Genomic DNA, 57671 nt, shown 5'->3' with positions numbered 1-57671 from the left:
TATGGTTTTTACACTCTTATCATTAGCTGCACTATCAAAACCCAGTTGACGCTCTTTGGAAATATTAAGCTCAGGTAGCGCGCCGATAAGCCCAATGGTTTTAGTAGTCGAATCAATAACGGACTGCGTTAATTCAAAAGCGGCGCTGTAGTCCTCGCTGACAATACACGCAAAGTGTTCATCATCTAGTGGTCTATCTATGGCGATAACAGGCGTACCTGCTTGCTGAATAGGAAGATAAAACTCGTTGGCATCAGGTAAGGCACTAGCAACAAAAAGAGCATCGATACGCCTTGAAACAAGCGCTTCAGTTACTTTCTTTTCTGTTTCAGGATCGTCGTCAGAACAACCGATTAGAATCTGATAGCCTGCTTTACGAGAATTCTGCTCTAAGATTTTAGCAATTCGAGCGTAACTGGTATTTTCTAAATCAGGAATGATTAGCCCAAAAGATCGGCTGCTACCCGCCCGTAAAGATGAGGCTGCATGATCTGGGCGATAGTTATGCTCTTGAACAACGGCCATTACTTTTTGCTGGGTTTTTTGTGAAATGCGGTACTTTTGTGCTTTGCCATTAATGACATAGCTCGCTGTGGTCTTAGATACTCCAGCGAGCTTTGCAACTTCATCTAATGTCATTTCTGATCCTTTTTGTGTCATTGATCATATAAATAAAAACCGACGATCATCATGGCTTGCATTATACGCTGAATCGATTCAGTATAAAAGCTGAAAGGATTCAGCAAGGTTCACAAATTTTTATATTTGTTTAAGTCCTTACTTAATCCTCATGGCATCGAGAGTGTGGTATGTACGATGTCGGTTTTTTTTAACTGATTGCTGAATCGATTCAGCAATCATCGAAACACAAATAAGCAGCGTGCGAATTACGAAATCGCATCACATTGAGGCAAGCAGTTATGCTCACATTGACAACAAATGACATTATTTTAAATCAGTCTTTCAGCGACAAGATTGAGGCCATTAAATCCATTGCTTCTGACTTATCGAGTAAAGGTTACGTTAAAGGTGGCTATGTAGAGGGCATGCTCGATCGTGAGTCTCAAAACTCAACCTACCTAGGCAATGGTATTGCGATTCCTCACGGAACTACTCAAACACGAGGTTTGGTTAGTCAAACTGGTGTGGTACTTCATCATTTCCCTAAAGGTATTAATTGGGGTGATGGAAATATCGTCTATGTCGCGATTGGTATTGCCGCTCAGTCAGACGAGCATCTAGGAATTTTAAAGCAGTTAACTAATGTTTTGTCTGGTGATGATGTCGAATTGCAATTAAAACAAGCAAAAACAAAGCAGCAACTCATTGCTATGTTAAATGGCGATGTCCAGCAGTCGATTCAATTCTCTCCATCATTAATTCAGCTTCAATTTCCTGCAACAGACATGATTCAAATGAGTGCTGTTGCCAGTGGTTTACTGCGAAATCAAGGCTGTGTTGACGCTGAGTTTGTTTCTGATGTTATCACTAAAGAGCCAACGCATTTAGGTGGTGGATTGTGGTTGGTAAGTGGCCATCATGCAGCTAAGAAAACGGCAATGGCTTTTGTATCAGTAGCTCAAGATATAGATGTCAATGGTAAGCCAGTTAAGGCGTTAATCGCGATTTCGGCGAGCAATCAAGTTCATCAACCAGTGTTGGACAAGTTAACTGATCTTGTGTTTAACAAGCAGCAGTCTTCTCTGTTTTCAATGTCAGAGTCTGAATTGGTGTCATTGTTCTCAGGCAATGAGAATGCGAATTCAGAATCGTTATCCGCTCATCCAACACAAGACGTTGAAAGTGACAATATACACAGTGCAGAGTTCAAAATTAAGAATGCACATGGTCTGCATGCTAGGCCGGGTGCAATGCTAGTCGCAGAAGCTAAGAAGTTTGAATCCACCATTAAAGTGGCCAACCTTGATGGCGATAGTGCGCAAGTGAATGCAAAGAGTTTGATGAAAGTAATCTCACTTGGCGTGAAACATGGTTATACGCTGAAGTTCACCGCCGATGGTCATGATGCTAAACAGGCGATTGCATCGATTGGAAAAGCGATTGAATCCGGCTTAGGTGAGGGTTAATCGATGAGCAATCAAACGAAAAAGGTCGTCACCATTACGCTTAATCCTGCACTCGATTTAACCGGGCATCTTCCTTGTATCAACAGTGGAAGCGTTAGCCTTGTTGATAAAGGATCGCTTCATGCAGCAGGCAAGGGTGTCAATGTTGCAAAGGTGCTCTCAGAACTTGGTGCGAAAGTGACTGTGACTGGTTTTCTAGGTACTGATAACCAAGAGCTTTTTTGTCAGCTTTTTGAGCAGATTGGTGCAACAGACCATTTTGTTAGAGTCGCAGGTTCAACTCGCATCAACGTTAAATTGGTAGAAGAGTCCGGCAGCGTAAGTGATATCAATTTTCCTGGTGTCGAGGTGACTGCGGAAGCGATTGTTGAATTTGAAGAGAGACTACTCGCTCTCGCTGAAGACCATGATTATTTTGTTATCGCTGGTAGCCTCCCGCCGGGTATCTCTCCAGAGCAGTGTGCAATTTGGATTGAAAAACTGCGTTCACTGAATAAAAAAGTCATTTTTGATAGCAGCCGTAGCGCCTTAGCGGTTGGTATTGAATCAGAGCCTTGGTTGATTAAGCCAAATGAAGAAGAACTTTCGCAACTAATGGAAGCCTCTTTATCAACACCAGCCGAATGTAAGCAAGCCGCCGAAGCTCTTGCGAACAAAAATATTGAAAATGTTGTTGTTTCAATGGGCGCTGATGGTGTGATGTGGCTAAACCAAGGTCAATGGCTACAAGCCAAACCGCCAAGAATGAAAGTCGTTAGTACGGTAGGGGCAGGGGATACCTTGGTCGCGGGCTTGTGCTGGGGACATATGCAAGAGATGAATCAAACCGATTTACTTCAATTCGCAACGGCACTTTCTGCATTAGCAGTCACGCAAGTTGGAGTTGGGATACCAACACTAGAACAATTAAACACTCTACAAACACAAACTCAGATAGACATTATAAGCCAGTAGCGTTAGCTACAAGGCCAACAAGGAAAAGGGTCAACATTATGAAAATTGCCATCATTACCGCTTGCCCAAGCGGTGTTGCCAACAGTGTTATTGCCGCTGGTTTACTGAAGAAAGCAGCAGAAACATTAGAACATGACGCATACATTGAATGTCATTCAAGCGTTGTCGACATTCAAGCTTTAACCACGCAACAGATCGCCGATGCTGACGTTGTGGTAATTGCAGCGAATACGCCTGTAGATACCACGCGCTTCATTGGTAAACGCGTACATCAAGCAACGATTTCTGATTGCACAACTGATGCTGTAGCATTCTTAAAATCAGCAGTGACACAAGCGGAAGTACTTGAATCGAACCAAGCTGTGACTTTGCATGTAGAAGCGGGTACGCAAGCAACGACGAAGATTGTTGCTATTACCGCTTGTCCTACTGGTGTTGCGCATACCTTTATGGCGGCTGAAGCGTTAGAAAAAGAGAGTGCTCGATTAGGCCATAGTATTAAGGTCGAGACTCGTGGTTCTGTTGGTGCGAAGAATCAACTAACCGATCAGGATATCGAGCAAGCCGATCTTGTGATCATAGCTGCGGACATTGAAGTGCCTCTTGATCGTTTCAATGGTAAAAAGCTGTACCGAACTAGTACTAGCCTAGCGCTGAAAAAAACCGAGCAGGAGATCAATAAAGCATTTGTTGATGCTACGCCATATCAACATAGCGGTAGTGCAACTCAGTCTGGTGCAAATGAAGAGAAGAAAGGTGCGTACAAACACTTAATGACTGGTGTATCTCACATGCTTCCAGTGGTTGTTGCGGGTGGTTTGATTATCGCGATTTCATTTATCTTTGGTATCGAAGCGTTCCAAGAAGAGGGCACATTAGCCGCAGCATTGATGACAATTGGTGGAGGTTCTGCCTTCGCTCTAATGATTCCAGTATTAGCCGGTTTTATTGCTTTCTCTATTGCTGACCGTCCGGGTCTTGCCCCTGGTTTAATTGGCGGCATGTTAGCAAGCTCGACAGGTGCCGGTTTCCTTGGTGGTATTGCCGCAGGTTTTATCGCAGGTTACTCAGCGAAACTGATTGCGGATAAAGTGTCACTGCCACAATCGATGGAAGCCCTTAAACCCATTTTAATCATCCCTTTTGTCGCGAGCTTGTTTACTGGCCTTGTCATGATTTACATCGTTGGTGGACCGGTCTCTGGCATCATGTCTGCGATGACCGATTTCTTGAACAACATGGGTTCAGCGAATGCAGTACTGCTAGGTGTGATTCTTGGTGCAATGATGTGTTTCGACTTAGGTGGACCAATTAACAAAGCGGCCTATACATTTGGTGTTGGTTTATTAGCATCACAGACTTATGCTCCAATGGCGGCAATCATGGCTGCGGGCATGGTTCCAGCATTAGGTATGGGTCTTGCGACTTGGCTTGCGAAAGATAAATTTGAAGCGAGTGAGCGTGAAGCGGGTAAAGCATCATTTGTGCTTGGTTTATGTTTTATCTCTGAAGGTGCGATTCCATTTGCAGCGAAAGATCCTATGCGCGTTATCCCGGCGTGTATGGCGGGTGGTGCATTAACTGGTGCTCTTTCAATGCTGTTCGGTGCGCAACTTATGGCGCCTCACGGCGGCCTATTTGTATTGCTTATTCCTGGCGCGATTTCACCAATCCTAATGTATTTAGTTGCGATAGCAGCAGGAACAGCTGTAACTGGCTTTGGTTATGCGTTCTTGAAACAAAGAGAGCAAGCAAAAGACGTTGCTACAGCATAGGCTTTTAGTGAGGCTTGTTTAGAAATGTTATCTTCATTTGGATGCAGCCCCCTATAGAAATGCATCACAGCGCTACTTTGGTAGCGCTTTTTTTATTTCGTTTGAGTCGATGTTTCTAGAGGAACCCACTTCAAAGCGCCATTAGTTTCAAAATCATTCGCTTCTTTACAAATCATATAATGCTCACCGACTTGGAGAATTGAACCCAGAGAATAGGCTTGATCTTGGTAGTAGCAGACTCGCTTACCAATGTCCGCGGCGTTAACACCAATAATAGCTTTCCCTGGGGTGGATATGATTTTAGCATTCAAAGGGTTAGCAAAGACTGCCATCAATAATATGAGTTTATATTTCATCGTAGCTTCCTACTGTTATGTTGCGCTTTAATCCCACTTACGTTGATACCTAGGTAGCATACTCTCATTGCCCAAGATTCCACCTTGATGGATATAAATCAGCGTCTTATTTTTTAAGTATTGCTTATGTTCGAGCAAACAGCGCCACATCATTGGGTCATAGAGCAAATCAAACTCCACATAGGTATGCTCTAACAATTGTTGCCAAATAAGATAATCCTCTTGGTATAGCCTACCAAAATGATGTTTGTCTTCTAAGGTTAGTATTTCAGGATGAGAGTCTGCTTCTAACTCTGAAAATTGCTCCGTGAGATAGTCAGCACCACCGACACATGGACATGTAACGACATTGATTCCGTGCGGCTTAAGGTACTTGTTCAAATACAGTGAGGTTGTACCCGTACCGGAAGGAAGCGCAACAACATAATTTCGGTCCGAATCATATTTGGTCCATAGCAAAATCTCTTCTGCCAGTTCCTTAACGCCAAACTCAGCGATTGGAGAGCGGCCACCTTCTGGAATGAAAATGCAGTCATTACTAGGCTTACGAATCGTCTCAATGAACTGTTTGGGATGAATAGACTCTTGAGATTGCTCACTCACAGCAATGACCTTAGCACCTAGATCAAGTGCACCACGATAGTTACCTGTTGGTTTTTGCTTTAACCAACTTGGTATACGATCAACATAAAACTCTAGTTGCCACCCTTTAATACAAGCCAATGCGGCAAGAGAATACAGAGAGTTTGCTTGAGCTGAACCGTAGCCAATGATGGTTGTGATGGCTGGGTCTTCTATGTTGAGCAGCTGTTTGAATTTTCGGGCTTTGTTACCACTGAACTGACTGTGGAGCTTATCGTCTCGCTTGAGAAAAAACTCTATATCTTGAAAGCGGTGTTGAGTGACGGGGGAGCTATTTAGGATCATTGCAAAGGTCAGGTGTTTTAGTTGCGGTGATTATATCAACTCTGGCATACCTTTGACCATCATATCCGTATATTGCACAGCTTCAAATTAGCGAGCGAAAAATAAAAAAAGCCCAGAACAATCAGGTTCTGGGCAGATACAAACATAGGAGTTAATATGAAAAAGCAGCTTAAACGGCAGTAGCAGTATAAAATCAAGTTTGACGGCCAGAAAAACTCTTTAAAACTCTGCTAACTACACATATTCAGACCGAGCTTTATCCAATCAGTTCCATGTTTCTACAATAAAAATATAACTATTTTTCATTCCTATAATTTTCAATAACTTAAACAAATCCTTAGTCACCTGGTCGGACCAACTTCGATAAGTGTGATGTTAATCGCTTGTTAATTGCCTGTGTCAAACGTATATTTCAAACAGGTGTTTAATACGAGTGATTGAAATGGCAGCCAAGAACGATACAAAAAATAAGATTCTCGATGTGGCTGAAGTGCTTTTTTCAGAGCAAGGATTTAACGACACTTCATTAAGAACGATTACCAGTAAAGCGGGCGTCAATCTAGCATCGGTTAATTATCATTTTGGTGATAAAAAAACGTTAGTTAGAGCCGTACTGGATCGTTATCTCGAAGCGTTTATGCCTGCGTTGAAACAGTCTTTAGAATCATTAAATACACAAGAACGCTTTGAAGTTTCAGATGTTTTTGAGTCATTACGTCAGCCATTACGTTCACTAAATAGTGTCAGGCCCGATGGAACAAGCCGATTTATGCTGTTGATTGGGCGCGGTTATACCGACGTACAAGGGCATCTGCGTTGGTTCATTACTACGCGGTATCAAGATGTTTTGTCGCTGTTTACTCAATCGATATTGAAAGCAAACCCTAAACTAACTCAGGAAACACTGTTCTGGCGTCTTCATTTTACGTTAGGAACATGTGTATTCACCTTGGCATCAAGCCAAGCGTTAGCGGAAATTGCTGAGAATGATTTCGGTAGGAAAGTAGATACCAAAGCGGTTGTTGACCTGCTTATCCCATATTTGTCAGCCGGCGTCGCAGCTGACTAACCAAGATGCCGGCCGACTGACTAAACTAAAGCTAAACGAAAAATAATAAATATAAAAACCACACCAACACGTGAACAAAAGGATCTGAATATGTGCTCTCTAAGAAGAAAATGGGTAAGTGACCCGGCTTTTAAATTTTTTAAGAAAGTTTTGCCACCACTGTCTGATACTGAAAAAGAAGCGATGGAAGCCGGAAGTGTCTGGTGGGATGGAGAGCTGTTTTCAGGTAAACCCGATTTCACTAAGCTTCATAATTACCCTGCACCGAGTTTGACAGCTGATGAGCAAGCGTTCATGGATAATGAGCTAGAGACGCTCCTATCGATGTTAGACGATTACCAAATCACTAAAAAAGATCGTGATTTGCCAAAAGATGTGTGGGATTACCTGCGCAAAGAACGTTTCTTCTCGCTTATCATTTCTAAGCAATATGGTGGACGTGAGTTTTCTGCATTAGCGAACTCCACGATTGTAACCAAAATTGCGACTCGAAGTATTAGTGCTGCCGTAACCGTAATGGTTCCCAACTCATTGGGTCCTGGCGAGTTAATCTCACACTACGGTACGCAAGATCAAAAAGATTACTGGCTACCTCGATTAGCAGATGGCACTGATATTCCTTGTTTTGCATTAACGGGCCCTGAAGCGGGTTCAGATGCAGGCGGTATTCCTGATCTAGGAACAGTTTGCTACGGTACTCATGAAGGTAAAGAAGTGCTGGGTATTCGCCTTAACTGGAACAAGCGTTACATTACTTTAGCGCCTGTCTCTACTGTGCTTGGTTTAGCATTCAAACTGAATGATCCTGACGGATTACTTGGCGATAAAAAAGAGCTAGGCATCAGCTGTGCGCTTATACCAACGTCTCATGAAGGAGTCGAGGTGGGTGAGCGTCACGATCCGATTGGTCTTGCTTTCATGAATGGTCCAACACGTGGTAACGACGTATTCATTCCTATCGAATGGTTAATTGGCGGTCAAGATTACGCGGGTAAAGGTTGGAGAATGTTGGTGGAGTGTCTATCAGCCGGTCGTGGTATTTCACTACCAGCGTTAGGTACGGCAATTGGACACTTAACCTCTCGTACAACAGGCGCTTATGCTTATGTTCGTAAGCAGTTTGGTATGTCGATTGGTAAATTTGAAGGGGTTGCAGAAGCATTAGGTCGAATCGGTGGTATGACTTACCTGCTTGAAGCAACACGAACATTGACAACTACGTCATTGGATATGAAAGAGAAGCCGGGCATTGTTACCGCGATTGCTAAATATCACATGACAGAAATTGCTCGTACGATACTTAATGATTCTATGGATATTCACTCTGGTCGCGCTATTCAAGAAGGACCAATGAACTATCTAACGTCTGCATACCTTGGTGTACCGGTAGCGATTACCGTAGAAGGTGCCAACATTCTAACGCGTAACTTAATGATCTTTGGTCAAGGTGCAACACGTTGTCACCCATACGTGCTTAAAGAGATGGAAGCGGCGGCGAATCCTGATGAAAAAGAGGGCGCAAAACAGTTTGATAAGCTACTGTTCAAACACATTGCTCACGCTACCGGAAATACATTTGGCGCGTTAGGTGCTGCATTGACGGGCTCTCGCTTTGTCAAAGCGGATATGAGTGGACCAACACAAGTTTACTATAAAGATCTCACTCGCCTAAGTCGCGCTCTTGCAGTAAGTGCCGACTTTGCCATGTTGACCCTTGGCGGAGACTTAAAGCGGAAAGAGATGATCTCAGCGCGTTTGGGTGATGGTCTTAGTTATCTATATATGGCATCAGCGGTATTGAAAAAATACGAAGATGAAGGCCGCCAGCAGCAAGATCTTGATTATGTGCATTATGCGGTTCAGCACTGTTTCCATGAAGGCGCTAAATCGCTACAAGAAACCTACCGTAACTTCCCGCAAAAAATGGTGGGTCGCTTCATTAAACTGCTTGTGTTCCCACTGGGTAACCACTTTGAGAAACCAAGCGATGAGCTAGCGGTGAAACTTGCTGAAAGCGTGATGACTCCAGGAGCTTGTCGAGACCGTCTGACTCATTTATGTTACGTCGGTGACAGTGAAGATGACAGTGTTGGCTTGATGGAAAAAGCTTTCCTAGCGATGTACGACATTAAGAGCCTAGAAAGAAAGATGAACAAAGCGGTGAAAGCTGGCACAGTTGTTCGTAAAGGGCCACTAAATGAAAGACTTGCTCAAGCTCTTGCCGCCGATGTTCTGACTCAAGAAGAGGTAGATACCATTGTTGCGGCTGATAGACTCCGCTATAAAGCGATTCAAGTCGATGACTTCAGCCACGATTTTAGTGAAGTAAGAACATCGAAAAATAATCAGCCTAAACTCAATAGCGTTGCATAATTAACGTCAAGAAATGAAAATTGTCAAAGGCCTCTCAAAAGAGGCCTTTTTTATTGGGTAAAATGTCAGAAACCGTTTGTAAGCCAATAATTTGAATCAGCGTCACTGTTGAGTGCTCCAACCACTTGTCTATTTTCGCTAAATTTGCAGAAATTAGATGCGATTTAGTCGTGAACCTTTTATTCTAGCGGTGATTTTTTAAGGAAGTTGAATATGATCATCAAACCTCGAATTCGTGGATTTATCTGTACCACAACACACCCTGTGGGCTGTGAAGCAAATGTAAAAGAACAAATTGCCTACACTAAAGCGCAAGGTCCAATTCAAAATGCACCAAAACGTGTATTGGTGGTTGGTTCTTCTAGTGGCTACGGTCTATCTTCTCGCGTTGCTGCTGCATTTGGTGGCGGTGCGTCTACAATCGGTGTTTTCTTTGAAAAAGAAGGTACTGAAAGAAAAACAGGTACAGCCGGTTTTTACAACGCTGCGGCGTTTGACAAGCTAGCTCGTGAAGAAGGCTTGTACTCAAAAAGCCTGAATGGCGATGCATTCTCTAATGAAGCTAAACAGAAAACGGTTGACCTGATCAAAGAAGATCTTGGCCAAATCGATATGGTTGTTTACTCGTTAGCATCACCAGTACGTAAATTGCCTGAGACAGGCGAGCTAATTCGTTCAGCACTGAAACCGATTGGCGAAACGTACACAGCGACTGCTGTAGATACCAACAAAGACCTAATCATTGAAGCTTCAGTTGAACCAGCAACAGAAGAAGAGATCAAAGACACAGTTACCGTCATGGGCGGAGAAGACTGGGAACTTTGGATGAGTGCTCTTTCTGAAGCAGGCGTTCTAGCTGATGGCTGTAAAACGGTTGCTTACAGCTACATTGGTACAGAGCTAACTTGGCCTATCTACTGGGAAGGCGCACTAGGTAAAGCAAAAATGGACCTAGATCGTGCAGCTGCTGAGCTAAACGAGAAGCTGTCTGTTACTGGCGGTAGTGCAAACGTTGCTGTTCTTAAGTCTGTTGTGACTCAAGCAAGTTCTGCAATCCCAGTTATGCCTCTTTACATCGCAATGGTCTTCAAGAAAATGCGTCAAGAAGGCGTACATGAAGGTTGTATGGAGCAAATCTATCGTATGTTTAGCCAACGTCTTTATAAAGAAGATGGTAGCGCAGCAGAAGTCGATGATAAGAACCGTCTACGCCTAGATGATTGGGAACTTCGTGAAGATATTCAAAAGCACTGTCGTGAATTATGGCCTCAAGTAACTTCTGAGAACCTAAAAGAACTAACAGACTACGTTGAATATAAAGAAGAGTTCTTGAAGCTGTTCGGCTTTGGTGTTGAAGGCGTTGACTACGACGCTGACGTTAACCCTGCGGTTGAATCAGACATTATTGCTATCTAAGTTTACCCTTATTTAGGATGACTCAGATACTAAGAAGGCGCTCATTGAGCGCCTTTTTTATGTTTGCTGAATAGCTATTTTTAATTCCAGACAAACAACGTTAGCTAAGAATAATCAAAATAGTCCCGGCAAGGGTCATCAGAATATTCGCTATGGCGTAGGTTCCGGCATACCCTAGCGCTGGAATGGTTGATTTCGCGTAGTCGTTAACGATATCCATCGCAGGGGCACAAGTTCGTGCGCCGATAATTGCACCAAATAGCAAAGCGCGATTCATCTTAAGAATGTACGCCCCTACGAGATAGGCAATAACAACAGGGACAACACTGACAATAAAGGCCAAGCCTATGATCTGTGGACCAACTTGCGTTAGGTGCTCGAAAATCTTTCCACCTGCACTTAAACCGATACCCACCATAAAGATCATCAGACCAAGATCTTTGACCATGTTAAGCGCACCTTGAGGAACATAACCAAAAGTAGGGTGGTTCGCTCTTAAAAAGCCTAACGTGATACCCGATAGCAATAGTCCGACTGCGTTACCAAGCCCAAATGAGACTTGACCAAATGTCATGGTAATTAAACCAAACATTAAACCTAGAATGAAGAAGCTACAGAAGGCGAGAAGGTCGGCGATTTGACTGTGAATTGAGATAAAGCCAATCTTTTCAGCAAGGCCGAGTACTCGGCTTTTTTCGCCACTCACTTGCAGAACATCACCTTTAGCGAGCACGATGTCTAAATCCATCGGCATTTCAATTTGAGCCCGTACTACGCGGTTTAGGAAACAGCCAAATTCCGATAAGTTAAGCTCAGAGAGTCTTTTACCAACCATACTATCGCTTTTTACAACGATCTCTTCTTGAACGATACGTAAATCAAGTAAGTCACGGTCGAATACTTCTTTACCATTTCTAAAGCTAGGGTCGAGGCGAGCATGGCTATCAGGGAAACCAACCAGTGCAATTTCATCACCGACTTGCAAAATAGCGTCCCCATCGGGGTGGGCTAGAATACCGTTACGACGAATTCGTTCGATATAACAGCCTGTCTGACGGTAAATACCCAATTCACGCAGGTTCTTACCACCAGTCCAATCGATAAGCTCAGGACCAACTCGATAAGCTCGAATGATCGGCAAATAGACCTTACGTTGTCCTGATGTTCCTAGGCCACGCTCTTTGGCAATTTGCTGTGCTGAGTCTGACAGGTTTTGTTTTTGTAACTTTGGCAATAACTTAGCGAAAGAGATCATACTGATAAGACCAACTAGATACGCCATAGCGTAGCCGACAGAGAGATTCTCCATCACGAGTGTTAGGTCCATATTTCGTGGAATTGTTGCAAGGCCGGTATTAATCGCATCCTGCGCCCCCACCAGAACAGGTGTCGCAGTTAAAGCGCCTGCCATCATTCCGGCAGACAGACCATAATCTAGTCCGAAGTAATGAGATGCAAAGTAAGTAATAGAGAGTGCAGAAGAAAGTACCACTAAGCTTAATATGAAGTAGTGTTTTCCATCTCGGAAGAAAATACCGAAAAAGTTAGGCCCCGCTTCAATACCTACACAATAGATAAACAGCATAAAGCCGATGGTTAATGCTTCGGGATTAAATGAGAAACCCATGTGGCCCATTATTAATGAGGTGATGAGTACACCAATGGAGCTTCCAAGCTGAAAACTGCCAAATCGAATTTTTCCGAAGGCTAAACCTGTTGCCAATGCAACGAAGATTAAAAGGATTGGGTTTTGCTCAAGCAATTGTATAACGTCTATATTCACGAGTGGCTCTTGTTGCCAGAAAGGAAAAGGATCAAGTGAGCGAATTGTAGCGGATTAAACTAAAAAAATAAGTGAGTTTTTTTATAATTTGCAATTACTTCACATAAGGCAAATAAAACAAAACCTGTCACATGGACAGGTTAAGTTTTTGACAAATTGAACCGTTTAATTAAGCGAATAAACCTAGGTTCTCTTTAGCGTAAGCTTCGAACTCATCGCAGCCACCAATATGGTCTTGGTCTACAAAGATTTGTGGAACCGTTTCAACTGGCTTTCCTACTGTTTTTTCTAAATCTGCTTTGCTGATACCTTCAGCATGAATATCAACATAGCGATAATTAAAATCGTCACGCTGTGCTTTCAATGTTTCTGCGTGTTCTTTAGCACGAACACAAAATGGGCATGCTGGGCGACCAAAAATAACTACGAACATAATCAAATACTCCAAATTAAAATTTTTCTATGTAAAGGAGGAATATAAATGTATGTCCTAGGACATAAGCCTCTCCCTTAATCTGATGAAGCAACTATGCCCCAATCTTTTACGGAAATAAAGAAGCAATTACCTCTTAGTCTGATAGGTATTTCCTATCAGAATTTAAAAGAGACAATTTTGGTGGCTCTTACTGTTTAAAACAGCGTGATATGCCGCAAAAAACACCCACTTTATACAAGGCCATTTGAAGCAAGTTGCACTGGGTCAAACAATTATCTAAACGATAAGGGCAAGCTAAAACAAGACAAATTTAAACTACAGAGGGATGCAGTATGTTTCAGTTCATGACATCGACTCGAATTATATTCGGAGAAGGAGCTTTACAATCATCACTATCAATTCTTAATCAATATGGCTACAGCGTGCTATTGGTTACGGGCAAAGAGCAGTCTCGATCTGCTCCAATTATTTCATATCTTAAAACGCAAAAAATGCGCTATCAACATGTCAGTATCTCAGGCGAACCCAACATTACCATGATCGAAGAAACAGCGATTGTAGGTCGAAAGTTTAAACCTGATATGGTAGTGAGCTTAGGTGGAGGCAGTGTTATAGATATGGGTAAGGCGCTTGCTGCCATTATTCCTAACCAAGGCGATGTGTATGACTATGTTGAAGTAGTTGGAAGAGACGTCCCATTGAAAACCAAACCCATTCCTTTTATTGCGATACCAACAACAGCGAGCACAGGTTCTGAGGTGACACGTAATGCGGTGTTACGTTCTGGCCAAGATCAAGTAAAAGTGAGCCTGCGCAGTCCCGAAATGCTTGCAGATGTTGCGATTGTTGACCCAACTTTAACGTATGGTACGGATGCTTACACTTCGGGTAGAGGCGCTATGGATGTGTTCACCCACCTAATGGAAGCGTATGTGTGTGGAGAACCTAATCCGCTAACCGATATGATATGCGAAGAGGGGCTACGTAAACTATCCAGTTCAGTGATTGCAGCGTGTCGCCATGATGATTATTCGGCTAGATCCGACCTTTCGTTTGCAGCAACGCTTGGTGGAATGGCCACGAACAATGCAAAATTAGGTGCTGCTCATGGGCTAGCTTCGGCACTTGGGGGGAAGCTTAATGCGCCTCACAGCGTGATTGCAGGGCAATTAGCCCCTCACGTGATGAAAGAGAATATTACTGTTGCCAAAGAATCTGGCCGGACTGATGTTCTTGAGCGCTACATGCGATTGGCGCAAATAGTGACGGGTAGAACTAACGTGCATGTTGAAGACGGCGTGTTATGGGTTCAAATGATGCTCAACAAACTAGAACTACCGGAATTGAGTGAGTTTGGTGTTTGTGCAACATCATTTGATAAGGTTGCTGAAGATGCGCTTATGTCTGTGGCTATTAAGGGGAATCCTTTGCCATTAACCAAGGTCCGTTTGATTCATATATTAAATCAAGTGTGTAGCTGTACAGGGAGTTGTAGCGAAGAGCGAAATGAGAGGCTGAGTAGCGTCGAAATATTGTCTGACTCTATTGAAGAAAACCTCATATAACCACGAGGCTAACTATTTGACCAGAAACAAAAAACGGAGCGCAATGCTCCGTTTTCTTATTGGTATTGACTCATCTTATCGAATCTAGAGTCTTTCAGTGCGTCTTTCACGCGTCTTAAGTTTTCTCTAAAACCGGTGCCACGGCGCAATGTAAAGCCCGTTGCGAGTACGTCAATAACCGTCATCTGTACAACACGGCTTGCCATTGGCATGTATACATCAGTATCTTCTGGGACATCGAGTGTAATCGACAGAGAGCTCGCTTTATCCAGTGGAGAATCTTTAGCCGTGATTGAAATAACTGTTGCGCCATTTTCACGGGCCAAATGAGCGATCTCGACCTGACTTTTAGTACGTCCAGTATGTGAGATAAGAACAATGACATCGTTATCTGAGCTATTGATACAACTCATTCGCTGCATAACAACATCTTCAAAACAAGTGATCGGAATGTTAAAGCGAATGAACTTATTTTGAGCATCTTTAGCCACTGCAGATGAAGCGCCTAAGCCGAAAAACGATATACGTTTCGCCTGCGTCAATAGATCAACGGCACGGTTAACCTGCATTGAATCAAGGCTGTTTTTCGCAACATCAAGACAAGCCATCGTCGACTCAAAAATTTTGTGCGTATAAGCGTCAGGGCCGTCATCTTCTTCGACATTTCGATTCACATAAGGTGTTCCATTAGCAAGGCTTTGAGCTAAGTGAAGCTTAAAGTCTGGAAAACCTTTCGTGTCTAATCGACGACAAAAGCGGTTAACGGTTGGTTCACTAACGTCCGCCATTTTTGCAAGCGTAGCAATACTAGAGTGAATCGCAGTTTGTGGGGAAGCCATAATAACTTCGGCCACTTTGCGCTCAGATTTGCTGAAATTTTCTAGATTTTTTTGTATTTTTTCTAATGTGTTCATAGTGTTCACGAGGGCTAGAGAACATCCAGCTGATCATATTCCCGTCTAAGGGTGTAATCTTACGATCACAATCAAAAATAATAGTTCAGCGCCATAAATTTAGTATAAACCTAAGCAAAAGGTTTACTTGCTTACAATTGGTGAGAATATGACAAACCTCAAACTAAATTTCAATTTTTGAATAAAATTTAAAGTAAATTTGAGTCTTTGGGCTAAATAACCGTCAATTCTGACAAAATAGCGACAATAAATAGAAATAAATTTTCATTTTGGAAACAAGCTAAGATTTAGTTTGACATATTTTCTCTGTCAATAAATTGATTTGATTCATCAATTTAGGTGCTTGCTTCGCTATTTCTCTTTGCTCGCAAAGAATGGCCTCTAGGATGTCATAAGTTGTTAGTGGGTTAGCGAGTACGACACGGAATACAATTGTATTGAGGTCGTGCATCTCTTTGGGATTTAGACGAGTACGTGACACAAAAGATTTACCCGTTTCGCGTTGCCGTTTTTGGATGAACTTTGTGAGCTCATTGAGCAACTCGTTTAGCTTCAGCGCTTGTTCTTTAGATGCAGCTCTAAATGCAGCATCTACCTTTGATGGCATATAGCGATAGGTCAGAAGACACAACTCCGGCTTAGACACGAGTTGGAAGTCGTCTTGCTCATCGATGAGGTTTGCAAAGTACTTTGCTTTTTCAATACTTTGATCAATGAGAAGCTCATAACCTGGGCGGCTAATAATGTGCATGCTCGCATACACCAACATAGCCATTCCTGAACGGGAGCCTTCAAGAGTATGCGTGCCTAAATCTTTGGATCCTTTACGTAGAATATATTGAGCGTGATGCTCAATTGAGCTCATTGCATCAGGTTTTTTGAATAACACCATACCAGCGCCCATAGGGATATAAAGCTGCTTGTGGGCATCAATAGTCACTGAGTCAGCCAATTCGATACCATCAAGTTTCGGGCGATGATTATTCGACATGAGAGTCGCGCCGCCCCAAGCTGCATCGACGTGGAAATGGCATTTCTCTTCAATACAAATCTCAGCGATGGCTTTTAGAGGGTCAATACTGCCTGTTTCTGTTGTACCTGCGACACCAATGACTGCAAATACTTTAATATTCTGCTGTTTAAGCTGAGCGAATTTCGCTTTTAAATCAGCGGGGCATAGGCGATTGTTTTCATCACTTTTAATGGAAATTAGACTCTCTTGTCCGATCCCCAGTGTATCTGCCGCTTTTTTAAGTGAGTAATGACCACGGTCTGAAACCAATATCGCTAGCCCTTCGTAGCCATAGTGCTTCATGGCTTTAAACAGCCCTTCTTTTTCAACGCCTTTAAATTCACCTTGTGCTTTTAGTGCATTGTTACGGGCAACCCAAAGTGCAGTGATATTCGCGATCGTTCCGCCAGAGCAGAATGCGCCAAGCGAGTGGCCAGCACTGTGCATCCAGCGAGAATAGAAGGCTTCATCTTGGCTATAAATAAGGCGGTGAAGCATGCCTAAAACTTGACGTTCTAGTGGCGTGAAAGCTTTAGATGTTTCAATTTTGACTAGATTTTGATTAAGCGCAATCATGATTTTTGACAGCGGCATCAAAAAGTAGGGTAGTGCAGAAGTCATGTGCCCAATGAAGCTAGGTGCGGACGTATGGACAGACTGCGCAACTAAAGTGTCGAGCAAGTGCTGAGTATGATCCGAGACGAATTCTGGTTGTTCCGGAATCACGGGGTTAGAGAAGTCTTTTTCAATATCTCTAAGAGGTTTCTCTTCGGCAACGATATGTTTACGCAAAAATTGATTCAGGTTTCTTGAGAGACCATCCTCGATTTTAGTTAACGTTGAATCTGGCCCTTCTGGTACCGTAAATATGCGAAGTAAACTATCGAAGTTTACATCAACTGTTTTTTGTTCTGATCCCATACCGCTACGTTATTTTTCTAATTTCCATTGCGAACGGCACAATTTAAACGAAAACGGAACTAATGTCCCGTCTTAATTTAGTGTGCATATTTTTCAATTAACACGAGCTGAATTACTCGCAATCCATCTCTTCTAGAGTACTTATGGATTGATTGTATTTTTGCAAAACGCTATCGATTTGTTTTGGGTGACTGAGTAAATCAGCAAAGGCCGAGCGAAGCTCGTAGTTCTTTTCATGAGGTGTGCTTTGACGATCACTAAAGGTGAGCTTTGCTGCTTTCCCTAATTCATCATCACGCTCTGAAAGCTCTTTTACATCGTGTTGTTCTAGTTGTAACCAAGCTTCAACGGACTGTCCTGACGCGATTTTTGAAGTGTCATTTTCTAGATAGTAATGAACAGCCGCTCGGTTTAATTCAAAATGATTTTTACGACCATCTAAGAACCATTGGCTTACTTCTTTTAGTTCTGGATAACGTTCTGACGTTAGGTCAGTAAGATCTTGGTACCAAGTTAGTGATGCATCAATATAAGCGTCGTACTTGTCTGTAAGACACTGAGAGCTAGCAGCAAAGACTGAGCCCGAAGATAATGTTAGTAATGCAGCAATCACAATGCGTTTCATGATAAGTCCTTTAATCGCACTTTTTCGTGCTTATAGTTTTGGCTGTTAATCTTCAGTTTACTGCTACGCAGCTAAAGAAACGAAGAACAGCATAAGTATTGGAACAAGTAGGCTGAGAATAAAGCCACTAACTATGGCAATCGGCACACACCTTACACCACCTGTTGACTGAATAACAGGTAAGGTAAAGTCCATAGCGGTTGCACCAGCATAGCCGATGGAGGTACAGGGTTTTGAACGAATTAACAGTGGAATCATAATCAGAGCTACAAGTTCTCTTAGTAGCTCTAGCATGAAAGAGGCACCACCATAGACAGGACCAAAGGCATCACCCATCAAAATACCAGATAACGAGTACCAACCGAATCCTGATGCCATAGCAAGCGCTTTAAAGAGATCAATATCCAGTATGTAGGAAGCGATCACTCCACCTATTAATGAAGTAATAATAATAACCAAGGCGATGATCATTCCCTGCTTATTGATAAGAATTTGTCGTAATGTCAATCCACTATTTCTTAGTTGGATACCGATGAAAAACAGCAAAAGGAATAAAATCCATTCACTGGCAGTATCTACCCAGTGAAGGCTCATTAATCCCAATAGGCCGACAATGAGCCCGCCACCGACCACTAAAATGAGTTTTGCTGACTCTAGTGCCATGCTAGCCAAAGGTAATTTGGACGTTTTATTATTGGTATGAATTGGAAATAATCGGTCTACAAATGGTAATACTGCCAGATTACATAAGCTGATACAGATAAAGAAGGTTGCAGTGAACTTTATAATTAATTGCAGGTTTTGCCCTAAGTTATCTAGTGCTGCGAGGCTTAGCCCCATTAAAAACAAAATGACGTAAATAAGATATGACGTCATTTTATTAATAACACTGAGAGTATTAGTTTTCGATATGGAAATTAAATACCCCACAAAAAGTGGGGCAAATATAAAGATCATCCCTGAGAACATTAAAAATCCTATTGTTGTTCTTAGTACTTTTTAAGTGAGCTATTTCTGCGTAAGAGTCTATTTTACGCAGAAATTGTGTTACATGAAAATGGTATTAGTTCATAAATAGTTGGATGTTATAAGCCACTTGCATTGATTACTTCACTTATTTGTATATTAAAGTCGAATTCACTCAAATTCGTTAATTTATACAAAACATCTGCACCAGTGGTGTCGAATTCAACGAAATGGTCTTCAATAGCTTCATCTTGGCGTCTAAACAATAGGATATGATTAGCGATTCTAGCAATATCTAGATAACTCAAAGGTATCTCAACGTCTTGGGTATGCTTTTCGTTAGTTGCAACGCTGATAAAATCAAGGTCAAACCCCCAACTAGTTAGCACCAGTCGACTAGACGCGGAGCACTGTGAGTCAAAAATCTGCAGCGCAATCTGAAGGTCAAGGTAGTTCCCATTTTCTAAATACTGATGGTATTCGTTGACCATGCAAAATAGGCCGATATCGGCAATCAATCCCGATAAAAGCGCTTTTTCGATTTCCAGATACTTATACGTTTTCGGTTGTTCCTCTTTAAAGGCTTTAGCCACCATTACCATAGTAGCGGCAAGCTCTCTAGAGGTTGCTGCGCTTTTTATAAGAACGCGATTGCACTCTTTGCTCAGACTTACAGTATGTTTCAACTGTTCAATAGCTTGTGCAGTCACAATATCACGCACGCGCAGGATACCTAAACGGGAGACTGCAGTGAAAAGATCAGTGCATGTAATATTGCGTCTGTTAAAAATAACAGAGTTTGCTACTCGGATAACAATAGCAGCAAGTCCAGGGTCTTCAAGAAGGCAGTCAGCAATGTCGATAATTTCTGTCGTTTCTTTCGTGCAAAGAGATTGAATGCGTAAAACGACTTCTGAAATAGGTGGCAAGGTTATTTTGCCGGTACTCACCGAATGAGCAATAAGTTCGGAAAATTCGCTCTCAATACTTTGAAGGAGCGCCTCCTTATTGTCAGGGAGCCAATAGAAAGATAAATGATTCATAGCCGGTCACCAAAGGAATACTGCTTACAGTGTAACTAATAGCTCTGTAGATTAGCAACAACTTACATACTTAGAGTGTCCGTATATCAGTATTGATATAATTGTTATAGTTTTCCGTAGCAATAACAAAGTCTATTTGTGATTCTGGTCTCATAAATATTGTTTTCTTGATTAATTGATGTGAAGTTTGAACAGACTTATTTTTCGTCGTTAACTATCATTTGTTTACTAACTGAGACGAACTCAATATCAACTATAATACACGTCTCGGAGTTTTATATTTTTCGCTAAAACAGCTGCTATCTGGTGATCACAAATAATCGGGGTAACATGATTAGAAGGATCAATGGATATGACAGAACAACTATTTATGGACTATGTGGGTGCCTTTGGAACTTTTCAGAAGCGTTCAATGTTTGGTGGTATAGGCTTATTTAAAAAAGAGGCAATGTTTGCTCTACTCAGCGGTGAGAAGATCTTTATCCGCGGTGGAGAACAATTGGATTCAAGATTAAATGAATTGGGTTGTGAAAAATATCGTCACGTGAAAAAACAAACCACAGCAACAGTTAATTATTACGATATAACTCATATATTTAGGCAGCAAGATACCGCTCTATACGAGATCGTAAGAGACTCTATTAAGCTATCTGTGGATCAGCGCCAATTTCAAAAGTCTTCCGCGAGTAAACGCTTGCGCGACCTACCCAATATGCAGTTAACTCTTGAGCGTATGGTCAAAAAAGCGGGCATAGACGATGTCGATACTTTTATGCAGTTGGGCGCACCAGCCGTTTACTCAAAGGTTCGCAATGCTTACGGAACGGATGTGGACGTTAAATTATTATGGAAGTTTGCAGGTGCAGTCGAAGGCATTCACTGGAAACTGATACAAGAACCACGTAAACGCCAGTTATTGGCTAGTTGTCACTAGTTAATTCGCATCAGACTCAAAGAAAAGCCGCTCAATATGTGAGCGGCTTTCTTGTATGTACTGTGCCCCTTCAGAATGTTTAATTAACATCTAGGGGGGCGGTAGACAAAGCTTTGATTAGAACTTAAATCTTGCTGTCATCATCGCTTGTTCACCGTACGTATCATTGATACGTAGTTCTGCACCAACAGAGAATAGTTCTGTAGAGTGGAAACGAATGTGCGCAGAGCCGATCCAATCTTCTTTTTTATCAATTGAAACGTAACCACCTTTAGCGCCGACTTCCAACTGTGGACCAAGCCATTGACGAATACCTAGATTAACTTCGATGCCGGTTTCAGTGCTTCCTAGATCTTGAATACGAAAAAGCATTTCACCAGTGAAATCAGCCCAATTATTAACTGGTGCGTGAAAGCCAAAACCAGTTGCAGCGTCGTAGTCACCTTCAAACTCTGAATCGATGCGTCCGATAAAGTGTGCGTTAGGGTGGATAGTCTTGCTGATAGCACCACCAAATGTCACTGGGCTTGCACCAATACGGGCCTCAAAGTAGTCGTAACTGAAGTTACTCATAACTGATGGGCTATTTGGATCAGTCTCTGCAAATGCCTGACCCGACGCGAGCAATAAAGCTGTAGCAATGATTGTTTTACGCATAATAACGATGAACCTATTCCTAGTTATTTCCGTTGTCCTAAGCAGTGGAACCGCTATGACTCTGATTTATCACGACATGATAATGCATCCGTGCTCGTTGGCACCAATAAAAATGTCATTCTTTTGTCGTATTTGCAAAAAATACGCAATTTTAGTGCCTAAATATGTCTAGGGTAAGATAAAACAGCATTAGTCTCCAAAGTTGATTCTGTTTTTTGCGATCGCGTTGAAGATTTTTTCTGTGTCTAACACTGTTGCCCAGGGCATAAGATCTTTTTCATTCTCGATCATGAATTGTGTTAATTGTTCGACTATTGCGGCTCTTAGTTCATCACCTTTCCAAGGTTTCGCAATAAAATAGTCAAGACTTGCATGATTTACCGCTTCAACGGTGTCATTGAGACCTGCTTGTCCGGTCAGTAGTAACTTTTTACTTGTACTAGTCTCTTTATCTTGGCTTAACTCGATAAGGAAGCTGATACCCGTTTGTTCGGGCATAATATGGTCACATAAGATGAGAGCCAGCTTAATATGATCATTGGCACTGTCTGAGATAATACCTTTAGCTTCAGCAACCGATTCAGCCGCTTCCACAATGAAATGCTCTTCAAAGCAGTCTAGATCTTGAATAACACCATCGAGAACGTCACGCTCATCATCAACACATAAGATAAGATATTTGTTCATAATTACTCCTTGCCGTTAAATTTAGATGATTAAATAGGCAGCCAGATATTCATTCTTGTGAATTCGTTAGTGGCTGATTCGACTTCGATCTTTCCGCTATGCTGGTGGATGATCTGTTGGCAGACAGACAGACCAATACCGAGACCAAAATTGCCTTCTTTCTTGGTCGTAAAATTAAGGGTGAAGATTTGCTCTTTTAGCGCGGGAGATATGCCACTGCCGTTGTCTTCAAAACAGAGTAATACGCCGGGTTTGTTACCCATCGTCTTTAATGTCGTTTGAATTTTTAGTTGCCCGTGAGTGGGGAGAGCATCAATTGCATTGGATATTAGGTTTGTCCAAACTTGTTGTAGCGCAATAGGTTGGCATCTAATCTTTGGTAACTCACAATACTCTTTAATGACAGTGTGGTGCTTTAGCCTATTTTCAAATATGACTAAGGTATCTTCTATACCTTCATAGACATTAGCTTGATGGAAAACTTCGTCATCAGGGCGTGCATATCCCTTTAAACTCTTGACCATATCTGCGATTCGTTGGGCGCAAACATTAATAGATCGTAGGGTACTGCCTGTTGAATGATAGACATCGTATTCATTAACCAGTTGAAGTGCTTTTTCAGGATCTTGCTTGGCAATTTGTTTGAGTTGTTCATCACTTTCTAAACGAAGCTTGACCAGTTTTTTAGCCAGCAATCGGTGCTTTATTTCCGCTTCTACCAACTTAGACTTTGCTCTTTCCTCTGAGGTAGAAGCAGGAGAAGAGAGAAGGGCATGTTCTAGAATGGCTTGACCAGTCGTATTACTTTGGTTTGTTGCTTCTAGTTCAATCAGTGTTTTTAACTTATCAGTGAGGGTTTCAGTACCTCGGAGTATTGCAGCTACTGGATTATTTAACTCGTGAGCAACCCCCGCAACGAGCTGACCTAACATTGCCATTTTCTCTTTTTCAATCAGTTGTTGATGGGCAGACTCGAGCGACTCTAACGTCTTTTGTAGCTTAAGTTTGGTATTGATACTGCGCTGTAATCGGCGATTGAAATGGCGAAGCAATAGATTAGTAAAGAGCGGTAGTAATTGAGTATTGGAGTGCATGACTTTGGTAAAGATATCCCTGTCGAGCTTAATCACCTTTGTTTGAGTTAACGTGAGAGCGGTAGAAAATGAAAGCTCACCAGTAACAAATGACATACCACCAATGATATTCCCTTTTTCATGACGAACCACTTCACGCTGTTGCCCAAGCTCATCCTTTTTATACAGCGCTACCTTTCCCTCGGTAATAAACCATAGAAAGCGGTTTTCCTCACCTTCTTTGGTTAATAGGTGATCGGCCGAGTAAGTTCGGCAAGCTAGGGTCTCGTCTTCTTGGGCAAAGAACTGGTTTAAAGCCGAGATCACTTGTTCTGCGAGCTCAGAATCAGAAAGACTATGGTGCTCGGAAATAAAGCCTTCCTGATAGCTTTTCATCTTGGCATCAATGTGTGCTCTAAGCAGATGTTGCTGATCCAAGATGAGGCTGTATGAAAGTAAGTTATCTCTATCTTGTTCTATTACAAACGTAGTCAGTTCTTTTTTTACAGTTTTATAGACAAGGTTATCTTGCACAGGTTTTGTTAAGCAGTGATCGAGGCGTCCTTCATTTACCGCGGATAAGATGGCCTGAATATCTTGTCCGCAACTAAGTAATATTTTCCTAGCTGTTTTTGTATGTGCAGATTTATCTAATTGAATTAAAAATTCTGCTCCGTTAAAGTGCGAATGATGACTGGCAATAACAAGGGCGACGGTTTGTCCTTGTTGTTTACAAAAATCTAAAGTGCAATGTGCTTCTTCTATGCTTTCAGCAGTATGGATATCAAAGCGTGTAGAAAAGTGGCTTAGCTCAGTTCGTAACTGCTCTACGCTTATTGGATTGTTATCAAGGTACAGTAGAGCAAATGTGTTCACTAATTTCTCTCGGACAAACGGATCTGAGAAAACTGTATCAATTATCAATAAAGCGTAATGGGAGCTAGGTTTTAGAAATTTGCTCTTATTAAAAATAAAAGCAATACTCTGATTTAACTCAAACTTTTTTCTGTATGGAATTGGTCAAAATAATAGTGGAATATCAAACATTATGATGCAACTGAAAAAGATAGGCGCTATTGGCGGTGCTGTATTACTTACATTGTGCTGGCCTTTAGCGGTTGGTCAGATAGGACAAAATGTCATTACTGACGGGGTTACTCATTTAGGCAGTGATTTAGTTAGCGCAGAAATTGTTGAATATGATCGTGGTTATTTTAGCTCAAGCATAAAAACGCGATACGTTTTACAGGATCCTGATCTGATTGCTCAATTTCAAGCGGATGATTTGCCGACAGAGTTTGTCATTTCTAGTGCCGTTACTCATGGCTTGTTTAGCTTGAGTGCACACTCTTCTTTAGATAATAGTGAATTTCCACTGACCATTGACACAATCACGCAACTTAATGGCAATACGGATTACTCTGTTAACTTAGCGAGTTGGTATTACCAAACTCAAACGGGTGAAGAACTCGCTATCTCTATTTCTCCTTCCAGCATCAAAGGAGATATTTCAGTTCTTGGTCAACTGACTTACCAATTGGATATGCCATCGATAGAGTTAGATTTCTCTACTGGAGAAAAGATCGTATTTTCGGGTATCGAAGGCGAAGGTGAAGGTAAGCAAGAAAATGGCTTTTGGCTAGGTGAGCAGTCGGTGTCAATTGAGCGTTTTACCATTTCAGACCTACAAGCATCTCAAACTGCCTTTGAAATCGAGAAAGGCCAATATCTGTTTAGCTCTGGGATTAATACCGAGCAAAGCCGATTAAACAGTAACCATAAAGTGAGCATGGGTTCTATGTTTACCCCAGACGGCTCTATAGAAGAGTTCAGTATGGACTTTTCGATGGGTGACATTGATAGCATGGCCTTTGAAAGTTTAATGTCGATGTATCAAAATAACCCAATCATGACAGAGGCGGAAATAGCACAAGCGATTCCTTATGTAGAGTCGCTATTCTCGAAAGGTTTTTACTTGGCGATGAATAAGATGTCGCTTAAAGTCGGTCAAGGTGAATTTGAGTCGAAATGGAAGCTAAGTGTTCCAGAAGGTACTGATGATGTTTCGCAAGATCCGACCAAAATATTGCCTGCGTTAACCGGTGAGCTGAATACTTACTTCTCTAACCAATTGGTCACTGATTTTCCGTTTATTAAGCAGGGAATCGATGAAGCAATCGTGATGGAGATTATTGAGCAAACAGAACAAGGCTATGAAATTAAAGCCGAGTTAAAAAATGCGAATATTATCTTTTCAAGTGGGCAAGAAATTCCGCTCATGGCCTTGCTGTTACCGATGCTCATGCAATAAAGAATTAAATCGGTATTAAACTAGCCAAAAATAGCATTTCAAAAACAAAAGAGCTCCTAGGGGCTCTTTTGTTGCTTTTTATCCTCAAAAAAACGTGCTATTAATCACAGTCAGAAGATGAAATTATTTTATTAGGAGCAAGGAAACGCATGCAGCCCACGACGGATAATGTATTTAATTTTAGTGCTGGCCCAGCTGGCCTACCTAAAGCCGTGATGGAACAGGCTCAAGCCGAATTTATCAATTGGAATAATCTAGGTACGTCAGTGATGGAGATTAGCCATCGCAGTAAATCTTTTATTAAAGTCGCAGAAGACGCTGAACAGGATCTTAGAGACCTACTGAACATTCCTTCGAACTATAAAGTTCTGTTTTGCCAGGGTGGTGCTCGAGCACAATTTGCAGCTGTTCCAATGAATTTATTAGGCTCAAAAACCAAGGCAACCTATATCGATGCAGGTTACTGGGCTGAAAGCGCGATTGTTGAAGCGGGTCGCTATTGTGAGACCGACGTCTTTAACGCTAAAACGACACTTGATAATAAAGCTGCTGTCATTGCGGCAAAAGAGTGGGCGATCGATGAAGCGTCTGCCTATGTGCACTTTTGTCCAAATGAGACAATCGATGGTGTTGAGATAAACGATCTTCCAGATACGGATCTGCCTATAGTCGCTGATATGTCATCAACCATTCTTTCACGTGAGATTGATGTTTCCAAATATGGCGTTATCTATGCGGGTGCTCAGAAAAACATTGGTCCTGCAGGTATCTGTATTGCTATCGTTCGGAATGATTTGTTGGAGTTAGCGACCGATGTACTGCCAAGCATATTGAATTACAAAGTGTTAGCTGAAAAAGAATCGATGTTCAATACACCTCCGACATTTGCATGGTACCTATCTGGCTTGGTGTTTAAATGGTTAAAAGCACAAGGTGGTGTCAAAGCGATTGAGCAAGTAAATAAAGAAAAAGCAGCGCTACTTTATGATGCCATCGATCAATCTAGTTTCTATAACAATAACGTTCATCCAAACAATCGTTCGTTGATGAATGTTCCCTTTCAATTGAGTAAGCCTGAATTAGATGGTGAATTTCTAAAGCAAGCTGAGGCTCGTGGTTTGGCCGCTTTGAAAGGACACCGGGCTGTTGGTGGAATGAGAGCATCTATTTATAATGCAATGCCAATTGAAGGTGTCAAAGCACTGGTTCAACTCATGAAAGAGTTCGAAGAGCAATATAGCTAAACGGCGTGTATCAAGTCAGTGATTAATCACTATTGTGGCCAAGCTAGGCGCAAATCGAATGTAAAATCCAAGCCTCAATCACAATTCGTGATTGAGGCTTTTTCGTCTCTGTTCCCTCAAATTCACCGCATCTTGCCAAATATGAACTAGGCTATTTACTAGATTGTAAATAAAGGGAAAATGCGAGTGGGCAGCATTTGTCGAACAATTCAAATGAGTGCTAGCGTACTAATTATATTATTAGTGCTGTTTGGTTTTGCCTGGAATACCTTGTTTGCCACTCTGATGATCGTTGCTCTGATGATCTGGTTTCATCAACGCTACTCTATAGAGAATGCCAGCCGTTCTCATCAAATGGCATTGCGATCCATTCAGCGTGTATTTCTTCCTAAGTTAAATAAACAGCTCGAAATTTCTTATCAAGATTCAAATCAATCCATTACTCAAATCACCACACTGTTTGCTCAGTTAAGTCACCTTGTCAAACAGAGAGATGCGATGACGTCCGAAAATCAAAGTGAAGAGAAACAGCGATTAGAAAAACAGATGAACCAAGCTTACAACGAACTGATCGAGGTACTTCAGCATGGTGATAGAAACTTGCAGAGGCAGGCTGGGGTAAAGGAAGGGCTTGAATTGATCATTGAACAGCTACGCTTATTAGAGCAAGAGGAAAAGAGTTGGGATGAGAGTTGGCTTGTGAGTGAACTTAGCCGAATTACCAGTCGAACAGAGTTGGCTGTAGCAGAAAAGAGCACCCAAAATCCATCTAATGAAGGCATAACCTATTTCTAGTGGGAGAAATTAAGCGATGAAGAAAACAATACTAATTGTTGATGATTCCGAGTCACTACGTCAGGTCGTGAATATTGCCTTAAGTGGAGGAGGTTTTGATGTATTGGAAGCTAAAGATGGAGTGGATGGATTAAGTAAATTAGATGGGTCTCGTGTTCACCTTATTATTAGCGACGTCAATATGCCTAACATGAATGGCATAGATTTCGTCAAAGAGGTCAAAAAATTAGATAAATATAAGTTTACTCCCATCATTATGCTCACCACCGAAAACCAAGAATATTTGAAAGAAGAGAGCAGAAAAGCAGGGGCAAAGGCTTGGATGATTAAGCCGTTTAAACCAGACCAAATGCTGCAAGCGGTATCGAAGTTACTTTCATCGTAGGGGATTTTATGGGGCCAAAAGTGTACGTATTGCCACAAGAGTTAACGATATATGAAGTCAGTGACATTCATAGAGAGCTGCTTGAACTATTTGAATCAGAGCAGCCCGTTCAACTCGATGCCTCTGAAGTTGAAGAACTCGATACAGCGGGTTTTCAGCTTCTAGTGTGGTTTGCTAAGCTTTCTAATCACTATCATGTTACTCCACCACTGAGTGCGCTAAGCAGCGTGGTATCAAATTATATTAAATTACTCAATTTAGAAGAGCATTTACTGTGTTGCTCGCAGAAAGTCGATGATCCACACAAACTAAGTGATGAGCATGAGTGCTGATATTAATGAGGCGCTCACTACTTTCATTTTAGAGGCGGAGGAGCTTCTTAATGAAACAGAGCAACTGCTGTTGGACAATGAGGATAACAGTAGCCAAGAGCGTATGGGTTGGCTGCATGAGGTATTTCGAGCGATACATACGATAAAGGGTAGTGCCGGGCTTTTTGGATTAGAAGAACTGGTTAGCTTTAGCCATATATTGGAATCGTTGCTTGAACGGCTTCGAGGGAAAGAACTCAACATTGATATGCAGATCATGTCATTGATGATTGAGTCTACCGATTTATTAAAGCTGCATATTTCAGGTATTGGTTCAGAATATTCAGACCTTTTAGAATCCAAAACGAGTGCGCTTTCAGAGCAAATACTTAATTACCTTCCTGACTTAAAACATGAAAATAACCCCACAGAAAATACCGTTGAGAATGAGTCTAATACCAAGTCCTACTCAAGTGGCACATGGCATATATCATTTCGTCCTAATGTCAATGTACTCCAAGATGGTTTGGACCCTATTTCCTTTATTCGCTATTTATCAAAACTCGGTGAATTAGAAACAGTTCATGTTATTGATGAACGATTAAGCCAAATGGAAACTTTTGAGCCTGAAAAATGCTATCTAGGCTTTGAAATCCGTTTATTGGCGGCGGTGAACCGACAAGACATTCTCGACGTTTTTGAGTTTATTCTTAATGACGCGACCTTAATTATCATTCCACCAGATAGTCAAATCAGTGCCTACATAGAACTCATCCATCACCTTCCAGAGTCAAAACAAAAATTAGGCGAGATATTAGTACAGGTCGGTGCTTTAAGTCGGGATGAATTAAATCAGGGTCTTAGCATGCAAGAGCTACTGGGTAGTTCACACCCTCCAGCTCCCTTGCTTGGTAGTGTTCTGACCGATAGCCAGCAAATACCATCAGACCTAATTAAAGCGGCAGTAAGCAAACAACACCCAAGTGCAGCAGTCACTAAAACCCTACGAGTAGAGGCTGAAAAGCTTGATCTATTGATCGATCTGGTTGGAGAAATGGTCATTACTGGTGCGAGAACAAACTTACTGGCTCATGAAACCGGTAATGAAATGCTCATTGAGGCGATGGCTCAATTAGAGCGTCTGGTTGAAAGTATTAGAGATAGCTCCTTACAACTTAGAATGGTTCAAATAGGCGATACCTTTAAAAAGTACAAACGTGTGGTTCGAGACATTGCCTCTGAACTGGGTAAAGACGTTGATCTTGTCATCACTGGAGCAGAAACCGAGTTAGACAAAACGTTTGTTGAGAAGCTGAGCGATCCGTTAACTCATCTTATGCGAAACGCCATGGATCATGGTATTGAAAGCAGAGAAGAGAGAATACAAGCTGGCAAATCACCCAAAGGAATGATCCGCCTTAATGCTTACCATGACTCTGGTTCAATCGTCATTGAAGTATCAGATGATGGTCGTGGGCTTAATGAAAGTCACATCATCTCAACGGCCAAAGAAAAAGGGTTAATCAACACCTCTAGTGACCTTGCGTCGCGAGATGTGCAAAGACTCATTTTTGAACCGGGATTTTCAACCAAACAAAAAGTCAGCGATCTTTCTGGTCGTGGTGTGGGCATGGATGTCGTCAAACGAAATATCGAGCTGTTGCGGGGTACTATCGAAATGGATAGCCAAGTCGGTATTGGTTCCCGATTCATCATTCGTCTGCCTTTAACGCTATCTATTATTGATGGGTTTATGTTCCAAGTTGCAGGAAGTAATTATGTGATCCCGTTAGACAATGTCGTGGAGTGTTTAGAGCTTCGAGAGATCACTTCAATAGAAGCCATTACCAACAAGCAGTTTGTTAATTTACGGGATGAAACCTTGCCGTTTATTCGTTTAAGTGAGTGGTTTGGCATTGAATCAGAAACAAAGTTCGAGCAGGAAGCACTGGTGGTTGTACAGTTCGGTTCATTTAGGGCAGGCCTAATAGTGGATGCTTTAAGCGGTGAATATCAAACAGTGGTTAAGCCTCTTGGACCGATATTCGAAGGCCTAAGAGGTGTAAGCGGTGCAACCATATTAGGCAGTGGTGAAGTCGCTATTATTTTAGACATATTCGCATTGATTCAAATTATCTTGAGTCGCAGTGAAACAGATATATCAGAGCGCTTTGTTTAGCACCTTTTACTAGTGCCCTTGTACTAACACTTAGGTTTACTAAACAAAGCCGAGGAGAAAGACATGATTGGAAAACTGTCGATACGCAATAAAATCATTATCGCCATGTGCACCATGGGGCTGTTGCTGTTGATTATTGCCATCTCGGTACAGATAAAAAACCGAACCATTGAATCCTATGCGGTGAGTGTTGGTCAGGATGATATTCCTGCGGCGATTTTGTCGTTGAGTATGCTTGATGAACTTGGTGACATGAATTCAAATGTACTGGAATTCATTACGGGAGAGGCGGAAGAGAAAGAAGATTTTGTCGCCAACTACACTGAATTTGTGACTTTCTTCGAGCAGTTAAAGCAACTCAACTCGGTTGAACCGGTATTAATGCGACAGCTAGACGATTTGTCCAAACGATATTATGGCGACATGGAAACGTTAGTCTTTCATCAGTTTGACCCGAGTTTAGAAATTCATGCTGTAGCACAATATAACCGACTAATCACAGAGTCCTCAGAGCCACTCGAGCGATTGCTAGATGCGTTAAAGGAAGAAGAAGTAGCTGATGCAGGGAGAACGGGAGATTTCCAAGAGGTACTGAATGATGACCTACCTGGGGTTCGATATTATCTCGAGTTGATAGATGAGCAGGGCGATATGATGTCGGCGCTCAACGACTATATGCGAGGTGAAGTCGGTGCGGTAGATGCATTTGAAAAAGAGGCTCGCACTTTTGCCAGTTTCCTTTCTCAAATCAAACCTCTCGAGAGAAAACCGAATGAAATACAAAGCTTAAGCCAGGTAGAACGGATGTATATGGAAATCTACAATGGTGGTAAGGATATTTTTGCGACTTACCGACCAAGAGACAAGCTTGAAGCTGCCACTCAAATCGACAAACTTGAGCACGAAGTCTTTCGAAAACTAGAGACGATTCTTGATCAAATTAGCTCAACAGCAAACGATCGAAGTGCGGAGTCTTTAAGTCACCTAATCGATGCGGCAAGAGAAAGTATATCGCTAATCTGGAGCCTACTAGGGTTAGCGGTAGTCCTAGCATTTGTCATTGCACTGTTTTTGATTAAAGGTATCGTCATACCGATTAAAGCGCTTGCTGAAGCGGCGGAAGATTTACGCTCAGGTGAAGGGGATTTGACGAGAAGGATCCCCGACTTTGGTTCAGATGAAGTGGGCGAAACAGCTCAAAGTTTTAATGGGTTTATCGACAAGCTTCAGAATATTCTACTTGATATCCAAAATTCGGTAGAGTCAATTGCTCATAGCACCAATGAAGTCACTAATACTTCTCAAATGCTCAGCACCACGTCTAGTCAGCTCGCCGCGAGTGTAGAAGAAACCAGTGCATCACTTGACCAAATGAGTTCCTCCATCTCAATGAATACCGATAACTCTAAAGTAACAAATGGTATTGCTACGCAATCTAGCTCTGAAGCCAATGAAGGGGGGCAAGCGGTAAATGATACCGTTGATGCAATGACAGCTATCGCTGAGAAGATTGGCATTATTGAAGATATTGCCTATAAAACGAATTTGTTGGCACTTAACGCTGCAATAGAAGCCGCACGTGCTGGCGAGCATGGCAAAGGCTTTGCTGTGGTCGCTGATGAGGTACGAAAACTGGCAGAACGAAGCCAAATTGCCGCGCAAGAAATCAGTACATTGGCGGATAACAGCGTGAAAGTGGCGCAGCATGCCGGTGACATGCTTAATCGAATGGTGCCAAATATTCAAAAAACAGCCGATTTGGTACAAGAAATTACGGCGGCTTCTACAGAACAAAGCACCAGTGTTGCAGAGATAAATCGAACCGTTTCTAAGCTTGATGAAATTGCACAACAAAATGCGTCTGCTTCAGAAGAGCTCGCGTCAACAGCGGTAATGGTTCAGGAACAAACCAGTGAAATTAGAAAAACAGTCAGCTTTTTCAAACTCACCTCTGAAGGGGATCGATCTTACCGACAAGGGGAGAGACAAAGTTCAGTAAGATCAGAGAAGCACGGAAAAAGAGCTAAACCTGAATCTGGTTATATTCCTTTTAAAGATTAGGAGAGCGTCGTGAGTGAATGCGAAATCAAAACACATCGTCACGATAAGTACTTAGAATTTAAAGTAGGTTCGAGCTTATTTGCCTATCCGATCGCCAAAATTAAGGAGATCATGGAATACCCACAAGTTGAGCCTATAACGGGGGCGCCGAACTACATCAAAGGGGCGATGAACTTACGTGGCGAACTTCTACCTATTTTTGAACTCTCTTTGTGCTTGGGTAAAGAGACCTTACAAGTTGGCCCAAAAACCTGTGTCGTAGTGACAGAGCTAGAGCATCACGGTGAACGTTTTTATATTGGAAATAAAGTCGATTTGGTTACACAAGTTATTGACATAAATGATGATCAACTCGAGCCAGTTCCAGATCTAGCAGGTAACTTAGCTAACCCACTGCTTAAAGGTTTAGCGAAACTTGATTCACGGCTATTAACTATCATCGATGTTGACCAGTTGTTACGCAGTGCTCAATGGGATTGGTTGTCACAACACCAAAACGGGCCGAAAGAAAAGCCAAACATCGAGCCGCAGCAATCAAGTGATCAATCATTGCCAGATACTTTAGGCACAGGAGATTAATTGTGACGGAACTACTCGACTACGAGATCACCGAACAAGGTGGTATGGGGCTTCTGTTTGTCGATATAGGATATGAGGTCTTTGCTATTCCAATCCACTCAGTAAAAGAGGTCATAGAGCTATGCAAAATAACAACCGTTCCGATGTGCTCTGATGTGATTAATGGCGTGATCAATGTTCGAGGGAGTGTCGTTCCAGTTATTAACGCTGCAATTCGATTAGAGCTGGAGCAAAGTCAAAAATACGATAAATTCAGCTGTATAGTGCTGTATGAATACACAGATCAAACAACTCAAGAATTGGTTGTAATTGGGCTCATCGTCAATCGAGTACGTTCTATCGAGATGGTTAACAGCAGCATGAATACAAATAAGCCGGCGTTTGGTTCTCATATTCCTGAGCAATTTGTTATGCGGATGATTCGAGTTCATGGGCAAGTATTTCCGATTCTCGATATGCCGGTTTTGCTTAATAGCCAAGTCATCAATCAAGAGATGTTAAGCCATCAGCAATCACTCCTGCGCTTTAGAGAGTAGCGGAATGGCAAAAGTAATGAGTGACGAGCAGTTTGTTCAAATTCAAAAATTGGTTGAGGCGTATACCGGTATTCACTTGGCTAGCCATAAACGGAGCATGGTCGAAAACCGTCTTCAGGCTCGTCTTGCTACTAATCAATGTGACAGCTTCAATCAATATTTGTCGTCTCTAGCTGATCACAGTGAAGAGGGGGAGTTTTGGCAGTTTATCGACAAAATGACCACTCATGAGACCTCATTTTTCCGTGAAGAGTACCAGTTTGAAGCGCTATGTAGGCTTTTGCCTAGTCTATGTGAAACCAGACAAATTAAAGTTTGGAGCGCGGCATGTTCCACGGGGGAAGAGGCGTATACGCTAGCTATGGTATTGCAAAATGTGGTGGGTTCAGGTCGGTGGTCGCTATTAGGGACTGATATTTCAGAGCTTGCCATTGAACAAGCGAAGCGGTGTCAATATGACTTATCGCTGGCAGAGAAGATACCATCTCATTACCGACGGGCTTATTGTTTAAAAGGCGTAGGCTCGTTTTCTGACCACTTCACGTTAATTAAAGCGTTACGAAATTTCTGTCATTTTCAGTCTCACAATTTATTGCAATCAAAAGGTCATAATCTTTACGATATTATTTTCTTAAGAAATATTTTGATCTACTTTCCGACCGAAACTCAACTACTGATAGTGAACAATATTCTTTCGGCCTTGAAGGTTAGTGGGTTTCTATTTTTAGGACATAGTGAAAATGTTTTACGAGATAACCCAAACGTAGAGTTAATCGACAATTGTATCTACCGAAAGGTGGCCCATGAATAAAGAACCATTCAAAGTCTTTATCGTTGATGACTCGGCGGTAATGAGGCAAGTGCTTGGAGAGGTTGTTGATGCTGACAAAGATCTCACTCTGATTGGTGTTGCACCTGATCCTTTGTTGGCAATGAGAAAAATGGATAAGCAGTGGCCAGACGTTATTCTACTCGACATAGCCATGCCTAAAATGGATGGTATTACATTTTTGAAGCAGATCATGTCAACACATCCAACGCCTACTGTTATTTGTTCCTCTAAAACAGAGGAAAAGCCTAACTTAAGCCTTGAAGCTCTCTCTTCTGGTGCCATTGAAGTGATAAATAAGCCACAGAGCTGCCTTTCTGATTACCTTCACTCGCAAGAGGTTTCTTGTATTTTAAAAGCTTTAAAACACGCTGCAACGGTAAAGGTAAAAGCGTTAACCTACCTAGGGGAAGAGGCGTATAGAGAGAAGCACACTGCGGATGTAGTGCTGCAAGTTACCCATAAAAAAGTGACGTCTGTCGACCGTATTATTGTTCTTGGGGCTTCCACAGGTGGAACTGACGCTGTATCTCGGTTTTTGGCTAAAACTCCAATGGGTAGTCCGCCAATTGTCATTGTTCAGCACATGCCTGCAAAATTTACCAAAGCATTTTCAGAGCGACTCAATCACGAAAATGCTCATCAAGTGATTGAAGCAGAGGATAAAATGGCCCTTCAATCAGGGTTTGTATATATAGCGCCAGGAGGGGTACATCTTATGATCGGCTGTTACTCTGGCCATTATTACCTAGAATTAAAGGATGGGCCGTTGGTTTCAAGGCATAAGCCATCGGTAGATGTTTTATTCCGCTCTGCCGCTCAAGTAGCCGGAGAAAATGCTATAGGCGTGATTTTAACCGGAATGGGTAATGATGGAGCACAAGGAATGATGGAACTGCGTCAAGCCGGTGCAATGACCTTGGCTCAAGATGAAGAAAGTAGCTTAGTGTTTGGCATGCCAAAAGAGGCAATAGCAAAGGGTGGCGTAAAAGGCGTATTTTCCCTTCACGCGTTACCTTATCAAGTTCAAAAGGCGTTGGTGGATAAATGAATTCGTTGAGTGAGCAGTTGTTAGCGTTAAAAATAGCTTACATAGAAATTGATAATGACTTAATGGTTCAGTCCTTATCAGCAGAAGCTAAGTTACTATTTCGAACACAAATTAGCGCTAGTTTGTTTGCTGCTGATATTGGGTTTGTGGACGATCAATACCAACGTGTCGATTTACCTCAATTACTTCGTGAAACGATTACCCTACAGAAGACAAGTGACATTGAAGTGGGCATTAGCTACCCAGATAAAAATGTTGAATGGATCAAACTATCGATAATGTATCACGGTAATTTATGTATGTTGCACGCTGTTGAACAAGGGGAACTCATCACGACGCGTCGACTGAATCGCCAACTTTCGATGCTCGACCCACATACCGGACTTTTATATCGCGAAGCGTTCTTAGCGAAGATTTCGAATGAGTACCATCATGGCTTAGTGTGCTGTGTCCGTATTTGTAATTACCAACGAATAAATGAGATCTGGGGAACCGCGGTTGCAAATCTCGTTTTTATGGAAATATTAGCTCGAGTCACGACTGAAGTAGAAAGCGCAATATGCAGTAAGCATTCAACGGACAGCTTTAATATATTTATCCCCCCGGAAGTCCAGTTTGATGTGGAAAGTTTTTACAGCGTGCTTAATGCACCTTTCCATTTCAATAACCGACATTTCTTCAGTAATGTTGCTTTGGGTTACTACCTTGAAAAAGACGGAGACTCCCATGCTCAAAGTTTAAATAAGGCTGAAATGGCGATATTGGATGTGTTGTCTGAGCGAGTTCGTTTAGCGGAGTTTCAAGAAGATTTAGCCAAACAGATAGAGCATCAAAATAATCTTGAAACTGAGTTTCGAGCAGCGGTGAGTCAAGACAACCTTGAAGATTCATTTTATGTTTTGTTTCAACCAGTTCACGATGCTGTCAGTGAAAAAGTAACCGGTGCTGAGTGTTTAATTCGCTGGACGTTAAATGGAAAAATGGTATCACCTGTCGAGTTTATTCCTATAGCTGAGAAAATTGGAGATATAGGAATTTTGACTCAGTTTAATATTCGTAAGCTGCAAGAACTCATTACCAAGCTAGAAACAAAAGGTGTTGATACAGATACACTTCTGTTTGCCCTTAACATTAGTGTGGTAGAGATATTGGATGTGGATTTTGTCGATAAATTATTGTTCGCCATAGAGCAGGCTAAACTTACCCCTAAAAATATCAAATTGGAGTTAACCGAGTCGGCGTTAATCGACAATTTTAATTATGTAAATCAAGTGTTAGAGCAACTTCAAACCTTTGGATTTAAAGTGTCGATTGATGACTTTGGTACAGGGTTTTCGAGCCTGAGCTACTTATGTCGATTGAGCTTTGACGAGATCAAAATTGATAGAGCCTTTGTTACTCATGTGGTTGATGATGCAAAATTACAAACAGTGTTTAATTCAATCGCGTCACTGGCTACAAACTTAGATAAACCTGTTGTTGCTGAAGGGGTAGAAACAATGGAGCAGTTAATTTACGCCAAAGAGAAAAATATTCAATTTATTCAAGGTTACTACTTTAGTAAACCTCTAGAAGGAAAGGCGTTCATTGATTACGTTGTGGACAAAAGTAGCGATTGAGAATGTTAGGCAATAAAAACCTAGCAATAAAAAGAGAACATAACCCTAGTCTCTTCTGTCCAATTCGCTTGTTTCAAATACAACAATGGCCAGCACTAGCTAGCCATTGTTATTAGGGTCTAAAATACGACTAAGTTTAACGTCTTTTAGGCGGTCTATTCCCACCATTATTACGGTTATCACCTTGACCAGATTTCCCACTTCCGTTTGGTTTTCCACCGCGGTTTGGCTTTTGTCCCTGCCCAGAACCTTGCTTACCTGAGCCTGCTTTTCCTGCGCCTTGGTTATTGGAATTACGGCCTTTATTGCCATTACCCTCATCCGGCGTTGAGCGGTTAGGGCCAAATCCAGGTTGGTTTTTGGTATGTTTAGTCGCGAATCGATTCGCGCCATGACGCCCTGACTTTCGACGTTGGGCAGGGGTACGTGCATCCAAATCTTCTTCCGGAACTAAGCAGTTAGGTTTATCACCAATAAGGTGCTTTTTACCCATATTGATTAGCGCTTCACGAATGATCTTCCAGTTGTCTGGATCGTGGTAACGAAGTAGTGCTTTGTGCAGACGACGCTGGCGATCACCCTTAGGAACGGGGACATCTTCACGCTTTTTGTATTTAACGCGCTTCAGAGGGTTCGTCTCTGAATAGTACATAGATGTTGCGTTACACATCGGAGATGGGTAGAAGTTCTGAACTTGGTCACACTCGTAATTGTGTTTTTTCAGCCACATCGCTAGGTTAAGCATGTCTTCATCTTCTGTGCCCGGGTGAGCGGAGATAAAGTAAGGGATCAAGTATTGTTTTTTACCTGCTTCAGCGCTGTACTTCTCGAACATCTCTTTAAAACGATCGTAAGTACCCATGCCCGGCTTCATCATAAGGTCCAGAGGGCCTTTTTCAGTATGCTCAGGAGCTATTTTTAGATATCCACCTACGTGGTGGGTTACAAGCTCACGAACATACTCAGGTGATTCAATGGCTAAGTCGTAACGAACACCAGATGCGATCATGATCTTCTTCACACCCGGAACCTTTCTCGCTTCGCGATAGAGATCGATGGTGTGCTGGTGGTCAGTATTTAGCTTTTCACAGATTTTTGGGAAAACACATGAAGGACGACGACAGTTAATTTCCGCTTTAGGGTCTGAACAACCTAAGCGGTACATGTTAGCTGTAGGGCCACCCAAATCTGAGATGGTACCAGTAAAGCCTGGTACTTTTTCTTTGATGTCTTCGATCTCTTCAATGATCGATTCTTTTGAACGGTTTTGTATGATTCTTCCTTCGTGCTCGGTAATCGAACAGAAAGAGCAACCACCAAAACAGCCACGCATGATATTCACCGAAGTTTTGATCATGTCATAAGCAGGGATTTTTGCTTTTCCATACATCGGGTGAGGGACACGCTTGTATGAAAGCCCAAATACGTAATCCATCTCTTCTGTCGCAAGAGGAATAGGGGCTTGGTTAACCCACAATTCACGATCGCCATGGCGCTGAATTAATGCGCGGCCTGAGTATGGGTTTGTTTCTAGATGAAGAATACGGCTAGCATGTGCGTACAAAATACGATCGTTATTTAGCTTTTCAAAAGCAGGAATGCGAACCGCTGTTGTTTTAGAATCATGACGCGAAGGGCGAACGGTTATTGGTTGCGCTTTTGGTTCTTCGTCTTTCTTGGTATCACATTGCGTTTCTATTGCGTACGGGTTAACCGGAACATAAGCTTTGTTCGGCTTTTCAATACGCGAAGAGTCGATGATTTTGAAATGCTCAGGTGCGGCTGGCAAGCTAACCGCTGTTCCACGAACGTTCGTTAAATCGGAAATCTCTTCGCCATCGGCAAGGCGGTGTGCAACTTCGACTAGAGCACGCTCTGCGTTACCAAATAATAGTATGTCTGCTTTTGCATCGAATAATACAGAGCGACGAACTTTGTCTGACCAATAATCATAATGTGCGACGCGACGTAGGCTGGCTTCAATACCACCAAGAACAATCGGGGTGCCTTTGTAGGCTTCGCGACAACGTTGAGAATAAACTAATGTTGCGCGATCAGGTCGTTTTCCGCCTTCATTGTTTGGTGTATAAGCGTCATCGTGTCTGAGTTTGCGATCAGATGTGTAGCGGTTGATCATCGAATCCATGTTACCTGCGGTAATGCCAAAAAATAAGTTTGGCTTACCTAGTTCCATGAAGGCGTTTTTGTTGTTCCATTCAGGCTGGGCAATGATGCCAACGCGGAAACCTTGAGCTTCAAGTAAACGGCCAATGATCGCCATACCAAAGCTAGGGTGGTCGACATACGCATCTCCGGTAACGATGATGATGTCACAGCTATCCCAACCAAGTTCATCCATCTCTTTTCTACTGGTCGGTAGAAAAGGAGCGGTTCCAAAACACTCTGCCCAGTATTTTTTATGTTCAAAGATTGGTGTGATTTTGCTGTGCATATTTTAACCTCTAGAAATGCGAGGGCAGATTATAGCGACTTGTTGAGTGAGTAGCTAGTTTAGTCGAAATCAAGCGAATATTTTAAGCACAATTGATCAAAATCTTTTCAATTTAACCTCAATACAATCACGGTTATCAACTATATTCATATGTAGAGAGAAATAACGCTGAATAGAAAATATAGGTCAATACTATATCGATAAGGCTAGACGTTAACGGCTATGGAGAGGCTAATTATGGTAACTGAGAATACTGCGTTAGACAGTAAATCACTTGGGGTCGGTGTACATGATAGCGATATTATATTCAACTCCTCGGTCGCTTATGAGTGGCATTTAAATTTAGATAAACGCGAGTTTGATTTTGATAGAGAGATGATTGAAGGTTTGCTTCAGTGTCCAGGCTTGATTCATTCGATGGATGACATTTTAGATTACATGCCAGCCCCCCAACAGAATGACATGAAAAGTGCTCTTGTAAGAGTGCTGCAAACTGGGAAAAGTGAATACCTTAATTGCACTTTAATGCCGAAAGGGGGCGGGTTGGTTCAGGTTGAAGTGTATATGGAGAAGCCAGAGCATAATGCCATTAGCGGAACCTTTCGCCCTTTAATTGGTTTGTCGTCAATGAGTGATCTCTGTGAGATATTTCAGGCAATGTTTGAGAATAAACACCATGGCATCATTGTGACAGACAGTGATACTCGCATATTAACGTGCAACAGCTATTTCGAACAGTTAAAAGGTTTTGATAGAAATGAAATGCTTGGGTTGAGAACGAATATTTTCAATGCTGGTAAACACTCTGATGAGTTCTATCAAGAGATGTGGCGTAAGATCGGTGAGGAAGGGCATTGGACAGGGAATATATTAAGTCGCCATGCCTCAGGCTCGATCAATCCTCAAGAGTTGACGATTCAGAAAATAAATCTAAGTAATGGCAAAGTTTATTATCTTGGTATGGCGGTCGATCTGTCAAATCAGCTATTTCGTATCGCTGATAAAGGGCTAGGGGGCGTTGAACTCTTAACTCAGTTGCCAACTAAAGAAAAATTTACCGAGCTACTGGAAGAACTTTGCTGTTCAAATACCGTCGAGAGTAAAAAAATAGTCATTGCGCTACAACCTGACTTCTCTGAAATGAGTCTATTAGAATATCGCCAAGCTTTCTCTGATACCTTATCTCGAAGTCGTTACAGCAGCTTAGCGGGCTATCTCTCTAGTGGCGTATTTATTGTGTGTGTTGAAAGTGTCTCTCAAAATAAAATTAGTACTCAACGGGCATTGATGAAGTCTATTCGCCTCTTTTTCCAAGAAGTGAAATCAGAAGCAGGGAAACAGATACATAATAGTGTAGTCAATGGGCGTATCGGAGTGTCTATCATTGGTTACGACACTGATATTCCAAAGCGCTCTATAGCACACTCTATGCAAGCGATGATGGAGAGCCAGAAAAATGGGCAAACCAGTATCAGCTTCTATCACAGTAAAACACACCAAGAATTGGAACGAAAAAAACAGCTTGAAGTTATCGTCAGAGAGGCGATAGAAAACCAGCACCTTAGCGTTCACTATCAACCAATTATTAATGTTGCCACATGGCAAATTTCAAAATTTGAAGCACTTTGTCGATTTACTCCCGTTGATACCATTGATTTTACCACTCAAGAAATGGTTAATCTGGCGGAAGACTTGGAGCTGATCCCTCAGCTCGATACCGCCGTTGGTATCATCGCATTAGGCGATTTGGCCAGCATCAGAGCGATATGTGGGGAAGGGATTGGACTAACGATAAATCGTTCTTTGAATACTCCTTTGGGAACCGAACACGTGCTTCAGGAAACGTCAGACATGTTAGAGCAGTACGCTGACAGTTTTGAGTCGATCACTATTGAGTTAACTGAAAGTGCATATTTTGAAAGCAGTGCGAAACAAGGTGAAGCGTTGCAACGCATACGAGATAAAGGGGTAGGCATCGCTATTGATGATTTTGGTACCGGCTATTCATCATTTAGTTATCTACGTGACCGACATTTCGACACATTGAAAATTGACCGAGATTTCGTTCAAAATATTAAAAAAGGTTCTCACCAGTACCATATCGTTAAAATGATCACCGACCTTTCACATACGTTAGGCATTAAAGTGATCGCAGAAGGGGTCGAAACAATCAATGAGCTTAATGTACTCAAAGCTATTGGGATTGATTTTATGCAGGGATACCTATTTTCAAAACCCGTAGGAATTGAAAATATAGCGAAAACATTAGATTACAGAATGACGTTAGCAAAAGAGCTGGAAGAGTTTAAAAAAATGAAGGAGGCGAATACGCTTGTCGTCCTAGCATCGCAGTCTCTTGCCATGCTGGAGCCTAATATGCCACTGTCATCAGTCAATGACATCATTGGGACTAACTCAACTCTAACGTTCCCGATTGTTATCAATAAAAAATGTGTGGGTGTCGTCTCTAGGTCGGAAGTTAACCTCCACATGACTCCACAGATGGGTACCGACTTGGAAAGCAATAAAGAAGCGGCGATTTGGCGACGGCCCGTTAATCAATTAATGCGGACTGAATTTTCCAAATTGGATTACTGTTTATCATTAACAGAGTTGGATCGACTGTTGGAAGAAAAAACACCTTTTCCTTGGGTTTTAGTCGATGAGCTAGGTGGCTATAAAGGGATTGTTGAAGCCGAAGCAGTCATGAACTATTTATTACAAATATAGTTAACTAATATAACTGTCAGTTACTGATTTTTGTCCTACGGTTAATAGTATCCATATCCCAAATATAGGTGCTAATGTGGCTCAATCACTGGTTGATGATCTTTCTTCATTGATAACCCATAGCCAATTACCGCATGTTGATTGGCTATGGCATATTAATGAACAAACGTTTGAAGTCGACCGAGAGCAGTGTGAAAAAGTGTTCGCTTCTCGTTTGCCACCATTGACTCGAAATGGCTTGCTGTCGTGCTTAAGCTTTGAAGATCAAGAGAACCTATTTAAAAAGATTTCCCGTAGTTGTCGTCACCATTCGTCACAAAAATACGCTTGCAGCTTCTCATTAGACAAAGGGAAAGTTTGCTATGCGGAGTTTCAAATATTTCCAAGCAGTGGAAAAACCGTAGAAGGAAAACTGTATCCATTGCTTTCAATCCCTTCAACAGGGCAAACGTTCGCCTCACTATTTAAACAGATCTTAGATAATCCACACCATGGCATTGTGATTACTGACAGTGAGCGTAGCGTCTTATTGGTTAATGAGTATTTTGAACAACACACAGGGTATTCAAATCTTCACTTAGTAGGAAAATCAATAAACAGCATTAACTCTGCCAAACACAGTGAGAAGTTTTACCACTTTTTGTGGAAAGAGGTCACTGAAAAAGGGTACTGGAGTGGGGTGATACTCATTCAAACGGCAGAAGGTCAAATTATCCCCCAAGAGTTAACGATTCAAAAGATTGTGATTCGTGAACGTGTGTTTTATTTGGAGTGGTTCGTAGATCTATCAACCCATTTGTATCGAGTTGCCGATATAGAACATGGTGGTGTTGAGCTGCTAACACAACTTCCAACTGAATCTCAGTTTATCAAACGTGTTGCGAATCATTGGATGGATTGTGGTGAAGAAAAAATAGTGATGGCATTAGCGTTCGTGCCAAACTTTGCGAGTGGTGACGAGTTTGAAATGAAGTCTCGTTTGTCTGAGGAACTAGACAAAAACCGCCAAAGTTTCTTAGTCGGGTATTTGGGTAACAACCATTTCGTTGCGGCTTTGGAGTGTGAAAAGGTAGCAGGGCCTAGTCAGGTGCGTTTGATTCATCAGACGATACGACAGTTCTTTAGTTCATTAAATCAAAGTGCAGGTAAAGATATTCATGAGGCGATCGTTCAAGGGAAAGTCGGCGTCTCTGTTTTAGGCCATGATACGTATAATCCTAAGCTACTTGTGCCACATGCCATTCAAGCCATGTTAGAGCGAAGTTCACAAGCGAAAGGGATGATCACCTTCTATCACGGAGCTATCCATCGGGAAGTGCTACGTAGAAAAGAGCGGGAAGATCTCTTAATCAGTTCAATTAAACAAAAACGTATTGAAGTGTTCTATCAACCGATTGTTGATACCCATACTTGGGACGTCGTTAAATTTGAAGCGTTATGCCGCTTCCGAGATGAAAAAGGGCAATTAGAGAATACACAAGATATGGTTGCTATAGCTGAAGATATGGGGCTTGTCTCGGATTTAGATTGGTGTGTTGGCACACGGGCTCTGCAAGATTTAGTTGATATCCAACAACGATTTGGCCCAAATATTGGCTTAACCATCAATCGCTCACTCAATACACAACTTGGCGCTGAAGCTGTTTTAAAAAGCGCTGAAGTAATGATTGAAGACTACGCGAAAACACCAAATCTTATTACCATTGAATTAACAGAAAGTGCTTATTTCGATAGTGAATCTAGCCAATCGTCTTTAATTAAAAATATTCGTCAGCACGGTGTGAGCGTTGCCATTGATGATTTTGGAACGGGATACTCTTCATTTACTTACTTAAGTGATTGTAACTTTGATCTGCTCAAGATTGATAGAGAGTTTGTAATAGATATAAAAGTGGGGTCTCACAAATATCATATCGTTAAAATGATCACAGAGCTTTCCCATACGCTCGACGTAAAAGTGGTCGCGGAAGGAGTAGAAACAAGACAAGAGCTAGAAGTATTGTGTGGCATCGGCATTGACTATATACAAGGCTATTTCTTTTCAAAACCACTCCCGCTCAATGAGCTTCATGAAGCGTGGAGTTATCAAAGTCAATTGGAAGACTTCCTTAGCCGAAAATCGAGCGTGCGTGGTGTTGGAATATTAAGTTTATCTCAACTGCATGTACCGACGTTACAGCCCCAAGATACGATCAAAAAGGCCAAAGAGTTCTTTGACTCTCATCGCTTGAATCTAGACGTTTTACCTATTGTGGACGGTGAAACTTGTATTGGCTTGGTTGATAGAGAAAATCTGAATTATTATCTATCGCCAACGTTGGGTACAAAAATAGAAACTACCAAAGACTTAGCTATTTGGAATAAACCTTTAAACCAAGTTATGCGAACAGATATAATCCGGGTTCCCTATGCGACAAAAGTGTCTGACATAGCCTTACTATTAGCACAAGGTGCGCAACCACCATGGGTGATCACTGGTGAGATGGGGGCATATCTTGGCGTTATAACACATCAAGACCTTCTCAAATATTTTGCTGCAATGTAACGTCACTTAGCGTTGTTAAAGTAGAGTTAATTAAAGCAAGTCTGCTATTATCCCCACCATACATATATGTTGTTCAATTTTAATAGCGGATATTATGGTACATCATCTACTTTCTCTCTTTCCTGCCATGCTCTTGGGCGCGCAGTTAGTATTAACCATCATTTTAGTTAAAGCTGATATTTGCCCCGGGCAGCGTGGCCGTATCCATAAAACATTACCTGTAATTGGCGTACTATGGTTAGCCGTTGCTTCACTGCAAATTGAAGTATTTATGGTGGTATTTGCGATTTTCTATTTTTACTCGCAAGTTCAAACAGGGAAAACACGTAATGCAGGTCCTATTTGGTTGTTGTATCTCGCCAACGGTTTGGCTCTCTCATTTGTTGGGATTCAAGTTAGCCAACAAGCAGAACTTTCACAGTCTATTGCTTATTTCGTGTTGATTTTTTTGTTAGGTGCAAGTTTTTCTCATCTATTGCTTACGGTTGCGCGCACGCGTTTACAAGCTTTTCATAAAGTATTACCTGTGGCTGGAGTTATAGCGGCTATGGCATTCGTTGTTTGTTCATTGGTTACAATTTATGGGCTAGATGAATCTCAACTTACAATGATACTGAGCCCCCTCGTGGCTCTATTTGTACTGTTGCTTTTTGGTGTCGCCGTATCATGTTGGCACCTATTGACGGATAAAGAGGTGAATAAAGCGCAGTTAACTGTGAGTCTTTTACTGCTCTTAAGTGCGAGTACAGTTTCGTCAGGATTAGTGACAGTTTAGAGCTTAATCACGTCATATTTGGAAAATAGCAGCTACGCTTTTAGAGTCTGTTGAGTTTAGAACTAGAGGAGCGTAGTGATGGATCTTAGCAATGTATCCCGTTTTGATAGCGTCATTCTTCTTGGTATCGTTAATGAAAAATTACGCATAGAGTGCGATAGCTTTGAAGAGCTAGTGAGCATGTATGAAATGGATGTAGAAAACTTGGTTGGGAAGTTGGATGTGTTGGGCTATCAATACGATCCATTAACTAACCAGTTTAAAGCGTACGAACGTTAAATTGGTCCATAACGAATTCATACGCTTTTGATCGGCTCAGGTAGTAGTCGGCAGTAAATACTAGCCTAATTCTTGTTATCATTTTTTCGGTTAATAACGATTAAGCCATCTTGATTCCGTCAAGGTGGCTTTTACATTGTAGTCTGGCCGTTGAAAAGAACGCTTGTAGATAGCGTTTATCTTTTTCGGAATTTCGGGTAGCAGCAAATAGTCTGCGCCAAAGGCCTTCACCTAATGGCTTGCTACTAATTAGCCCTTGTCGAGAAAACTCACTGATTGCCCAGTTTGGGAGTGCAGCAACGCCTAAACCAGCCGAGACCATTTGTACAAGCATTAACGTATTATCTGCCTGTTTCCACTTTTGAGGCTCAATATTAGCGGGTTGTAGGAAATGCTTTACGATATCAAGCCGTTGCTTTTGAACGGGATAAGAGAGCATGGTTTGATCACTAATATCTTGTGGTTCGATGAAATCTTTGTTTGCAAGAGGGTGAGTCGTAGACGTAATGAGGCGCATTTCAAAGTCAAACAGTGGTTCATAATGAACTTCGGACCTAGGTTGGATATCAGAGGTAATTACTAGATCTAACTCTCCGGCCATCAGCGCAGGTAGAGGTTCAAAGCCAAAACCAGAAGAAAAATCAAGGGTGACACTAGGCCACGCAATTTGATACTCCTTTAAGGCAGGCATTAACCATTGAAAGCAAGAGTGGCATTCAATGGCCATATGTAATCGACCATTCACATCCTCTTTTAAACTAGCAAGTTCATTTTCAGCTCGTGCTAGCTGAGGTAACACCTCATTTGCTACTTTCAGCAATATTTCACCTTCTGAAGTGAATTTAACAGGACGTGTTTTTCGTAAAAACAGTTGTCCTCCAATCCGGGATTCCAAATCCTTTATTTGATGAGACAACGCAGACTGAGTTAAATGCAGTGCAGTCGCCGTTGCGGTTAACGATCCTGTCTCTCTTAGCGAGGTGAGGGTGCGCAAATGTTTTAGCTCAATCATGAGTTCCTCTCATCTTCCTTGAATATTCATTAGTAACCCTAATCTACCTTTAATAAATAGCGGTGTAAACATCTAGATGGCTATATTGCTTTTGATACATGAGAATTATTAATAAACAAGTTGAATAATTGGAGATTGTTCATGTTTGTGAAAAGCGAGATAGTTTGGCCATCCAGAGCTCTTCTAGATTTCAATTCTAGAGAGACTAAAGGCTAAATCGAATTGCTTAGCAAAATAATAACCAAAAGGAATATGGACATGACAACAACGACTCACATACTAGGCTACCCACGTATTGGCGAAAAACGAGAGCTTAAATTTGCATTAGAGCAGTATTGGCGTGGAGAGATCGACCAAAAAGCACTGAAAGAAGTTGGCTCGTCACTTCGCCAGAATAATTGGCAGATCCAAAAGAACGCAAAGTTAAGCTTTGCCACCGCAGGGGATTTTGCATGGTATGACCATGTGCTAACCACAGCATTACTGTTGGGCCATACGCCTAAGCGTCATAACAATGGCTTTCCTGATTTGGACACCCTGTTTAAGGTGGGTCGTGGCCAGTCTCAAAATCATTCTAGCAATACGTGTGGATGCGGTAGTGCTCATGGGAATAGCGAAGTAAAAGAGGAGAGCGGAAATGCCGCGTCTGATATGACCAAATGGTTTAATACCAATTACCACTATATTGTGCCAGAGTTTAGCCAAGACGATAGTTTCGAAGTCAGTTGGCCGCAGCTGTTTGAAGAGGTGAATGAAGCGATTAAAGCGGGCCACAAAGTCAAACCTGTTCTGCTTGGGCCCTTGAGCTATCTATACCTAGGGAAAGAAGTTGAGCCCGACTTTGATCGTTTAACATTATTGCCGCGTTTACTTACGGCTTATCAAGCAATCTTGTCAAAACTAGCGGGTCTGGGCGTTGAATGGGTACAAATTGATGAGCCAATTTTATCGCTTGAGTTAGAAGAGAAATGGTTGAACTCGTTTAAGCTAGCTTATCAAGTGATTCAAGGTGATGTAAAACTACTGCTTACCACGTATTTTGACTCTGTCGTTGATACCATTGATAAAATTGTAGAGCTTCCAGTTCAGGGACTACACGTTGATTTATCAGCAGCACCAGAGCAGCTTGATCTTGTTCTTTCTAAACTGCCGCAAGATTGGGTTCTATCTGCTGGTGTGATTAATGGTCGAAACGTATGGCGAGCTGATTTAAGCGCCTTGATTGAACGTTTAGAGCCAGTCAAAGTGCAGTTAGGTGAGCGTTTATGGATTGGTACATCGTGTTCCCTACTTCACAGCCCAGTTGATCTAGAGCTGGAATCTGATTTAAGTGAAGACGTTCGATCTTGGTTTGCTTTTGCAAAACAGAAAGTAGATGAGGTAACACTACTTGCCGCAGCTCTTGATGGAGACAGCAATGCGGTTCTAGCTTGTGACACTTATAGCCAACCAATTGTAGCCAGACGTTCATCAACTGCAGTAAACAAACCGCAAGTGGAAGTACGCATTAACAGCATTACCAAAGCGTTAGCTGAACGAAGTGAAGAGTACGCTACACGCGCTCAACATCAAGCAAATGTGCTTGGTTTACCTTTACTACCAACAACAACTATTGGTTCTTTCCCGCAAACTGGTGAAATTCGCGCTCAACGTAGCGCACATAAAAAGGGCCAGTTAACCGATACGGAATATAATCAAGCGTTGAAAGGTCATATTGCGGATGCTGTAAAACGTCAAGAAGCGTTAGATTTAGATGTGTTGGTACACGGTGAAGCTGAGCGCAACGACATGGTTGAGTATTTCGCTGAGAACTTATCTGGGTTCCAAACAACTAAGTTTGGTTGGGTACAAAGTTATGGTTCTCGTTGTGTGAAACCTGCAATTGTGGTTGCCGATATTGAGCGTGAACAGCCAATTAGTGTTGGTTGGACGACCTATGCACAGTCTTTAACATCGAAGAAAATGAAAGGGATGCTTACAGGTCCTGTAACAATCCTATGTTGGACTTTCCCGCGTGAAGATATCTCACGTAAAAAAATCGCCCAGCAATTGGCGTTCGCATTACGTGACGAAGTGTCTGATCTACAAGATGCGGGTATCAACATAATTCAAATTGATGAACCAGCGATTCGTGAAGGGTTACCACTTAAGAAGCAAGATCATAAAGAGTACCTAGAGTGGGCGGTAGACGCTTTTAAAATATCAGCTGCGAGTGCAAAACCTGAGACTCAAATACATACTCACATGTGTTACAGCGAGTTCAATGAGATTATTGATTCAGTTGCAGCGTTAGATGCAGATGTGATCACCATCGAAACCTCTCGCTCAAATATGGAACTGCTACGAGCGTTTGAAGAGTTTAACTATCCAAATGAAATTGGTCCGGGTGTCTATGATATTCATTCACCAAATATTCCATCGGAAGAGTGGATTCAAGATCTACTTAAAAAAGCAGCAGAGAAGATTCCAGCAGAGCGCTTATGGGCAAATCCAGATTGCGGTTTGAAAACACGTAACTGGCCTGAAACAGAGCAGGCATTAACTAACCTTGTTTCAGCGGCTAAGTCGTTACGCAAAGAGTGGACTGAAGCGGTGTAGCGGTAGAGTGACCATGAATTGAAATTAAAAATGCCGCTATTAATAGCGGCATTTTTATCAACTTTTTAAAGTAAGAATTCTAACGCAAAGAAAAAGCTCTAAGTTAGAAAAAGCAGAGCTACTTAGCAAAGTTGATGATAGGGAAACACTTGAAGAATCCGTTATCAGCACAGTTAATCAGACCAATTTGAACACCTTCAATTTTTGATGTTTTGTTGAAGATACCTACTTGCACTGTTGATGTTTCAGACAAGTTAGCTGCGCCTACATCAACCATTGTGTTGCCTTCTGAGTAGTTTACAAAACTTACGTTTGCACCTTTAACATCATTAGTGACGTTTACTGCACCAACGTTTGCACCCAGTGTTGAGCCAGTATTCCAGTTAAAGAAACCTAAAGACGCACCTGTCATTGATTCATTAACTTTTGAAGCACCGAAAATACCCAGGTTTACACCAGTTGTGTTATTGGTTTCTGAAAGACCAACAATTGCTAGATCCACACCTTTAACTTCATTAACTTGACCGTAAAGCGCAGCAACACGAACACCGCCAACAGCGTTTTCGTCTGGGGCGTTAAAGTTATTAATAGATGAGAACATTACTGGGGTAGAAGCAAAGGCAACCGAAGAAGTAAGCGCTGCTGTTACAGCTAGAGCAGAAACGATTTTTTTCATGGGGGACTCCAAACTATGAGTTTTTATAATTTTCAATTGACGCTTGTAAAAACAAGGGGCAATAGATGCGATCTGACTCGCATACTCTATATGCGTAATATAGAGTATGCAAGTGTATCAGTGAGTTGGGTTGAATGCGTATCACAGATGAAACGATAGCGTATCATTTCATCTTGTTCGTATATTGCTCCGTAATTGACAAGTACTATCTATTTTAGAAGTACTGCCTATTTACAAGTGCTATTGTCAATGTACTGATCGATGACGAGTTGGCCTCGGCTATTACGCATTTTAATACGATAGCTGATTCCGACTTCCAAATTGCTCTTCACTTCTGGATTTTCACAATAGCTATTTATGCTCATGTTCATGACTTGCTGAATAGGCTTCGCACCCCGAGCATCATCGTTATAGACCATCATGATTTCAATGGTTGTGCCTTTTGCATTGGCACGCATGATCGAGAGTGGACCATGCTCTAAAGGTAGTTCTGCGCTCAACACGCTTGCTCTATTGTTTGCAAGCAGCTCAAGATGACGCTGCTGCTCGGCATTTGAAGAACAGCCTAATAGTGTTAGTGAAACCAGACAACCGATAAGAAATCTACGCATTTTAAAATACTTTTTTAAACGGCTTTACAACAACGTTGGCATAAACACCGGCATCGATATATGGATCGGCGTCTGCCCAAGATTGAGCATCTTGAAGAGAATCAAACTCAGCAATAACGGTAGAACCTGTAAAGCCCGCTTCAGCCGGATTCTCAGAATCTATAGCGGGCATAGGGCCTGCTGTGAGAAGGCGACCTTCATCTTTAAGCGTTTGAAGGCGCTCTAAATGCTGTGGGCGAACAGAAAGTCGTTTTTCAAGAGAGTTTTCAACATCAGTTGAGAAAATAACGTACCACATAGTATGTCCTTATAAAGAGTGATTAATTACATTGGGAATGCTTTATTGAAAACCAATGTACCGAAAGTAACAGGATTTTCCAGCAACAATGTGATGGTAATGTGAGTTTAAGCTTTGGTAATAGCGCGAGGTTTTCCATTTGTATCAATTGCAACGTAGTTGAAGGTTGCATCACAGACCATAAACCGTTCTCCCACACCATTTTCTTTGACAGGCTTAACCCAAACAGCAAGGTCAATGCTCATGGAGGTACGGCCTATTTTCGTACATTCACCGTATACACAAACAACGTCACCCACTTTTACAGGCTTTTTAAACGTGATGCTAGAAACAGAAACGGTAACGATACGGCCACCTGAGATCTCTTTAGCAAGAATGCCCCCAGCTAAATCGAGTTGAGACATAATCCAACCACCGAAAATGTCTCCATTTGCGTTACAGTCGCTTGGCATGGCAAGAGTTCGAGTAAGTAGTTGGCCTATAGGTGCATCTGACATGGTTTTACCTTGAATAATTAGTATTTCTGAAACAACACAGCGACCCCAAAGGTCGCTGATTTAGAATATTAGAACTGGAACGTAGCGATTGTACCAAATTGAAAGTATGTAGACAGCACTACTGTTTTGAAGAGTTATCTTGCTCTTTCGGCATGTACTTGTAGACATAAATACCGGTGAGAATAGTGTAGCCAAACGTGGCAGCAAGTAGACCGAATACTTTAAAGTTCACCCAAAAATCTAGTGGCATCTCATAAGCCACATAGATATTAAGTAGTGCGCAGAAGCTGAAAAAAACAACCCATGCCCAAGTAATATTTGCCCATACTTTTTCTGGCAATGTAAGTTCTTTTGCGAGCATTCCTTTGATAACCGACTTGCCAATTAAATGACTCACTGCAAGGCCGATTGCAAATACCGCGTATACAATCGTGACTTTCCATTTTATAAAGTTGTCATCGTGTAGGAAAATCGTCATACCGCCAAAAATAGCCACCATGATAAAAGTGATGAACTGCATCTTTTCAACTTTTTTATACAATGCATAGGTCACTACGATTTGAATAGCGGAGGCGATGATTAAAGCGCCAGTCGCTATATAGATATCTTGCATTTTGTATAATACAAAAAAGATAATTAGTGGAATAAAGTCAATTAGTTGCTTCATTGTTGAGTGATTTTCCAATGTATAGTTGGCTACAGTCTAGCGAAAACAGAGGCAATACAAAACAAATGGAGACGTTTTAAAATTAATTACCTTTCAATTACACTCGTTTGCAGCCTTGGGATCAGTCGCTTCATATCTTCCAAATACCCTTCGTTACGTAGGTTATCTACTGCCGACCTTAACTCTGCATCGCTCATGGAAAAGCAACACGATTTACCCGTCATCAAGTTCAAGTATTCGTGGTATTCCATTTCAGTAAAATGCCCAATACGATCAACGAGTAACGTTTTAATCCCATGATGGATTAAGCCATAGTAAGTATGTCGATGAATGTCCATAACAACTGCTCCTAATCTAAGTTGCTGCTGAAGAGCAAGTGGTAGCCAAGAAAATGCCACCGCAACGTAATAGAATACAAAGCATATTAAATGCCAACTAATGAGTTGTTTGAACTTCTCGATTTCTACTAAGCCATTTTATAACTTTTTCTTCTAGGGCATCTTGGCCTGTTGGCTTACTTAAATGGTCATCCATTAATTCTGAGATCATAGAAAGCTCTTTGGCTCCAGACTCGCCAGAGAGAGCAATGATAGGGGTTGTAGGGGATATCCGCTTCAGTTCAATTGAGGCGTCAAACCCATTCATCACGGGCATTTGGATATCCATAATAACCAGATCGATAGGGTTTGTTCTAAAAATATCAATCGCGGTTTTTCCATTATTAGCTTGAATAATATTCAGCCCTAGATCCAAATGTTCAAGGTAAAGCGTCACAAGTGCTCGTTGCACCTCTTTATCATCGACAACCAAGATATGCTTATGGTTTAGCTGTTGATTATCAAAATCGGTAGGAATAAACCTATTATCTGTTTTATTTTTAAAGCTTTTTTCCACGGGTTGCGGTACAGCGATAACAGGAAAGCTTAATCGAAATTCAGTGAATTTCCCCAATTCTGATTCGCAGTTAATAGTCCCACCAAAAGAGGTCATTACTCGCTGACAGTATCCTAGCCCGAGGCCGCTACCACCACTTTTATTATGAGAGAAAAAGTCATTAAAAATATGAGCTTGTATTTTTTCTGGTATACCAGGTCCGGTATCTCGGACTATGACGTGATTTTGATTGTCACTTTGCAATATGGAAATGTCAATTTGACTATCAGGATAAGAATCAAAGTAATAAATGGCATTACGAAGTAGGTTGAAAATGACAAAATTAAATAAGGTATCGTTAACTTTGACATAAAAGTCACCAGTTGCGATTAGCCGAATTCGTTGTTTCTGCGAGGTGTCTTCGAACCCGTACTGGTCGAGTGATCCTCTTAGTAGTTGGGTAATTGAATATGAAGACGAGGGTTCATCGTCTAATGAGGCACTGTTTACTTCTCTTAGTATGATATCAATAAGCTGCTTACCGCGTTCAACAGCATTTTTACCTTTATCTATCTCTATTTCTAGCTCATGGACGGCAGATTGACGGTCAATGTGTGAGCGTAATGTTTCAAAATGCAGTAACACCTGCGCGAGCGGGTTTCTCATCTCATGCGCAATCGTATTAGCTAACGCTTGAGACTGTCTAACTTTACATTCCATGTTGATATAGCCTTGCGCTTTTTTGAGCATGCGTTGCAACGCTAAGACCTCTTCCTGTGAGAATAAGCGGCCACTTGTTTTGTGAGTGGATATGAGAAAGTGTGAGACGCCATGGCTATCATCAAATAGCGGTAGTGCCATAGCGACATCGGTATTACTCATTTTAGCGTATAACTTTGCGAGCTCTTCAGGTTGATCGCTAGATGATCGATCAATTTGATCTTTAATTTCATCAACAATAAGCGCATTCCCGAATAGCTGAACCTGTTTGGTGTATAGCTCATCTTCTTCACTAGTTTGGATTAGCTGTATTTGGGATTTAGGCACGCCCAGTAATAGGGACAGCTTATTCATGGCAATTGATGGAGAAGACTGAAACTCTGAAACCAAAGAGTTGATCTCATCAAGTGGTGTTTGTTCTGATTGATAGAGTACAACACTGACATAACGCTTAATCTTGTTGAACATGTATCGCCATGTAACACCAATAAACATGCAACCTATAATGACATTTGTGGTTACTTGAGCTGGTGTTAAAAATTGGCAGATAGAAAGGTAAAGTGCAGTATAGAACCCACTAGTGATAATCAATGTTAGGGTGAGAAAGAGTATGTACTTCCCACTAAAAAATCGACGCGTTAGTAGCGCATAACCGACCATCAACATTTCGCTGATTGATAAAGCAGGTGGTAACCATGTTAACGAGAAATCATTGAGTAGATAAGTAAAACCAAGCTGTATAACGGCTGTTGAAATCATGAAAATTGCGATGCCCAGAATCATGTAATTGATTCGAGCTTGACCAAGTTTATCAGCACTGTGTCTTATCGAAACCAAATTGATCAACGTGAGTGCTATTAGGGAAATCAGAATGGTAAAGAAGCCTTGAGTGTGCGGACCAAAGACTATTATAAAGTCACTCGCACTTTTTACATGAACATCAACGACGGTGAGATCTGGAACGATGTTTACAGTAATCGCATAAATGACAAACAGACTTAATATCGCGTAATGAAACTTTGGTGTCGGTGTTTTTGAAAGCTCAGCGCGAAGCTGACATGAGAACAAGAAAGCGAATGTAAATCCAAGAAATGCAGATATATTGGCGAGTATTGCCATGAAAACAGCGACTTCAGCAGAAAAAATAACTAAGAAGTCGGTATGAAAATAGGCATTACTTATGATCCAAAAAAATAGCCCAATAGAATAGAACACATAGAACCTAAAAGTATTTGCTTTATTTCCACTAGATGGCTCCTGTAACGAGCGTGATCGACTTCGTAATGAATATAAAAAGTAACCGACCCAGATCAAAATAAGAAAAGAGATACCAATCAATGTTAACGCTTTTGGATAAAGCAGCGGTGCAATGAGTGTGTCAAACATAGTCAATCTCTTTCACTTCTCTAATTCTACCAATGACGCGATGCTTATAAGATTGATAATCTAGATCTTCAAGCTCATAGCGCAAACTAGGGATGACCCAAAATCCTTTGTACGTATTGTTGATAGAGTTTTCAACATGTCTAAAACTACTATGAAAATAGCCCCCGTATTTTAATGTTTCATAAAACCGGATCATCCACGGTTGTTCGATAACTGTGTATGCGAGTTTGAAGTTTCTATCGGCTAGATAAGGCATAATTCGTTTTTGTGCAAGAAAGAGAAAGAATGCACCTTGCGTGGTTGTCCCGCTCACTGTTAAACGTAGCACTTCACATATTTGCTCTTTATCTTGGATATGGGAACTGAAGTTGTCTTCAAAGTGTTGGTTACAGCTACCGTTATAATCGAACTTGGCATCAAATAATCCCAGTTCGAAACAGCGTTCATTCAGGTTGTTAGGCAAACATAATTGCCAATAATGATTTCGGAAAAACGATGTGAAATAGAGCCACTGCTGTGCGTCTTTCCAACCTTGAATTCGAGCTGATGAAACGATAGTGCTTGGTGTATCTTGATCGTTAGAATTCGGGTAGGTAAGGATAAAGTGGCTTCCCTGACGTGATATGTCTAATTTGGGTAGAATTTCATACCACTTGTTCACTGAGACCAGTGTGGATAGATTAATAAGGGCAATCGCATCATTTAGCGGCATTGGTGCAAAATGGTGAAGTGATAAATAGAGCTTATTTGATGTCTCTATTTCTTCAATGATTTGAGATTGGTATAAATTTTCATCGATAAGTAGAACACTAGGCTTATAAGTGCTGTCGGATGGATAGCGCTGTTTTATCTTGTATATTTCATATTCACACCAGAATGCAGGCCAATGATCAAAGCATTGTATCGCCAATTTTTCGAGTGATTTGAACTCTTCAGGCCAAGCGGGGATATCGGTATTAAGCGCTTGAAAGTACGCTTTTGTCTTAATGCATGAATCGATGCTAAGGGATTGGAGAGATGGATCGAGAGAGTAGGCAATACTTAATCTATTCATCAATATATCGACAAGAAAACTTGTTGATATTGTTGCTTCAATTGATTGGGCTGTGCGAAAACAGCTTTCTTTAGTGATATCGAGATCGAGTTGGTGGTTACAGTCTGATTGATCGATCGCGGCCATCCTTTGTCCCTATGTTTAGCAGAGTTAACTAGTGGCCTAGTAGCATAACAACAGAGAATAATGTAATCGAATGCATATTAAGTGAAGCGTGCGATAGATCTCAGCATTTATAGAACAAAAGGCCCTGAGATTTAACATCTTAGGGCCTTTATATTTCACTTTAATGAAACATATAGTTCAAGGTGATGATTTAATAGCACCACTGATTACTATATTGAATCAATAATGGGCGAGCTCTATGCTTCTTGTTTTTGAAGTTCAGCTTCAACTACTTCATCTTCAATTAGAGAGTCAACAATAACAGCACATGCTGCGTCACCAGTGATGTTTAGCGCTGTACGGATCATGTCGAATACACGGTCAAGAGCAAACAGTAGTGGTAGACCTTCGATTGGAATACCAGCCGCTAGTAGTACTGCAACCACTAGGAAAGATGGACCAGGAACGCCTGCTTGACCAACAGCACCAAGAGTAGAGGTTAAGATGATCGCAATGTATGCGCCCATGCTTAAATCAATACCAAATAGCTGTGCAAAGAAGATTGCAACCAAACCGTAGTAAATCGCGTTACCAGACATGTTGATTGTTGCGCCTAGTGGCAGAACAAATGATGCCGTTGAGTTACGAACACCTAGCTCTTTCTCAACGGTTTCCATAGTAACAGGAAGCGTTGCCATAGAAGATGCCGTAGAAAGTGCAACAGCCTGTGGCTTCTTCATTGCTGTTAGGAATTTCTTCGCAGACGTCTTAGTAAAGATTTGGATCATCAGCGGGTATGCTACAAAGCCGAAGATTAGAATTGCAGCAATGTAAACCATGAACAGTTTGAATACGATCATTAGTGCAGCAAAACCGAACGTACCAACCGCTTCAGCCATCAGACCAAATACACCTAGCGG

General features: G+C 41.7%; 49 protein-coding genes (2 of these 49 cut by a window edge). 25 read left to right on the top strand and 24 right to left on the bottom strand.

Translation table 11 applies throughout. From position 1 onward, the window contains the following. Window positions 1-639, bottom strand: the 5' portion of a protein-coding gene (gene cra / locus L4C54_RS03090) for a catabolite repressor/activator (RefSeq protein WP_428801561.1). 342 nt of this gene lie to the left of the window's left edge; 639 of the gene's 981 nt are visible here — the first part of the coding sequence; the start codon lies at window positions 637-639; its stop codon lies off the left edge, out of view. 281 nt (window positions 640-920) lie between these two features. Between cra and fruB the strand changes: the two genes are divergently transcribed. Genes fruB through fruA form a run of 3 tightly spaced genes read left to right on the top strand, consistent with a single transcriptional unit; the run spans window position 921 to window position 4816 of the window. Beyond that, window positions 921-2087, top strand: a complete 1167-nt coding sequence (gene fruB / locus L4C54_RS03085) for a fused PTS fructose transporter subunit IIA/HPr protein (RefSeq protein ID WP_428807049.1) — start codon at window positions 921-923, stop codon at window positions 2085-2087. 3 nt (window positions 2088-2090) lie between these two features. After that, a complete protein-coding gene (gene pfkB, locus L4C54_RS03080; RefSeq protein ID WP_428807048.1) occupies window positions 2091-3041 on the top strand; it encodes a 1-phosphofructokinase in 951 nt (316 codons plus the stop codon). 38 nt (window positions 3042-3079) lie between these two features. Then, window positions 3080-4816, top strand: coding sequence for a PTS fructose transporter subunit IIBC (gene fruA, locus L4C54_RS03075; protein ID WP_428807047.1), 1737 nt, complete (start codon window positions 3080-3082; stop codon window positions 4814-4816). A gap of 92 nt (window positions 4817-4908) precedes the next feature. Here the strand turns inward: fruA and L4C54_RS03070 are convergent, their stop codons facing one another. Beyond that, the gene (locus tag L4C54_RS03070; protein WP_428807046.1) at window positions 4909-5172 is read right to left on the bottom strand and encodes a DUF1496 domain-containing protein; all 264 of its coding nucleotides are present in this window, start codon (window positions 5170-5172) and stop codon (window positions 4909-4911) included. A 27-nt stretch (window positions 5173-5199) separates the two neighbouring features. Further along, window positions 5200-6099 carry a 1-aminocyclopropane-1-carboxylate deaminase/D-cysteine desulfhydrase gene (locus L4C54_RS03065; RefSeq protein ID WP_428807045.1) on the bottom strand — a complete coding sequence of 300 codons (900 nt, stop codon included), beginning with the start codon at window positions 6097-6099 and terminating at the stop codon, window positions 5200-5202. A gap of 442 nt (window positions 6100-6541) precedes the next feature. Here L4C54_RS03065 and psrA point away from each other — a divergent pair, with 442 nt between their 5' ends. The 3 genes from psrA to fabV all read left to right on the top strand — a co-directional run bounded on the left by psrA (window position 6542) and on the right by fabV (window position 10957). Then, on the top strand, window positions 6542-7168 hold the full coding sequence (gene psrA, locus L4C54_RS03060; RefSeq protein WP_428807044.1) for a TetR family transcriptional repressor PsrA: 627 nt from the start codon (window positions 6542-6544) through the stop codon (window positions 7166-7168). Window positions 7169-7258: 90 nt separating this feature from the next. After that, window positions 7259-9541 carry an acyl-CoA dehydrogenase gene (locus L4C54_RS03055; protein WP_428801568.1) on the top strand — a complete coding sequence of 761 codons (2283 nt, stop codon included), beginning with the start codon at window positions 7259-7261 and terminating at the stop codon, window positions 9539-9541. A gap of 213 nt (window positions 9542-9754) precedes the next feature. Continuing rightward, entirely contained in the window at window positions 9755-10957 is a 1203-nt protein-coding gene (gene fabV, locus L4C54_RS03050) for an enoyl-ACP reductase FabV (RefSeq protein ID WP_428807043.1), read from the top strand. Between the two features lie 100 nt (window positions 10958-11057). Here the strand turns inward: fabV and L4C54_RS03045 are convergent, their stop codons facing one another. Continuing rightward, entirely contained in the window at window positions 11058-12740 is a 1683-nt protein-coding gene (locus L4C54_RS03045) for an aspartate:alanine antiporter (RefSeq protein WP_428807042.1), read from the bottom strand. Between the two features lie 169 nt (window positions 12741-12909). Beyond that, window positions 12910-13173: a GrxA family glutaredoxin gene (locus tag L4C54_RS03040; RefSeq protein WP_428807041.1), complete on the bottom strand. Its 264-nt coding sequence runs from the start codon at window positions 13171-13173 to the stop codon at window positions 12910-12912. Window positions 13174-13508: 335 nt separating this feature from the next. Here L4C54_RS03040 and L4C54_RS03035 point away from each other — a divergent pair, with 335 nt between their 5' ends. After that, complete coding sequence (locus L4C54_RS03035; RefSeq protein ID WP_428807040.1) at window positions 13509-14741, top strand: iron-containing alcohol dehydrogenase; 1233 nt, start codon at window positions 13509-13511, stop codon at window positions 14739-14741. A 56-nt stretch (window positions 14742-14797) separates the two neighbouring features. Here L4C54_RS03035 and L4C54_RS03030 read toward each other — a convergent pair whose 3' ends face one another. From L4C54_RS03030 to L4C54_RS03010, 5 genes are all read right to left on the bottom strand, one after another. Then, the gene (locus L4C54_RS03030; protein WP_428801573.1) at window positions 14798-15655 is read right to left on the bottom strand and encodes a MurR/RpiR family transcriptional regulator; all 858 of its coding nucleotides are present in this window, start codon (window positions 15653-15655) and stop codon (window positions 14798-14800) included. A 280-nt stretch (window positions 15656-15935) separates the two neighbouring features. Continuing rightward, window positions 15936-17588 (bottom strand): pyridoxal-dependent aspartate 1-decarboxylase PanP, encoded by a 1653-nt coding sequence (gene panP, locus L4C54_RS03025; RefSeq protein ID WP_428807039.1) that lies wholly within the window; start codon window positions 17586-17588, stop codon window positions 15936-15938. A 112-nt stretch (window positions 17589-17700) separates the two neighbouring features. Next, entirely contained in the window at window positions 17701-18213 is a 513-nt protein-coding gene (locus L4C54_RS03020; protein ID WP_428801575.1) for a hypothetical protein, read from the bottom strand. Between the two features lie 63 nt (window positions 18214-18276). Continuing rightward, entirely contained in the window at window positions 18277-19182 is a 906-nt protein-coding gene (locus tag L4C54_RS03015; protein WP_428807038.1) for a LysO family transporter, read from the bottom strand. 116 nt (window positions 19183-19298) lie between these two features. Further along, window positions 19299-20222 carry an HDOD domain-containing protein gene (locus L4C54_RS03010; protein ID WP_428801577.1) on the bottom strand — a complete coding sequence of 308 codons (924 nt, stop codon included), beginning with the start codon at window positions 20220-20222 and terminating at the stop codon, window positions 19299-19301. A gap of 346 nt (window positions 20223-20568) precedes the next feature. On the opposite strand from L4C54_RS03010, the gene L4C54_RS03005 reads away from it, so the two are divergent. After that, the gene (locus L4C54_RS03005) at window positions 20569-21156 is read left to right on the top strand and encodes a TfoX/Sxy family DNA transformation protein (RefSeq protein ID WP_428801578.1); all 588 of its coding nucleotides are present in this window, start codon (window positions 20569-20571) and stop codon (window positions 21154-21156) included. Window positions 21157-21273: 117 nt separating this feature from the next. Here the strand turns inward: L4C54_RS03005 and L4C54_RS03000 are convergent, their stop codons facing one another. The 3 genes from L4C54_RS03000 to L4C54_RS02990 form a co-directional block, all read right to left on the bottom strand. Beyond that, window positions 21274-21813, bottom strand: a complete 540-nt coding sequence (locus L4C54_RS03000; RefSeq protein ID WP_428801579.1) for a hypothetical protein — start codon at window positions 21811-21813, stop codon at window positions 21274-21276. A 189-nt stretch (window positions 21814-22002) separates the two neighbouring features. Then, window positions 22003-22500 carry a response regulator gene (locus tag L4C54_RS02995; protein WP_428807037.1) on the bottom strand — a complete coding sequence of 166 codons (498 nt, stop codon included), beginning with the start codon at window positions 22498-22500 and terminating at the stop codon, window positions 22003-22005. 29 nt (window positions 22501-22529) lie between these two features. Continuing rightward, entirely contained in the window at window positions 22530-24449 is a 1920-nt protein-coding gene (locus L4C54_RS02990) for an ATP-binding protein (RefSeq protein WP_428807036.1), read from the bottom strand. A 172-nt stretch (window positions 24450-24621) separates the two neighbouring features. Between L4C54_RS02990 and L4C54_RS02985 the strand changes: the two genes are divergently transcribed. The 12 genes from L4C54_RS02985 to L4C54_RS02930 all read left to right on the top strand — a co-directional run bounded on the left by L4C54_RS02985 (window position 24622) and on the right by L4C54_RS02930 (window position 37473). Next, window positions 24622-25884 carry a DUF945 family protein gene (locus L4C54_RS02985; protein ID WP_428807035.1) on the top strand — a complete coding sequence of 421 codons (1263 nt, stop codon included), beginning with the start codon at window positions 24622-24624 and terminating at the stop codon, window positions 25882-25884. Between the two features lie 149 nt (window positions 25885-26033). Next, complete coding sequence (gene serC, locus L4C54_RS02980) at window positions 26034-27128, top strand: 3-phosphoserine/phosphohydroxythreonine transaminase (RefSeq protein ID WP_428807034.1); 1095 nt, start codon at window positions 26034-26036, stop codon at window positions 27126-27128. A gap of 213 nt (window positions 27129-27341) precedes the next feature. Continuing rightward, on the top strand, window positions 27342-27923 hold the full coding sequence (locus tag L4C54_RS02975; protein WP_428807033.1) for a hypothetical protein: 582 nt from the start codon (window positions 27342-27344) through the stop codon (window positions 27921-27923). Window positions 27924-27939: 16 nt separating this feature from the next. Continuing rightward, window positions 27940-28308, top strand: a complete 369-nt coding sequence (locus L4C54_RS02970) for a response regulator (RefSeq protein ID WP_428801585.1) — start codon at window positions 27940-27942, stop codon at window positions 28306-28308. Window positions 28309-28316: 8 nt separating this feature from the next. Further along, window positions 28317-28640 (top strand): STAS domain-containing protein, encoded by a 324-nt coding sequence (locus L4C54_RS02965; RefSeq protein ID WP_428807032.1) that lies wholly within the window; start codon window positions 28317-28319, stop codon window positions 28638-28640. Continuing rightward, a complete protein-coding gene (locus tag L4C54_RS02960; RefSeq protein WP_428807031.1) occupies window positions 28630-30798 on the top strand; it encodes a chemotaxis protein CheA in 2169 nt (722 codons plus the stop codon). The genes L4C54_RS02965 and L4C54_RS02960 overlap by 11 nt, the downstream gene beginning before the upstream one ends. Window positions 30799-30861: 63 nt before the next feature. After that, window positions 30862-32859: a methyl-accepting chemotaxis protein gene (locus L4C54_RS02955; protein WP_428807030.1), complete on the top strand. Its 1998-nt coding sequence runs from the start codon at window positions 30862-30864 to the stop codon at window positions 32857-32859. 9 nt (window positions 32860-32868) lie between these two features. Further along, the gene (locus tag L4C54_RS02950) at window positions 32869-33438 is read left to right on the top strand and encodes a chemotaxis protein CheW (protein WP_428807029.1); all 570 of its coding nucleotides are present in this window, start codon (window positions 32869-32871) and stop codon (window positions 33436-33438) included. Between the two features lie 2 nt (window positions 33439-33440). Continuing rightward, entirely contained in the window at window positions 33441-33974 is a 534-nt protein-coding gene (locus L4C54_RS02945) for a chemotaxis protein CheW (RefSeq protein ID WP_428807028.1), read from the top strand. 4 nt (window positions 33975-33978) lie between these two features. Further along, a complete protein-coding gene (locus tag L4C54_RS02940) occupies window positions 33979-34785 on the top strand; it encodes a CheR family methyltransferase (protein WP_428801591.1) in 807 nt (268 codons plus the stop codon). After that, the gene (locus L4C54_RS02935; protein WP_428807027.1) at window positions 34778-35854 is read left to right on the top strand and encodes a protein-glutamate methylesterase/protein-glutamine glutaminase; all 1077 of its coding nucleotides are present in this window, start codon (window positions 34778-34780) and stop codon (window positions 35852-35854) included. The genes L4C54_RS02940 and L4C54_RS02935 overlap by 8 nt, the downstream gene beginning before the upstream one ends. After that, the gene (locus L4C54_RS02930) at window positions 35851-37473 is read left to right on the top strand and encodes an EAL domain-containing protein (protein ID WP_428807026.1); all 1623 of its coding nucleotides are present in this window, start codon (window positions 35851-35853) and stop codon (window positions 37471-37473) included. Before L4C54_RS02935 ends, L4C54_RS02930 begins: the two co-directional genes overlap by 4 nt. Window positions 37474-37609: 136 nt before the next feature. On the opposite strand, the gene L4C54_RS02925 is transcribed toward L4C54_RS02930, so the two are convergent. Then, window positions 37610-39925, bottom strand: a complete 2316-nt coding sequence (locus tag L4C54_RS02925) for a YgiQ family radical SAM protein (protein WP_428807025.1) — start codon at window positions 39923-39925, stop codon at window positions 37610-37612. 237 nt (window positions 39926-40162) lie between these two features. On the opposite strand from L4C54_RS02925, the gene L4C54_RS02920 reads away from it, so the two are divergent. From L4C54_RS02920 to L4C54_RS02905, 4 genes are all read left to right on the top strand, one after another. After that, complete coding sequence (locus L4C54_RS02920; protein ID WP_428807024.1) at window positions 40163-42655, top strand: bifunctional diguanylate cyclase/phosphodiesterase; 2493 nt, start codon at window positions 40163-40165, stop codon at window positions 42653-42655. 76 nt (window positions 42656-42731) lie between these two features. Next, entirely contained in the window at window positions 42732-45200 is a 2469-nt protein-coding gene (locus tag L4C54_RS02915) for an EAL domain-containing protein (protein ID WP_428801596.1), read from the top strand. 94 nt (window positions 45201-45294) lie between these two features. Beyond that, window positions 45295-45975, top strand: coding sequence for a hypothetical protein (locus L4C54_RS02910; RefSeq protein WP_428801597.1), 681 nt, complete (start codon window positions 45295-45297; stop codon window positions 45973-45975). Window positions 45976-46053: 78 nt separating this feature from the next. Next, entirely contained in the window at window positions 46054-46254 is a 201-nt protein-coding gene (locus L4C54_RS02905; RefSeq protein ID WP_428807023.1) for a DUF4250 domain-containing protein, read from the top strand. Between the two features lie 100 nt (window positions 46255-46354). On the opposite strand, the gene metR is transcribed toward L4C54_RS02905, so the two are convergent. Next, window positions 46355-47266 (bottom strand): HTH-type transcriptional regulator MetR, encoded by a 912-nt coding sequence (gene metR / locus L4C54_RS02900; protein WP_428801599.1) that lies wholly within the window; start codon window positions 47264-47266, stop codon window positions 46355-46357. A gap of 258 nt (window positions 47267-47524) precedes the next feature. Between metR and metE the strand changes: the two genes are divergently transcribed. Next, entirely contained in the window at window positions 47525-49864 is a 2340-nt protein-coding gene (metE, locus tag L4C54_RS02895) for a 5-methyltetrahydropteroyltriglutamate--homocysteine S-methyltransferase (protein WP_428807022.1), read from the top strand. A 118-nt stretch (window positions 49865-49982) separates the two neighbouring features. Here the strand turns inward: metE and L4C54_RS02890 are convergent, their stop codons facing one another. The 9 genes from L4C54_RS02890 to L4C54_RS02850 form a co-directional block, all read right to left on the bottom strand. After that, a complete protein-coding gene (locus tag L4C54_RS02890) occupies window positions 49983-50540 on the bottom strand; it encodes a VC2662 family protein (protein WP_428801601.1) in 558 nt (185 codons plus the stop codon). 227 nt (window positions 50541-50767) lie between these two features. Then, window positions 50768-51151, bottom strand: a complete 384-nt coding sequence (locus L4C54_RS02885; RefSeq protein ID WP_428807021.1) for a GspS/AspS pilotin family protein — start codon at window positions 51149-51151, stop codon at window positions 50768-50770. A gap of 1 nt (window position 51152) precedes the next feature. Continuing rightward, window positions 51153-51449, bottom strand: coding sequence for a YciI family protein (locus tag L4C54_RS02880; protein ID WP_428807020.1), 297 nt, complete (start codon window positions 51447-51449; stop codon window positions 51153-51155). A gap of 107 nt (window positions 51450-51556) precedes the next feature. After that, window positions 51557-51946 carry an acyl-CoA thioester hydrolase YciA gene (gene yciA, locus L4C54_RS02875; protein WP_428801604.1) on the bottom strand — a complete coding sequence of 130 codons (390 nt, stop codon included), beginning with the start codon at window positions 51944-51946 and terminating at the stop codon, window positions 51557-51559. Between the two features lie 118 nt (window positions 51947-52064). Next, on the bottom strand, window positions 52065-52613 hold the full coding sequence (locus L4C54_RS02870; protein ID WP_428807019.1) for a septation protein A: 549 nt from the start codon (window positions 52611-52613) through the stop codon (window positions 52065-52067). A gap of 86 nt (window positions 52614-52699) precedes the next feature. Continuing rightward, window positions 52700-52951: a hypothetical protein gene (locus tag L4C54_RS02865; protein WP_428807018.1), complete on the bottom strand. Its 252-nt coding sequence runs from the start codon at window positions 52949-52951 to the stop codon at window positions 52700-52702. A 97-nt stretch (window positions 52952-53048) separates the two neighbouring features. Continuing rightward, window positions 53049-55592 (bottom strand): hybrid sensor histidine kinase/response regulator, encoded by a 2544-nt coding sequence (locus L4C54_RS02860; protein ID WP_428807017.1) that lies wholly within the window; start codon window positions 55590-55592, stop codon window positions 53049-53051. After that, window positions 55585-56772, bottom strand: a complete 1188-nt coding sequence (locus L4C54_RS02855; protein ID WP_428807016.1) for an acyl-homoserine-lactone synthase — start codon at window positions 56770-56772, stop codon at window positions 55585-55587. Before L4C54_RS02855 ends, L4C54_RS02860 begins: the two co-directional genes overlap by 8 nt. Before the next feature lie 236 nt (window positions 56773-57008). Beyond that, window positions 57009-57671, bottom strand: the 3' portion of a protein-coding gene (locus L4C54_RS02850; protein WP_428807392.1) for a dicarboxylate/amino acid:cation symporter. It continues 627 nt past the right edge of the window; only the last 663 of its 1290 coding nucleotides appear in the window; its start codon lies beyond the right edge, outside the window — the gene reads right to left on this strand; the stop codon is at window positions 57009-57011.

Origin of the sequence: Vibrio lamellibrachiae (assembly GCF_050337265.1) — a bacterium.
GTDB lineage: Bacteria > Pseudomonadota > Gammaproteobacteria > Enterobacterales > Vibrionaceae > Vibrio > Vibrio kyushuensis.
The sequence above is the reverse complement of the archived record's forward strand: the minus strand, read 5'-3'. Positions and strand labels throughout refer to the sequence as shown.

What these genes read in the sequence shown, in the direction of transcription:
- fruB (WP_428807049.1), top strand. Translation starts at nt 921, where the DNA reads ATGCTCACATTGACAACAAATGACATTATTTTAAATCAGTCTTTCAGC.
- pfkB (WP_428807048.1), top strand. Translation starts at nt 2,091, where the DNA reads ATGAGCAATCAAACGAAAAAGGTCGTCACCATTACGCTTAATCCTGCA.
- fruA (WP_428807047.1), top strand. Translation starts at nt 3,080, where the DNA reads ATGAAAATTGCCATCATTACCGCTTGCCCAAGCGGTGTTGCCAACAGT.
- L4C54_RS03070 (WP_428807046.1), bottom strand. Translation starts at nt 5,172, where the DNA reads ATGAAATATAAACTCATATTATTGATGGCAGTCTTTGCTAACCCTTTG.
- L4C54_RS03065 (WP_428807045.1), bottom strand. Translation starts at nt 6,099, where the DNA reads ATGATCCTAAATAGCTCCCCCGTCACTCAACACCGCTTTCAAGATATA.
- psrA (WP_428807044.1), top strand. Translation starts at nt 6,542, where the DNA reads ATGGCAGCCAAGAACGATACAAAAAATAAGATTCTCGATGTGGCTGAA.
- L4C54_RS03055 (WP_428801568.1), top strand. Translation starts at nt 7,259, where the DNA reads ATGTGCTCTCTAAGAAGAAAATGGGTAAGTGACCCGGCTTTTAAATTT.
- fabV (WP_428807043.1), top strand. Translation starts at nt 9,755, where the DNA reads ATGATCATCAAACCTCGAATTCGTGGATTTATCTGTACCACAACACAC.
- L4C54_RS03040 (WP_428807041.1), bottom strand. Translation starts at nt 13,173, where the DNA reads ATGTTCGTAGTTATTTTTGGTCGCCCAGCATGCCCATTTTGTGTTCGT.
- L4C54_RS03035 (WP_428807040.1), top strand. Translation starts at nt 13,509, where the DNA reads ATGTTTCAGTTCATGACATCGACTCGAATTATATTCGGAGAAGGAGCT.
- L4C54_RS03030 (WP_428801573.1), bottom strand. Translation starts at nt 15,655, where the DNA reads ATGAACACATTAGAAAAAATACAAAAAAATCTAGAAAATTTCAGCAAA.
- panP (WP_428807039.1), bottom strand. Translation starts at nt 17,588, where the DNA reads ATGGGATCAGAACAAAAAACAGTTGATGTAAACTTCGATAGTTTACTT.
- L4C54_RS03020 (WP_428801575.1), bottom strand. Translation starts at nt 18,213, where the DNA reads ATGAAACGCATTGTGATTGCTGCATTACTAACATTATCTTCGGGCTCA.
- L4C54_RS03015 (WP_428807038.1), bottom strand. Translation starts at nt 19,182, where the DNA reads ATGTTCTCAGGGATGATCTTTATATTTGCCCCACTTTTTGTGGGGTAT.
- L4C54_RS03010 (WP_428801577.1), bottom strand. Translation starts at nt 20,222, where the DNA reads ATGAATCATTTATCTTTCTATTGGCTCCCTGACAATAAGGAGGCGCTC.
- L4C54_RS03005 (WP_428801578.1), top strand. Translation starts at nt 20,569, where the DNA reads ATGGATATGACAGAACAACTATTTATGGACTATGTGGGTGCCTTTGGA.
- L4C54_RS03000 (WP_428801579.1), bottom strand. Translation starts at nt 21,813, where the DNA reads ATGCGTAAAACAATCATTGCTACAGCTTTATTGCTCGCGTCGGGTCAG.
- L4C54_RS02995 (WP_428807037.1), bottom strand. Translation starts at nt 22,500, where the DNA reads ATGAACAAATATCTTATCTTATGTGTTGATGATGAGCGTGACGTTCTC.
- L4C54_RS02985 (WP_428807035.1), top strand. Translation starts at nt 24,622, where the DNA reads ATGATGCAACTGAAAAAGATAGGCGCTATTGGCGGTGCTGTATTACTT.
- serC (WP_428807034.1), top strand. Translation starts at nt 26,034, where the DNA reads ATGCAGCCCACGACGGATAATGTATTTAATTTTAGTGCTGGCCCAGCT.
- L4C54_RS02975 (WP_428807033.1), top strand. Translation starts at nt 27,342, where the DNA reads ATGAGTGCTAGCGTACTAATTATATTATTAGTGCTGTTTGGTTTTGCC.
- L4C54_RS02970 (WP_428801585.1), top strand. Translation starts at nt 27,940, where the DNA reads ATGAAGAAAACAATACTAATTGTTGATGATTCCGAGTCACTACGTCAG.
- L4C54_RS02965 (WP_428807032.1), top strand. Translation starts at nt 28,317, where the DNA reads ATGGGGCCAAAAGTGTACGTATTGCCACAAGAGTTAACGATATATGAA.
- L4C54_RS02960 (WP_428807031.1), top strand. Translation starts at nt 28,630, where the DNA reads ATGAGTGCTGATATTAATGAGGCGCTCACTACTTTCATTTTAGAGGCG.
- L4C54_RS02955 (WP_428807030.1), top strand. Translation starts at nt 30,862, where the DNA reads ATGATTGGAAAACTGTCGATACGCAATAAAATCATTATCGCCATGTGC.
- L4C54_RS02940 (WP_428801591.1), top strand. Translation starts at nt 33,979, where the DNA reads ATGGCAAAAGTAATGAGTGACGAGCAGTTTGTTCAAATTCAAAAATTG.
- L4C54_RS02935 (WP_428807027.1), top strand. Translation starts at nt 34,778, where the DNA reads ATGAATAAAGAACCATTCAAAGTCTTTATCGTTGATGACTCGGCGGTA.
- L4C54_RS02930 (WP_428807026.1), top strand. Translation starts at nt 35,851, where the DNA reads ATGAATTCGTTGAGTGAGCAGTTGTTAGCGTTAAAAATAGCTTACATA.
- L4C54_RS02925 (WP_428807025.1), bottom strand. Translation starts at nt 39,925, where the DNA reads ATGCACAGCAAAATCACACCAATCTTTGAACATAAAAAATACTGGGCA.
- L4C54_RS02920 (WP_428807024.1), top strand. Translation starts at nt 40,163, where the DNA reads ATGGTAACTGAGAATACTGCGTTAGACAGTAAATCACTTGGGGTCGGT.
- L4C54_RS02910 (WP_428801597.1), top strand. Translation starts at nt 45,295, where the DNA reads ATGGTACATCATCTACTTTCTCTCTTTCCTGCCATGCTCTTGGGCGCG.
- L4C54_RS02905 (WP_428807023.1), top strand. Translation starts at nt 46,054, where the DNA reads ATGGATCTTAGCAATGTATCCCGTTTTGATAGCGTCATTCTTCTTGGT.
- metR (WP_428801599.1), bottom strand. Translation starts at nt 47,266, where the DNA reads ATGATTGAGCTAAAACATTTGCGCACCCTCACCTCGCTAAGAGAGACA.
- metE (WP_428807022.1), top strand. Translation starts at nt 47,525, where the DNA reads ATGACAACAACGACTCACATACTAGGCTACCCACGTATTGGCGAAAAA.
- L4C54_RS02890 (WP_428801601.1), bottom strand. Translation starts at nt 50,540, where the DNA reads ATGAAAAAAATCGTTTCTGCTCTAGCTGTAACAGCAGCGCTTACTTCT.
- L4C54_RS02885 (WP_428807021.1), bottom strand. Translation starts at nt 51,151, where the DNA reads ATGCGTAGATTTCTTATCGGTTGTCTGGTTTCACTAACACTATTAGGC.
- L4C54_RS02880 (WP_428807020.1), bottom strand. Translation starts at nt 51,449, where the DNA reads ATGTGGTACGTTATTTTCTCAACTGATGTTGAAAACTCTCTTGAAAAA.
- yciA (WP_428801604.1), bottom strand. Translation starts at nt 51,946, where the DNA reads ATGTCAGATGCACCTATAGGCCAACTACTTACTCGAACTCTTGCCATG.
- L4C54_RS02870 (WP_428807019.1), bottom strand. Translation starts at nt 52,613, where the DNA reads ATGAAGCAACTAATTGACTTTATTCCACTAATTATCTTTTTTGTATTA.
- L4C54_RS02865 (WP_428807018.1), bottom strand. Translation starts at nt 52,951, where the DNA reads ATGGACATTCATCGACATACTTACTATGGCTTAATCCATCATGGGATT.
- L4C54_RS02860 (WP_428807017.1), bottom strand. Translation starts at nt 55,592, where the DNA reads ATGTTTGACACACTCATTGCACCGCTGCTTTATCCAAAAGCGTTAACA.
- L4C54_RS02855 (WP_428807016.1), bottom strand. Translation starts at nt 56,772, where the DNA reads ATGGCCGCGATCGATCAATCAGACTGTAACCACCAACTCGATCTCGAT.